Origin of the sequence: Ehrlichia muris subsp. eauclairensis, assembly GCF_051097115.1 — a bacterium.
GTDB lineage: Bacteria > Pseudomonadota > Alphaproteobacteria > Rickettsiales > Anaplasmataceae > Ehrlichia > Ehrlichia muris.
The window spans coordinates 1,038,088-1,095,758 of record NZ_CP118226.1 but is presented as its reverse complement, the minus strand read 5'-3'; the positions used below and the strand labels follow the sequence as shown (position 1 = coordinate 1,095,758).

Sequence of the window (57,671 nt, the reverse complement as noted above, 5' to 3'; positions counted from 1 at the left end):
GCGATATTATCTCGTAAATTGGTAATTTTGCATGATAAGATAGATATATGTGGAGATATAGAAAAATATGTTTTTCAGGTTTCTAAGATACAGGAATTAGGAGAATTTTTTAAGAAATATGAATTGCATTCTTTAGAAATCAAAGTTAATAAGATTTTAAAAACAAGCACCTTATCTACTAAGCAAAATTCTAATGATAGTAGTGATACTATGGTTAATAACAAGGTTATACACTACTCTGCTGAGTCACTTAAGGTATTTATTGAAAACTGTAAAAGTGAAGGAATAATGGCCTTACATATAGAAGTAAACGATAATACTATTGATAGCATTTCTTTATCCTATAGGAAAGACGTTGTGCTCCATATTGATAAAGATCATATAGATAATGCATTAGGGCTTATTAAATCAGTACTTAGTTTAAATTATGTGTTAAAAGTAATATACGATGTAAAGACATTGTTGAAAATTATTCCTGATGTGAATATTATAGCTTTTGATGATATTATGATAATGTCATATGTTTTAAATCCAAGTATCCATAATCATTCATTACGAAATCTAATTAGTTATAATGTTAAGCAAGATGTTACTAACGTAGAAGCTACAACTTTATTATTGTTGCATAAGCTACTTAAGAAGGAGCTATTTACAAATCAATTGTATACTATCTATGAAAGGATTGAGAAACCGTTGATTCATGTGTTAGATAGCATGGAAAAGACGGGTATATTGATTAATATTGATATTTTAAAAACATTGTCATCTACTTTTTCAAAAAACATCAATATGCTAGAAAATGAAATATATGGACTTTCAGGAACAGAGTTTAATATTGCATCTTCAAAACAGTTAGGAAGTGTCTTATTTGATAAGATGGGTATAAAGAAGGGGAAGAAATTAAGTTCAGGTAATTATAGTACAGATGCTGAAGTTTTAAATGATCTTGTATTCAATGAAATTGAAATAGCGGATAAAGTATTAAAATGGCGTCATTTTACCAAGTTAAAAGGTACTTATACTGATGCTTTGGGGAAACAGATAGATAGTAATAGTGGAAGAATACATACTTTTTACTCTATGATATCAACTGCTACTGGTAGGTTGAGTTCAAGCAATCCAAATTTACAGAATATTCCAATTAGTAGTGAGGAAGGTAGTGCTATAAGAAGAGCATTTGTTGCAAAAAGAGGATACAAGCTAATTTCTGCTGATTATTCACAAATAGAACTACGAATAATGGCACATATAGCCAATGTACAGGCATTTAAAGATGCATTTTTTTTAGATCAAGATATACATTCAATAACAGCAAAACAGATATTTGGCACCCAAAATTTAGATAAAAACTTAAGAAGAAAGGCAAAATCAATAAATTTTGGTATCATTTATGGTATGAGTGCGTTTGGTCTAGCTAAACAGCTTGGTATTTCTAAGTCCGAAGCAAGTGCATATATTGATAACTATTTTAAGTCATATCCGGAAATTCAATCTTATATGGAGAATATTAAGATTTATGCAAGAACTCATGGTTATACTAGAACTATTTTTGGTAGAAAATGTTTTATAAAAGATATTAATAGCAGTAATGTTATGGCGAGAAATTTCTCTGAAAGGGCAGCTATTAATGCTCCTTTGCAAGGGACATCAGCTGATATAATAAAAATGTCAATGATTCACTTGTTTGATAGAGTTACAAATGGTTCACTTATACTGCAAGTGCATGATGAATTGCTATTTGAAGTTTTAGAAGAATATATAGATTACACAATAGAAATCATAACAGAAGTAATGGAAGGTGTGATTAGGTTGTCAGTACCATTAAAAGTTGATGTCTCTGTAGGAGATAATTGGGCTGATCTAATCCCATATAGTAAAAAGTAGTAGACTTTAGTTATGTGTTTGATGTTGACGCTAATTATTTAGGATCAGTTCCATTGGAGTTGATAGTACTGATTTAGGGTCATATAGTAAAAATAGGTTTAATATAATTGTGATAATACTATATTTTGTTAACTTAAAAAAATGTAATGTTATTGTTAAGATAGTGGTGATGTGGACTTAATATTCTAGTGTCATGAATTAAAGTTATATTGCTGTAATTTTCGTAAATTATAGATTAAGAGTATTTATTTGCATGTATTGTATTAAGGAGTGAGTTAAAAATATTTAGTCACTAATTTTATAAGAAGCTTGCTTTAAACATTTTTAGCTTAGATTATTAGGATAGTAATTGCAGTTGAATTGTAGTGTAATTTTTACTGGATTTGATGTGATTTCTTTATAGTATGTGTAATCTCAAATTCTATCAAGAAAGATCAAAAGTATTTATTGTTTTTCTCCATGCTTGAAAATTATATGGAATTCAATAGACTGTAAAGTATATGTTTCATTATCAAAATTCACGTGTTAACAAAAAAGAATAATTTTAGAAAAACAAAAGTTATAGAAGTATCTAGTTCTATACTATCAGCAGATTTTGCTAATTTAGGTAAATCAGTAGAAATGCTGGCAGATGCAAGTGTAGATTATATCCACATAGATGTTATGGATGGTAATTTTGTACCTAATATTACTATAGGACCTGTTGTTATTTCTGCAATAAGAAAGTATACAACTATTCCGTTTGATGTGCATCTCATGATTAATTCTCCTAGTAATTATATAGAAGCTTTTGTTGATGCGGGAGCAGATATGATTACTGTTCATGCGGAATCTGATATACACTTAGATCGTGTAATAAGGGAGGTTAAATCTTATAAAAGAAGTGCTGGGTTATCTCTTGTTCCAACATCTCACTATAATATTTTAGAGTATATTATTTTTGAACTTGATCTTGTGTTGATTATGACGGTCAATCCTGGTTTTGGGGGACAGCAATTTATTGCATCTCAGTTAGATAAAATTTCATGTGTTCGTAACATGATAGAGAAGTATTCATTAAAAACTAAAATAGCTGTAGATGGTGGTATTAATATTGGGAATGCTAAAAGTGTAGTCGAAGCTGGTGCAGATATTTTAGTTGTTGGGTCTGCAATTTTTAAGGCAGCTAATATGTTAGATTACGTACAGCAACTTAAGTCTTGTTTATAGGTTTTCTATATTTGAAACGTTAATATTTTCTGATGTTTGTTTTTTTAATTAGATTATAGATTTTCCCATTATTATTTTTTATTGTAATTGGTAAGATATGTGTTTAAGTCTGATACTGTATAGTTTTTTATGTTGATATTCTATTATTATTTTGACAGATCAGAATGTACAGGTAATATCTAGTATAATATTGCACGAAATAAGCTAACACAGGTATATAACTATAGTATATGTGAGTAACTTTATAGAATCTTAAATTTTTTATACTAATGTATTATATGATCTTAGTGAGCATCATATACATCACGAGCATGATTTGAATTATGAGTATAGATAATTTAGTATTGTAATATTTATTCAAATGTTTGTGGTTTATGAAATTATAGTTTTGTAAAGACAGGTTTTTTGTTACACTGATTTACTTAAGGAGTTTATCTAATATATTAATTAATTAGATATGTCTCATTTCAATAAGGTTTAATGTAATTTTATGCTGGTTTAATTAAAGTAAGTTGTGTGGTATGAAGTTTATTTATGTTGCTACTTGAAAAGATGTGGTGTATTGTTATGCGCTTTTTACGTTTACATTTAATGCCATTTTGGTTGTTGCAAACTATTGGTAGGTACGTAATTAGTGTAGTTTTTAATATAGGACATTCTTTTATTTTTTTTGTAAAGTTTATATATCATTGTTTTGTGCCTCCTTATTACTATGGTGTGGTATTAAAACAATTTATAGAAATATTCTTTTTCTCACTACCTATAGTTGGTATTACTGCAATATTTACTGGTGCAGTGTTAATTTTGCAGAATTCTCTAATAATACATAATGATGTTTCAAGTGATTTTGTTTCTGGAGTAGTAGTTGTTGCTATTGTAAGGGAATTAGGGCCAGTATTGATTGGTCTTATTATTGCAGGACGTGTAGGAGCAGCTATCGCTGCTGAACTAGGTACTATGCGTATTACTGAGCAAATAGATGCTTTGTTTACATTAGATACTCATCCATTTAAATATTTGATTGTTCCTCGTATTGTTTCTACAATGATTGCTATGCCTATGTTGATTGTATGTGCTGATTTAATTGGTGCTTACGGTGGGTATATTATTGGCTCATATCAGTTGGGATATACTTCTGAAATGTATATAAGGGGAGTGATGAAGTTTTTGCATGTTCGAGATATTACTTTAGGTTTAGTTAAAGCAACAGTGTTTGGTTTTATAGTATCCTTTATGGGGTGTTATAGCGGTTATTATTGTAGTGGTGGAGCTAGAGGTGTTGGATTGGCTACTACTTATGTTGTTGTTGTATCATCCATGTTTATCATCTTATTCAATTATATTATTACTGTATTTTATTCATAGTAGTTGATTTTATGAATTATATTTCTTTATCTGATTTATGTATAGATTTTCATGGACATCAAGTATTGAAAGGAATAAGTCTTGATATTGCATATGGGGAATCATTAGTTATTGTTGGGGAATCAGGTAGTGGGAAGTCTGTATTAGCAAAAACAATATTAGGTTTGATAGCTCCTACTTCTGGTAGGGTAATTGTTAGTGGTGTGGATATTAGACATAATAAAAGCTTGATTAAAAATTTTGGGGTTTTATTTCAAAATTGTGCGTTATTTGATAGTTTAACGGTATGTGAAAATATTTCTTTTAACTTACATTATAGATTTAATCGTGATAAACGATTGTCAAGGAAAATTGCTGCTTCTGGATTGAATTTGGTAGGATTGAGTACTGATGTATTGGATAGATATCCTATTGAGTTATCTGGTGGCATGAAAAAGAGAATAGCATTGGCTAGGGCTATTGTTAGTGAACCTAAAATTATGATTCTTGATGAACCTACTTCAGGGTTGGATCCAATAATGTCTGATGTTGTGAATGAAATTATAATAAGATGTCATAAAGAATTTAATTTAACAGTTGTGACTATTACTCATGATATTAGTAGTGCTTTTAAAATTGCGAGTAAAATAGCTGTGTTATATAACGGAAAAATTATTGCATGTGAATCTGTTCAGAATATAAAGCACGTAGATAATCAGTATGTAAAAGATTTTATATGTCGAAGTTGATACTTTTGATTTTAAATACAATGAGTGAGTTCTATATTAGGAGGGTGTTAACGTGTTAATTGTGCGTAAGATGGCTATAACACAATATATTCTGCCTGTCTTATTGAGTGAAATATTAGCACATGATGTATCGTTTTTAAAGACACTAGAATCTTTAAAAGCTGAGGATGTACTGTTGTTGAAAGATGAGCTTGGTTCAGTATTCTATTATTTAATCATGTCATTATATGATATATCTGGAATTCAAGGTAACTCTAGTAGTGTTATAAAAGAGACACTTAAAACAACGTTGCTGAGGGCAATTAGGCAATCTAGTATAGATGAAAGTCAGGTTGTAGGTTATCAAGCTACTGAAGTGAGAGAAATGTCCGGTAAGTTGAAACTTGCATATAAATCTATTTCTAAGAAAGTATGCACAACTTTATTAAATATGGTTGGTAATGAAACTTCTCAAGAAGAAACAGATCCGGAGGTTATACAGCAAAATAAAGTAAAGCACAGAACAGAGATGTTCAAGGTTGTAATACAGGCTATAGAGATATTGGCTAATAAAATAAATATAGCTGTTGCTGAGAAGAAGATTTCTGTTCAGCAGGTTTCTGAATTTTTATCTTTCTCAAATGGGTTTGGTGATGCTAACTTTCCTCAGGATATGATGAGTGCTTTAGTTAGATTGTATTTTCTAACCGATGAGTCTGAGTGTGCGGACGTATCATATTTGCTAGTAAAAACACTTTTAATGAGTTTCTCTCAATATAAGCTTGATGCTCAAGGTAGGAATGCTATGCATTATGCTGTGAATATGTGTAATATACTAAAGAAAGAAAATTTTTTGTGTGAAATAATACAATTATTAGTATATGAAAGAATTGAAATAGTTAGCGAACAAGACAATTGTGGTAATACTCCAATGCATTATGTAGTATGTGCCCCATATGTAAATTATATGGTTATACGATACTTTGCGAAAAATGCACCATTGATATTGACACAACAAAATTCTCATGGAGATACTCCATTACATCTTATGTCATATATATATTTTATAGGTTTTGCAAAGGTGCTTTCATATTATAACGTACGATATAGGGAGAGTGTAGATCAGCATCTAAAATCGGTTGTAACCGAAAAAATGGATATTCCTGAAATGCGAGATAAGGTTAGAATATCCAAAAAAAATAGGAAAGCATTGATGACAGAAATGGAAGCTTACGTGACTGAATATATACAGTCTTATCAATTATTGCTAACTATGGTGTCTTTTGAGCAGTTGTGTGAAGTCAAAAATAGTTTAGGGCATACTGTGTATGATATAATAAACGCTAATATGACAAACATATGTAGTAGAAACCTTGAAGCTTTAGTGCAAAATTTTTCTCAAGTGAGCAGTAGATTACCCATATATGATTCTAGAATTGATTCACAACATACTCTGTGTGTAAATTTATGTTTTTCAGATGAGTATAAAATTGTTGGGTGCAATAGGTATGGTCATGTATTATATAATCTTACAAAACGTATATATGACTTAATGTCTTGTAAATTTGCTGCAGTGTCTCATGCTAAAGCGACCTATGAGGCGATTAAGAATGAGTATGGTGCTTGTAAATTTTTGTTTTTACTTGTCTTTGTGCTATTTTTATCCTTATGTGTGCTAAATGTTGTTTTAGGATTCGAAGTCAAGTCTATTTTCGGTCTTGAGCAAAGTGTATATAGGTCTGTATTATTTTCAGTGATATCTAGTGTATTTTTTGCAGGTGTTAGTTTGTGTTGTTTTCTGTATGTTCAATATGCGAATCGTATCGATGATGAGATAATGAATCAAGAGGAACAAACTATACAAAGTATATTGTTATCACATTTAGAGATTGAAGAAATAGATGTTGCTAAGAAAATGATGTAAATTTAAATATGTTATCAGTCTTACTTGTCTTTAAATCCTCAATTTATTTGAATATAGCTGCAAAATATTTAACTGGTTTAATATCCTCTATGTAGAATACAATCTAGTAGTTTGTTTAGATGCATTTTATAGTTTGACTCTGCAAAAATATTTAAACATGATTTTGCTTGATTTACATAGATTGTTGCAATATCTATTGATTTTTCAATCGCATTATGAGATTTAATGTAGGATATAGCTTGTTCTAAGTTTGAATTTACAGATATTTGGTCCCAGAATTTTTTTTCTTTTGATGTTGCATTTTGATATGCAATAATAACAGGTAAGGTAGTTTTGCCTGTAAAAAGATCATTTCCTAGTTTTTTACCAAATTGTTCTTCTGAGGCTGTATAATCTAAAATATCGTCCATGATTTGAAAGGAAATACCAAAATTATTTCCAAAATTTTTTAATGCTTCTTTTTCCTTATTGGTTACTTGTGCTAGATTTGCAGCAGATTCACATGTTGCTCCAAATAAAGAGGCTGTTTTTGCAGAAATGATTTCTATGTATTTTTCCTTGGAAAGGTTTATATTGTGACTAGATATCATTTGTTGTACTTCTCCAACTATAATAGTATTAGATGTTTGAGATAGTGTAGATAATATATTCAGATCCTTACACTCTATAAGCCATTGAAAAGATACAGCGAGTAAGAAATCTCCTACTAGGATACTTGCTTTGTTTCCCCATATAAAATTGGATGTTTTTGTTCCTCTTCTTATCTCACTTTCATCGATAACATCATCATGTAGCAATGTGGCATTGTGTATGAATTCAATAGCTGCTGCAATTAGTATTTTATTTGCATTATTACAATTTAGCATCTTGCATATGATAAAAAAAATTATAGGACGTATCCTCTTTCCTCCAGATTTAATTAAGTGATGTATAATTTCTGTAATTAAAGCAATGTGTTTATCATTTTGGTGTGAAATTAGAAATTCCATTTCTTCTAAGTCTTGTTGTACTAGTGACTTTAGTTGTAGAAATGTATTATTAAAGTTATTTGTCATGTTTAATAGGTATCCAAATTTTTATAATTGCATGTATTGAGTTAGTATGTTGCATTAGGGCTTGAATATATATTATGAAGTTATGAATGCAAATAAAGACCATCTTAATAATAATCCAATGATTTATTCATTGCACACTCCCACATTCTGAAATTTTGTATATAAACATGGCTCACTAACCATATAACAAATACAACGTTGATTTGTTTAAGAGTTATAATAATTTATAAATTCAATGGGATGTGGATGTAACTGTAGATCTTTTACTTCTAGCATTTTAAGATTTATATATGAATCAATTTGATCATTAGTAAATACGTTCCCTACTAACAGAAATTCTCTATTATTATCTAAACATTCTAATGCTTCTTCGAGAGAGCTTGCTACAGAGGTTAATTGTTGTAGTTCTGTTTTATCTAGTGAGTATAAATTCTTATCTATTGCTGGTCCAGGATGAACTTTATTTTGTATACCATACAATCCAGCCATTAACTGTGCAGAAAAACACAGGTATGGATTTGCAAGTGGATCGGGAAAGCGTACTTCTATCCTTTTAGCATTAGTATCATTCTTTGATGCGTATGGTATACGGATAGCGGAGGATCTATTTTCATATGAATAAGTCAACCAAGTTGGTGCTTCAAAATGTGGTACTAACCTTTTGTAGCTGTTTGTTGAAGGATTTGCAAATGCGTTGATAGCTTTGCCATATTTAATAATCCCACCTATATAATATAAGCAGGTTTCTGATATGCTGCCATCAGGATTGACAAAAAGGTTAACATTATCTTTCCATAAGGACTGGTGGCAATGCATACCGCTACCATTATCTTGTATTACTGGTTTTGGCATAAAGGTTGTAGTTTTACCATAAGACGATGCAACTCCATGCACTATATACTTACACTTTTGCACATTGTCTGCGCTAGATAGTAATTCATCGTGCTGGAATCCGACTTCACACTGTGATGCAGCGACTTCATGGTGATGTATTAAGGGTATGATACCTACTTCTTTGAACATTGTTAACATTTCTGAGCGAATGTCATGTAATGAATCAGTAGGAGGAGTAGGCATGTAACCACCTTTAGCCTTTGGGCGGTGACTGTTAGAAAATTCTCTTTTTTGGTACGGAGTGTCGTGTTCTGCAGAATCTATCTTAAAGTAAGAATTATACATTCCTGTGTGAAATTGTACATTGTCAAATATAAAAAACTCTACTTCTGGTCCAAAATAACACTTATCAGCAATGCCTGTAGATAGCATGTATTTAGATGCTTTTTGTGCTGTGTATCGTGGGTCTTTAGAATATTGGGATTGATTATATGGATCTACTATATTGCACATTATGACTAATGTTGATTGGGTAGAAAATGGATCAATAAAGGCTGTACTTATATCCGGTAATAATATCATATCTGATTTTTCTATTGACTGCCATCCAGGAATCGATGAACTATCAAAATTAATCCCTGCTGACAAAACCTGTGCGTCTGTAGTCTCTGCACTGCGTGTTATGTGGTGCCATTTGCCATTAGAACCTGTAAACCTTAAATCAATAAAATTTATTGCATTTTTTTTTATGTAGTCTAAAGTATCCTCTATAGAAAGGAACATAATGAAATTACCCAGCTTAAAAACAGACAGGATATCAAGTTTTTTGTTGTTTTGCAATATGCATAATTTATAATTTGTGGTTTATTATAGAATTAACTTGTCCTGCTATGTATATTTACTTGAATTGTATTGCTATTCTATTAAGAAAAACCTTTACTTAATTTTAGGAAAATGGTTCAATATACATTGTAGATACTATAATATATCTTTGGTTGAGATCCCGTAGCTCAGTTCGGTAGAGCGTCTGACTTTTAATCAGTAGGTCGCGCGTTCGATTCGCGCCGGGATCACTGGTTTTTTAATAATCTGTTTCTAAAATGAAGTTCAAGTCTCAGTTCTTAAGCTTTTTGTATTCTCGAGGGTATTTTAATCAATGTACTAACGTTAGTGCCTTAGATCAATTAATGGCCCAACAATGTATATGTGTTTACATAGGATTTGATTGTACTGCTAAAAGTTTACATGTTGGTAGTTTGGTGCAGATTATGGTTTTAAGGTACCTGCAAAAATTTGGTCATAAACCGATAATATTGTTAGGAGATGGGACAACTAAAATAGGTGATCCTTCTGGTAAGGATAAGTCACGAGTAATGCTGTCTGCTAATGAGATTGAGGAGAATACATTAGGTATTTGTGAAGTATTAAAGAAGTTTATTGTATTTGGCAATGGAACACACGATGCGTTGTTAGTACGTAACGCTGAATGGTTAGATGATTTAAATTATATAGAGTTTTTAAGAGATATAGGTAAACATTTTTCCGTGAACAACATGTTGACTTTTGATAATGTAAGATTGCGTTTAGAAAGAGAACAGAATCTTAGCTTTTTAGAGTTTAATTACATGTTGTTACAGTCATATGATTTTGTGGAGTTAAATCGGCGTCATAATTGTTTGTTACAAATAGGTGGCTCTGATCAATGGGGTAATATTGTTAATGGTGTGGAATTGGGTAGGAAGTTGAGATTACCGGAACTTTTTGGTCTTACTACTAATTTAGTACTTACAAGCTCAGGTGAAAAAATGGGTAAAACTGCACAAGGGGCAGTGTGGTTGGATGGTAGTATGTATAATCCTGTTGATTATTGGCAATATTTTCGTAATGTTAAGGATGAGGATGTAGGTCGTTTTTTAAAGTTATTTACGGAGTTATCTCTTGATGAGATAAAAGAGTTGGAGCTTTTGCAGGGACATGAGATTAATGAAGCAAAGAAAATATTAGCTACTGAAGCTACTAAAATATGTCACGGAGAGCAAATTGCTCAAAGTATTGCTAATGATGCGCTTAAAGTTTTTGAACATAATGATGATTCAGGTTTATCACCTTTTTATGTGAGTAAATGTGATGTGGAGTTAGGATTACCTATAATAAAATTACTTCAAATGTCTGGAATGGAAAAAAGTAGTAGTAGTGCCAGAAGATTGATTAATGGTAGAGGATGCAAAATTAATGATGTGGTTTTGCTAGATATGAATTACAAGTTATCTTTAAAGGACTTTTGCAATACATATTATGTTAAGTTGAGTTGTGGTAAAAAGCGCCATTTAAAGATAATGTTAGGGGAGTGATTTTTGATTAGGTTTTATATTAAAGCACAGGGTGAAAAGAATTATGGTAAATTATGAAGAAATCTTTTTTAACCGAATTAAGCATATAAAAGATGAAGGTCGATATAGGGAATTTACTGGGTTTTCACGTATTCCTGGCCAATTTCCTTATGCTATTGAATGTAGTGTAAATAATATAGTTACTCTGTGGTGTAGCAATGATTATTTAGGTATGGGGCAAAATGAACATATGATTCTTGCTATCAAGAATTATGGTAGTAGTGTAGGTGCTGGGGGTACAAGGAATATTTCTGGGACTACAAAAGAAATTATTGAACTTGAAGAGTCATTAGCAGATTTACATAAGAAACCAGCTGCTCTAACTTTTGTATGTGGTTATGTTGCAAATCAGACTACTATCAGTACATTGCTTTCTGTAATTCCAGATATTGTAGTTTTTTCAGATGAAAAAAATCATTCTTCTATGATAGAAGGAATCAGAGGCAGTAATAGAGCAAAATATATATTCAAGCACAATGATGTTAGCCATCTTGAAGATTTATTGAAGTCTGTTGATATATCTGTGCCTAAAATTATAATATTTGAATCTTTATATTCTATGGATGGAGATGTAGCTCCAATTTCTAAGATTTGTGATTTAGCTGATAAATATAATGCAATAACTTATTTAGATGAAGTTCATGCAGTTGGTCTGTATGGAAATCGTGGTGGGGGTATATCAGAGCAGGAGAACATATCTGATAGAATTACAATCATTCAAGGAACGCTTTCCAAAGCTTTTGGGGTTATGGGAGGATATATTGCTGGATCAAAAAATTTAGTGGATGTTATTAGAAGTTTTGCTCCTGGCTTTATTTTTACTACAGCATTATCACCGCTTATTGCATCATCTGCTAGAATAAGTGTTGAACATTTGAAAAATAGTTCTATTGAGAGGGAAAAGCAACGTGAAGTTGTGAGTAAAGTAAAGGAGTCTTTCTCCAAGGCTGGGATTAATTTTGTTAAAACAGACACACATATCATTCCTATTATTATAGGTAATTCAATGGCTTGTAAGAATATTTCACAGGTGTTGCTTAAGGAATACAAGATATATATACAGTCTATTAATTATCCTACTGTACCTGTAGGTACGGAAAGATTAAGAATTACTCCAACACCTTGTCATACGGATGAAATGATCAGTGAATTAACTCAAGCTTTAGTTAGTGTTTTGCGAAGATTTAAAATAATGGGTTAATTAAAGCAAGTTAAAGTTCTTGCCAAGCATGAGAGATATGTATCAATCCTTTTGAAAGTGAAAGAAAATATAAATCAAATCTTATGTTGTATTCTTCAAATTTTGTATGATACGTAATAAAGTATTTTGCTACTCTGACAATAGATTTTTGTTGCTTGTTAGTGATAGGAATTTCTGATCCAAGTATACTGGTTTTGACTTCTATGAAAACTAAGTATTTGTTCTTAACAGCAATTATATCTGTTTCTCCTAGAACACATTTGTACCTATGTTTTATAATGTGATATCTTTTGCACTTTAAAACCCAGATTATTACTATTTCTCCCAAATAGCCTACAATGTTGTAAATGAAATGCTTATAATTCTTAATGTAAAACACTGTATAATGATAGAAATTATAAATAAGTTAATATACATAGTTTCTATGTAGAAGGAAACGTGTTTGTGATGCTTATGTAAGCTTACCCTAAAATAGATTTAGATATATGTTTTATAATGTGATATCTTTTGCACTTTAAAACCCAGATTATTACTATTTCTCCCAAGTATCTTGCAATATTAAAAATGAACAGTCTGTAGTTTTTATTGAGGATCGTGTATAATGAAAATTATCAGTAAAGCTACTATACAAAATTTTTTAATATAGGAAAAAATAATAATTATATATTTTTAGTGTTTATTGCATTATGGGAAAGTGTTTTTTCTTGAATAAGTATTAGAAATCACATAGGCTTAATGAGTTAATTTATAGTTTTGAGTAGTGGTTTTCCTTAGTGGTACAAATATAAATTTTTCTAAGTATAGGATATATGCTGTATCTTGTAGTGGTATTCTCATGCTTGTTTCAATATTGCTTGTTTTATTTAAAGGTATATACTTTGGTACAGATTTTGCAGGTGGTATCATAATCGAACTTCGTGCAGATCAAATAGATACTAGAGATGTTAATCTAAAACTGCAGGAGAATGGTTTTATAGGTTTCTCTGTTCAAGGTTTTAAAAATAATGATAAAGAGTTAATGATTCGTTTTAAGAATGAAAAAAATTCGAGACAATCTTATGTTGTTGAAAAGATAAAACGGGTATTAGAAGAAATACTAGGTGAAGTAACTTATTTAAAAATAGATTATGTTGGGCCGCAAGTTGGATATAAACAGATTTTTGAAGGGTTATGTGCAATAATATTTTCATTGTTAGGAATGTTTTTATATTTGTGGTTAAGGTTTCAGTGGAGTTTTGCATTAGGTGGTGTTTTAGCTCTAATACATGATGTTGTTTTAACATTGGGATTAATTAGCTTGTGTAATATTGAGTTTAATCTTTCTTCTACTGCAGCAATCTTAACAGTTATTGGTTATTCAGTTAATGATTCAGTAGTAATATATGATAGGATTAGGGAATTACTTAAGAAGAAAATACAAAGAAAGCTGCCTGATATCATTAATATGAGTATTAACGCTACTTTATCAAGAACAATATTGACGTCTGGTACGACTATGCTAGCATCTATTCCTTTAATGTTATTGTGTCAGGGTACAGTTAGAGAGTTGAGTATAATTGTATTTTTTGGTATAGCTGTTGGAACATATTCATCAGTATTTATAGCAACGACTTCTTTATCTAATAGTATCAGCAAAGCTTAGGGTATTGTAAGTGCTTATGATAACAACAACTTCTTTATGTAACATTGTTAACAAAGCTTTTGAATATTTTATTAGAACTTCTCCGATTAGTAATCGTAGTATTTTTCTGGTATAGTGATTGAGAGGCTTTGTCTAGGTGGTATAGTATTGCATATGAGATGTTTAGTTTTTTTGTGTTGTGATAAAACTTTCAATGCATAATTCCAGCAACAAGTTGTATTTTATCAAGCAATAGCTAAAATGTTATTTCATGTTCTGAGGGTAATATTTTAAAGGTCATCAGAGAATTTATTGCGGATTTCAACAACAGAACTTGTTACAATCAAATCTTACAAAAAGTGATCTTGTTGGTTGAATGGAGGCCAGGACCGGAATCGAACCGATATAAAAGGATTTGCAGTCCTCTGCATAAGCCATTCTGCCACCTAGCCTAATTGTTATAAATTTTTGCTATCTTTTCTATCATTGATATAGCATTACTTTTTGATCTCTGGAAGGAATTACGTCCTATAATAGATCCATCTCCTCCACCTAATTTTATTGACTGTATCTCTTGAAATAATTCTTCATCAGTTTTTGTTTCTCCACCTGAAAAGACAACTAATCTCCTTCCTGCAAAGCAAGATAATTTTATATATTCTATCCTTTTTTCTAAAGATGAAATGTCATAAGGTATAGAATCTCTTTCTATGTGACTTGTTGGTAACTTGACTTTTATGATATTTGCTCCAAGTGATGCTGCGATATGTGCAGCGTATGCTACTATATCTATTGCTGTTTCTCCTTGTTTTGAAATATCATTCCCTCGTGGGTATGACCATATTACAACTGCTAATCCTGCTGCTTTTGCTTCTGCAATAAGGTCTCTTGTTTCTCGAATCATAGAAAAGAAATTATGAGAACCTGGATAAATAGTTACTCCTATAGCTGAACATCCTAACTTTAACGCGTCTTTTATAGAAGAAGTTACCACTTGATCTAGACTATTTTTTGGAGAAAGCAACGTAGAGCTATTTAGTTTAAGTATAAGAGGGATAAGACCAGCATAAGTAGATGCTCCTGCTTCAAGCATACCAAGTGGAGCTGCATATGCACTAAACCCACCTTCAATAGCTAATTTAAAATGGTAATGTGGATCATAAGATTGAGGATTTTTTGAAAAGCTCTTAGTTGGTCCATGCTCCATGCCTTGGTCCACAGGTAATATCAATAACTTCCCACTACCAGCCACTTTACCATGTAACAGCATTCTTATCAGATTTGCTTTTACCCCTGGATTCTCGCTTTCGTAAAACCCCAAAATATCTTGAATACGATTACTGACTAGCACAAAGTCTCTATACGTTAAACAAATGTAATAATATTAGCAAGTTTTTTGTCTACTACAAGAAATAAAATGTGTTTAACAATATATTAATGACTGAAGGTATTCATAAGTGGCTTGCATACATGATAATTGATAGATAGATTATTAATATACCATAAGGGAGGTATTGTATAAGTTATGTGTCAGATTTGATATATTAGTAGTTCAACTTAGGTTTATTCGGAACAATTAGAAATAACATGTTTTGAGTATAAGTTATTTATCCTATTGTTTAGAATAGATGGTGCCTATAATTGGATTGACAATACATGTCTAATACTGTAATGGTGTATAAAAGATTTTTTTGATGTTAAGAATGCCAATAGAAGTATTGATGCCTGCTCTTTCTCCAACCATGAAAAGTGGGACTATAAGAAAGTGGTATAAGTCAGAAGGGGATGTAGTCAAGTCAGGTGATATAATAGCTGATATAGAAACTGATAAAGCTGTTATGGAATTTGAGTATACAGATGAAGATGGTATCATGGGCAAAGTTTTCTTTGAAGAAGGAAGCAAGAATGTACAAGTGAACCAATTGATAGCATTAATTGCTGTAGATGAACAAGATCTAGTTGGAATTCATTCATATAAGAAGAGTGATAATGTTCCTAAAGATGGGTCGGTTAAATCGCAGATTAATCAACAGGCTGTAAATACTGCGATGTTAAATAGTCCTTCTGATTCATGTGAAAGAATTAAAATTAGTCCTTTAGCCAAGAAGATTGCTTCCGACCTGTGTGTTGATATCAATTCAGTAAAAGGAACGGGTCCTTATGGAAGAATTATAAAAGCTGATATATTAGATATTGTAAATCAAAAGGGTAATGTGTCTAATTCTTTGGGAGAAAGTTCTTTTACTGAAATTAGTAGCATGCGTAGAGTAATAGCAGAACGTTTAGTACATTCTAAGCAAACGATTCCTCATTTTTATATTTCGGTAGATTGTTTGATGGATGATCTACTTAAACTAAGATTAGAAATTAATGCTGAAAATCTTGATAGTAAAGTTACAGTAAATGATTTCATTATTAAAGCTGTTGCTATGAGTATTAAGAAATTTCCTGAAATTAATGTATCTTGGTCTGATGATAAAATAGTTGTATTTCATAGTATTGATATTTCAGTTGCTGTATCTATTGATAATGGACTTATTACCCCAATTGTTTTCAATGCAGATAAAAAGTCTTTGTTAGAAATATCAAGTGAAGTTAAAGTATTAGCTACTAAAGCTAAGTCTGGCAAGTTGAAACCAGAGGAGTTCCAAGGTGGAGGTTTTACTGTTTCTAATCTTGGTATGTTTGGTATTAAGGAATTTTATGCAATTGTTAATCCTCCACAATCCTGTATAATGTCTGTTGGATGTTGCGAGAAAAAAGCAATAGTTGTTGGCGAACAAGTGTGTATTTCAAATGTTATGACAATAACATTGTCTGTAGATCATAGAGTGATTGATGGTGTGTTAGCAGCAAGATTTTTGAATTGCTTTAAGTCTTATTTAGAGAAACCGTTTTTAATGTTAATATAGACAATTTTGAGCCTATGCTACTTTTATTTGTTTCGTGTATTTATAACAGTTGTGAGCTGTTCTAGCTTTTTCTATGCTTAATCTACATTTTCTTTAGCTGTTAAATCTGTTTGAACAGTAATATTTATCTGCCCGTGTTTTTTTGTTATGTACCAATTCAGTGGTTAATATATGTTATCTACGTAATTTTCAGAGAAAATGGGTTAAATATAAAGCTTAGTTGGGTTTCTTTTAAGATTTGTGAAGTTTATTCATGGAATTCCTGAAGAATTAGCTATCTTAAATAAGGTGATATTATTACTGTGTCTAGAGTGTATTGTTTGAGTTATATTTATTAAACAGTAATTTTTGCTTTTTCATATAGTTAGAAGGTTAAGATAGTGTGTTGTTTTATTGGATAGTTACTCTGAGTATATAGTCAGTAGCGAAACTGCTATTATTACTTGAAAAAATCAGTAAGTTATGATATTATAAAGTAGGTAGTCTAATCTATCTTTTGGTTACGTGAAAAGTGTATTTCTGTAATGTTTCCTGTAGTTGGTGTTGTTATTGAGTGATGTTAGTGAATAATGATGAAATTACAAAAGCTATATCAAGGTCATCTGATAAATTTAGTAAAAAGAAAAAATCGAAGAGTAAAAAAATCAATGCTGAGTTGGAGCAACAAGAAGGAAAAGTAACTAGTGATGTATATGAAGCAAATATTGCTAGTCGACAGTTGACACAGCAGTCCTCTAATTTAGATCTTCAATCACAAAATTTGGAAAACAAGTATTTAAGAGAAGGTGCAAAGCCAAAAGTTTGTGGTAGTCAAGCTTCTTTTAGCATTGTAAGTTGTGCTAGAGAACTTGATGTTATAAGTTTGAAGGAGGAAGGTTCTAGTCAGGAAAGAGTATGTGGTAATATAGAAGAAGAGAAGGTTAAACCTAGTGCTGTACCAGAAGGTACAATGAGATTATCAGATAAACCTTTATGTAGGAGTATTAGGAAGAAATTAGTATTGAGAGACTTAAGTAGTACTAGTTCCTCTGTGACATCAGCAAGTTATGCTGACATGGTTAAAGTAAAGATGTTGGGTTTAAAGGAAGAAAGCTCTAGTACTGGTGTTGGCGCTGGACTATCAAGTACTAAGCTTACAACAAATCCCTGTGGAAGGATGGGGGGGGGGGGGACTTAACATTAGTGGAGATTTTGCCTGTAAAATATCTTGCAACTCCTGCTCCTGAGTTGTTCTTGGCTCCGCAATATTCTGCTAAAAAATGTATAATGAAGTTCCAGTCTACTGTAAAATGTTTTCTAAAGATGCATACGGAATATGCTCTTAGTTTTATGAATATGTTTAACGTGTGTGAGGATGAACAGGTTGTGCTTAAGAGTGACATGGAAAAGGCTTTGTTTACAGTAACTGAAAATCTACCCTTATGTGTGTTCATAATTAAACTGGGAATTCTTGAGCATCTACTAACTAGATTTTGTATGTTTAATATGTGTAATAGTCTAAGATATTGTGCAAGTCATTTTGATAATCAAAAATTTGTAGATAGTGTGATGGGTAAATTTCTTGCTGCAGATCATCATAAGTTAACGTTTCCATTGGTACAACTAGGTGCAACTTTTTGGGGTAATAATCAGCCTTTCCAACGCCAAGCTGTTTATAAACTGCATTCTAGTAAGTTTTATGTGAACTTACTAGACATATGTTATAAGTTTGCATGCATATCAAATGCACGTGAGAGATTTGCAAATGAGGTAGTAGATTTTGTGGTGTTATCTTGTATTACATGTTTTGGACAGATGTATAAGGTAAAACGGCTAGCTGCAAAGGAGTATGCAGAAAAACGACTTTATGCTGTAGCCTTTAATAGATTCTCTTCCAGGTTAAGGAATACATTTAGGCACTTATATTATCCACAGGAGAATCCTGTAGAAGAAATTTCTGGACTCAAAATTCCACGGAATATCATACAAATGTGTGATGAAAAGTTTTATGGTACAATTAAAAATCATGTGGAGGCAAATTCTATGGATTTTGGGGTTATTGTAAGTCATCTAGCAAGTTTTGCAAGAGAATTGCTGTTAGATGAAGAGGTGCTATCCCTTATACGACAAGATATAGATATGTATTATGAAGTAGTAGAAAAAAGATATTTAACAATGGGATGTGATTCATCTTATTCCTGCCAAAATCTAAGGTAATATTGGATATTTACAAATGTATGAAATGTGAATGTTTTAATAGCAATTATCAGAAGGTCTTCCATTGTTGATTTTTTGGCTACAGTTTATACAATCATGTACTGTAAAAAAGAATGAATGTTTATCTAAAGTTTTTTATAAAAGGTATAGCAAATATAGTGGCTATAAGCATTATAAACATCAAAAATTTACAATGCTTATAGAAGTTTACGTCAATAATATATAGTTCTTAATGGGGAAAGTAGGTAATATACTGTGTATAAGATGAGCTTTGATATATAAGGATTCTGTTTATTGGTCAGATGCTACCATGATTTTTTGCATATGTGGCATCATAATTTCTATAAAATGCTTCACTAATTCTTCTTGCTGATTTTGTGATAATGTTTTTTGCTCTGCATTAAGTGCAGAAGTAATTAAAGGTGTTAATACCTTATTTAATTCTGGAATTGCTGATTTAACTTCGTTTTTTATACATGCTTTCATCTTTGCATCTATCTTTGTTTTGCATCCTTTTTCAACATAACGCATAGCGCTATCTAAACTCTCATCTAAAGATAATTCTTCATTCATGTAATTGTCCCTAAATTTATGATTATTTTAGATTTTATTCTATATTTATTAATAAAATCATAATTCTTGTTGAGGGGGTGACTTTTTTGGTATAGTAATTACATTAATACGAGTCTTGAAAGATCTGCATTGTGTTTAGGTGTGTGTAAGTGCTTATTATTGTTTTATGTAGCAATATTGGATAGAAGGTCTTCCTTATGTTATGGATTGGTAAGTTTTTGTTTTACAAATTTATAAGAATAGATTTTTATTTTTCTGCAATTATGAGGTAACATAAATGTCAAGAGTAGCAATTATTGATTTTGGGTCGCAATTTACGCAATTGCTTGCTAGAAGAGTGAGAGAACTAAATATCTATTCTGAAATTTTTGCACATGATGTAGCATTCGACCGTATAAAAGACAGTAAAGCATTTATTTTGTCTGGAGGACCTAAGTCAGTCTTTAATTTAACAGAGATACCTAGAATTGTTCATGATATTATTGAATTAAATGAAAGAACTTCTGTTCCAGTGTTGGCAATATGTTATGGATTACAACTTGTGAGTAATTATTTCAAGTCAACAATTGCGCAGAGCTATGGTAAGGAATTTGGAAAAGCTACTTTAAATATTATAAAAGGGTCAGAAATAATAAAAGATGTGTGGCAAGTAGGAGAACAGGCTTGTGTGTGGATGAGCCATGCGGATAGTGTGTGTGATGTTCCATATGGATTTGAGGTCATAGCGTATAGTGTATTGAATAATATAATTGCGATGATAAGCAATGAAAAAAGAAAAATTTATGGGATGCAATTTCATCCTGAAGTGTATCATACTCGAGATGGTATGAAGTTACTTGCTAATTTTGTAAAGATAGCAGATTGTAAGAATAGTTGGACAATGGACTCTTTTCTAGATGATCAGCAAAATCTTATAAAGAAACAAGTAGGAAATAAAAAAGTAATAGCTGCGCTTAGTGGTGGCGTTGATTCTAGTGTTGCTGCAGCTTTGACTTATCGAGCAATAGGGGATCAATTGTGTTGTATCTTTATTGATAATGGGTTGCTGCGTTATAATGAAGCAGAAAAAGTAAGGCAGTTATTTATTAATCAATTTAAAATTCCTGTAACTGTTGTTGATAAATCATCGATATTTTTGAATAGACTTCAGTCTATTACTGATCCAGAACAAAAACGGAAGATAATAGGAAAAACATTTATCGAAGTGTTTGAAGAAGAAGCAAATAAAATAGGAGAGGTAGAATTTTTAATGCAAGGTACCATATATCCTGATGTTATAGAGTCTGGTGGTCCTGCTGAGAAAGAAAGTGTAACTATCAAATCACATCATAACGTTGGGGGGTTGCCTGATACAATGAAATTACAACTTGTTGAACCACTAAGATTTCTATTTAAAGATGAGGTTAGATTATTAGGAAAAAAGCTTGGTATATCGAATGAGATATTAACTCGTCATCCATTTCCAGGTCCTGGTTTAGCAATTAGGATCATAGGTGAAATTACTCAAGAAAAAGTAAGAATGTTACAAGTTGCTGATGAGATATATATCGATCTTATAAAAAAATATAACTTGTACGATATTATATGGCAGGCGTTTGTAGTGCTATTACCAGTAAGAACAGTAGGTGTAATGGGTGATAGTAGAACCTATGGTTATACTTGTGCTTTAAGAGCGGTTACTTCTAGTGATGGTATGACTGCAGAATGTTTCCCATTTGAGGTAGATTTGGAAACTAAATTAATCTTCTATGACTTTCTTAAGGATGTTAGTAATGCTATTGTAAATAATGTTCAAGGAATTAATAGAGTGGTATATGATACTACATCTAAACCCCCAGCTACAATTGAATGGGAATAGATAATTGAAGCACTTAAGAGTGTATTATGTGTTTTTATTTTATAACTCCTAGAGTTGTTTATTATATGTACGGTTTGCTGATGAGTATGTAAAATTTTATAAGAAAAACTAAAGTGATTTACTGAAGTGAGTGAACTAATAGAAAGATCTTAAATTTATTAAGACTAATCATATTTAGAAGTTTATATTAATTTGAAGAAATTATCTGTGCCATGTCTTATAGATTAAGAAAAGGTTAAATCTTATCAGTTTTTAATAATCAACATACTTAGTGGTTTATAATAGGACTGTTTTGTTGATATTGGGATTTTCATAGGAAAATGTCAATGAAGAATATATTAATTAATAGATTTGAGGAGATATAATAAAGTGTTAGTAGAAAGTTATGGTTGTTAGTCATAGTTTTAGGAGTGAGGTTAGAACTAAGTTATATTTTAGATTATGAGTATCTATATGTGAAAAAGTGGGTTTATTTTACGAAAAGTTAGTATTAATAACCTTATAAAATTTTATATGTGAATCTTTTAGGAAAGATGAGATTGTGAGTGTAATATATACAAATTTGCATTACTTCTGATAAGATTTAAAGTGTTTGGATTTTTAATTTTTATCTGTTTGTGTTATATAAGCAAAGTATACATCATTATTATTAAATTTAGGTGGAATTATGATCAAAGAAGCAGTATTAGAATTGGATGATCAAAGGATAAAATTGCCAGTGTTGTATGATACTAATGGGAATAAAGCTGTAGATATTACTTCTTTGTATAAAAACACAGGAGTGTTAACTTATGATCCAGGCTTTATGTCTACTGCTGCTTGTGAATCAAAGATTACGTTTATTGATGGAAATAAAGGTATATTATGTTATAGAGGACATAACATAGTAGATTTAGTAAATGGAAATAAGAGTTTTGTAGAAATAATATATTTGCTATTTTATGGTGTTTTTCCTGGTTCTGAGGATTTACAAAATTTTACATTACAGATTTCTCAAGAATATACACCTCCTCAGGTAGTGTATGATGTTATAAAGTCATTTTCACAAGATTCACATCCTATGGCTATATTAATGGCATGTTTTTCTGCCTTAGCATCATATTATCATGATCAAGAAGCTGATAAAGATGAATTAAAGTATGCTAAATTAGCTGTGGCTAAAATTGCAAGCATAGTAGCGCTGATTTATAGATATATAACGAATCAGGATTTTATTACAGCTGATACAAAATTGTCTTACAGTGAAAATTTCGTGCATATGATGTTTGATATTTCTTCCTATAAATTCACTCAGGTTGTTGCTAAAGCTTTGGATATTATCTTTGTATTGCATGCTGATCATGAGCAAAATGCTTCTACTGCTACTGTTAGGTTAGCTGGTTCTTCAGGAGCAGATTTATTTGCTTGTTTAGTAGCAGGAACAGCAACTTTATGGGGTCCAGCTCATGGTGGAGCAAATGAAGCTGTAATTAATATGTTAATGACAATTGAAAAACCAAGTAATGTAAAACAGTTTATTCAAAAAGTGAAGGATGGTAGTAAGACTACAAGATTAATGGGTTTTGGTCATAGAGTATATAAAAATTATGATCCACGTGCTAAAATTATGTGTGAAATTTGTAGAGAAGTGTTAAATGATTTAGGTATAGATGATCCATTATTAGAAGTAGCGGTAGAATTAGAAAACATTGCATTACAAGACAGCTATTTCATTGAGCGTAATTTATACCCTAATGTAGATTTTTATTCTGGAATTATTTTAAAATCTATCGGAATTCCAGTAAGGATGTTTACTACATTATTTGCACTGGCTAGAACGTCTGGTTGGTCTGCTCAATGGTATGAAATGGTGGCAAATAAAAATTATAAAATATGTCGTCCACGTCAGTTATATACTGGCCATATTACAAAAATCTAGTTTTTGTACTATTGTTATCAAATTTCTGTACTGGTATATAAGTATTAATTACGGACCTGATATAATGAATATATATTTAAAGATTATTATGTATCTGTTCAGTACATAATCCTAAATTTAGGAATGTGTGTGGTGGAAATATGTGTTAATTATATAAGCGTTATCTTAGGATATGAAATATAGATATGATGTTAAAAAAATTATGTACTATAATTGTAATGTTCATAAGTAGGATATTTAGATGTTTCACTATGGATAATTATCCTAAGATATTGATATGATATGAATTCGCTAGCAATGGTTTTATTGGTACTAATGACGATAATTGTTGATACATTAAATGATATATTCAGAAGGTATAAATTAGATATAGAGAATTGGTTTTCTAGTAAATTTGCTAGGTATAATCCGGTTTTAAATGTTTCGGTTGATTTGAGGATATCTGATTATAAAATTGCTCCTGTAGATACTAACATTTTTCCTGCAGGGTATAATAACTTTACGAAGCAATCACAAAGTTATACTTCTCAGTTGTTAAGAGAGTATATAGTTAATCACATAAATTGTAGGAAGGTTTTAATTGTAGCAGAGAATCATACGAGGAATTTAAAATATGTTGATAGTTTGATTGCTTTAAGAAATATAGTTAATAATGCAGACTTTATTGTTGAGGTAGGTATATGTAATATAAATCAAAATGTAGAACTTATTTCATCGACTGGACATGTGATAAATTGTTTATACCTTACTAATGATAATGGTGTACTTCAAGCTGGAGACGGATTCATAGCTGATCTTATTTTGCTTAACAATGATATGACTAGTGGAATTCCTAAAGTGCTACAAAATTTGAAATATCAAAGCATTATGCCATCTTTATTCTTGGGTTGGTTTAATAGAAGTAAATCTAATCATTTTTCTACTTATGAAGAGTTATCTAGGGAATTTTGTGAAAATCTTAATATTGACCCTTGGTTGATTTCAACATTGTTCTCTAGTTGTAATAATATTTGTTTTTTAAATGGTCAAGGTATTGATAGTATTGCTAATGAGGTAGATGTAATTATTAATAGAGTACGTAGTAAATTTCAATTATATAACATTAAAGAACAGCCATACGTATTTATAAAGGCAGATAATGGTACTTATGGTATGGGAATTGTGGTAGCTTATTGTGGAGATGACGTTTTAACACTTAATAAGAAGAACCGTAATAAAATGAAAAAAATCAAAGATAGTAAAGTTGTCAATAGTGTAATAATACAAGAAGGTATTACAACTAGAGAGCTCTTTAATGGTTATGTGGCTGAACCGTTAGTGTATTTTATAGGTCATACTCCTTCATGCTATTTGTATAGATATCATGCTGTGAAAGATAGATTTTCTAACTTGAATTCTGTAGGCTGTGATTTCATAGATGTAAGTTATAGACAACAAGACGTATTATGTTGGACTATAGTTAGTAAAATGGCTGCTTTGGCTGCAGCAATTGAAATGCATGATATATTAAATTACTAATATCAATAGCATTTAACCTTAAGAATATGGTTTGTTGATTAAATAGATCTATTGATTAACTTGGAAACTATAGTGCGTGGTGTAATGGCATGATATATGTGTTGCATAACTAATATGTATAACAAAATTTCTTAATGTTTTAAACATCAATTTTATCGAATGCTATATAGGTAAGGATATCTGCCTCCGAGGATTAGTCATATTTTTTGATTGTATCTTGCTTATATACAAAAATAGATAAAAGCCTAAACGCTTTAAATCTTATCAGTAGTAATGCAAGTTTGTATATATGTAGTTACATTAGGATTTCGTCTTGGAGGTGTAATGTTAATAGTATTAGTCTGTGCTATCTTATTTACTAATAATCATTGCTGTAAGATAATATTTAAATATCACTTCTTGATTTAGATCTGATTTCTTGCACTGTATTTCTATTTCTACTAATTTTCTTATTATATTGTTAACTTCGGAATGTGAGATTGCAGATATGTGTTTCTTTATTGTAGGGATTGATTTAAAAAATATAGGGGGATGTATAGATTTTAATGCCTGGTTTATTGGTTCACCGTTTTTTACGGTTCTTATTAAGTATTCTAACCTTGAAAAATATTTAATAAGAATTCTTATTAGGGCTATTGGTGTGAATTTGTTTTTAAGTAATATATCAGAGAATTTTGTGAAATTTTCTAGATTTTTTTCTGCAATGGATACACATAGATCTTCTGATACTGGGTCTAGTTCTGTCAATAAACTTTCTTGGATGTTTTGAGTTGTTAAGTTTTTATCATTACCTATATATAACATAAGTTTTTCAAGTTCCGGCTGTAGTGCATTGCAGTTTTGTGATAGAACATTGTGTAAGTACTGTAGTGTTATACTGTTGTAGTGTATTTTATTTTTCGTTAGAAAATCTGATATTATAAATGTAAGATTATCATTATCATCTTTATAACATCCTATAGAAGCAGCATTTCGTGAATTATCGTAATATTGTCTTAAGGTGGAATCAGTAGATAACTCTCCAGAAGTTATAATGACATAGTTGTTACCTATATTGTTGTTTAAAATGTGTTTTAGCTCCTGAGAGATAGATTTTTCGCCATTAACTAGTATAATCAATTTGTTTTCACAGAACATAGATATTGTGGTTAACTCTATAAATAATGTGCTAGGATTTTTGTTTACTGTAGGGAAATCAAGATTACTTATAGTAAAATCAGAATTTATATTAACATGGTTGATAATTTTTTCTTTATACATGTTAATTTTACCATAATCATTGCCATAAATAAGTATATTGTTCACAGATTGTGGTTTGTTAAAAAAGGAATATAATTTTGATGATGTAATTTTCACAACATTTATTTTACTAGAGTAAACTTAAAGATATCTCAGTAAGATATGTTTTGACAATCTATTTTAGCAGCATTTTCAAATATAACTTAATGTTCATACTTGTAGGAGTTCAGGTATTACAATGAGTATAAATCCAATATTTGTGTGAGATCTTAAATATGTTATTTTATGCTTAAATTAATAAATTTTTACATAATGTATATAGCATAGACAATATTGCTTACAAAATGTTTATAAATTATTAATTATCAGTAATGTAATTTTGTATTATCATCTTAATGATTGTAAATTAATAATATTATTTTGTTGGTGTAAGATGTGGTTTAAATTTGAATTGATGTTAGCACTACGTTATTTACAGTCTAGTAGTAGTAGATTTTTGTGTTCTATGATTACTATGTTGTCTGTAATAGGAATTACACTAGGAGTTGCTACATTAATTATAGTTATGTCTGTCATGAATGGGTTTGGAGAAAAATTGTTGAATTGTGTAGTAGGATTGAATGGTCATATAGCAATTTATTTTAATGATAATATTGATTGTGATTATCATGATATCACAAGGTTAATCAAGGAGATTCCTGGAGTGAAAGATGCTGTTTCTATTACTGAGAATCAAGCTATGATTAAGTCTAATAGTAATGTATCCGGAGTGATAGTTCGAGGTATAGAAAAGCAAGATATAGAACGTAATGATATAATAGCAAACAATATAGTTAGTGGTAGTATTTCTGAATTTAATGATGGTATTGCTATAGGTATAAAATTAGCTGAGATTTTACATGTGAATTATGGAGACAAACTTACTATTATATCATCAGAAAGTATATCTACAGTTATAGGAAACATACCGCGGATGAAAACCTATAAAGTTATTGCAATATTTGATGTTGGAATGTATGAATATGATAGTACATTAGTATATATGCCTTTACATGCGTCACAGTTGTTTTTCCGTTATGATAATAGAGTTAAAAGTATAGAAGTATCAGTTCTTGATATTAATAAGTCATCAGGAATACTGGACATAATAGAAAGTAAAACAAATATGAAGGGTGAAGATTGGAAAATGCAACAGGGCAGTTATTTTCATGCATTGAAAATTGAAAGTAATGTAATGTTTTTTATATTGACTTTAATTATAATAGTTGCAACATTTAACATTATTTCAAGCTTGTCTATATTAGTACAAGATAAAAAAGGGGCAATTGCTATAATGCGTACATTAGGTGTGACACGTTGTGGTATACTCAGGATATTTTGTATGTGTGGGTTTTTTATAGGTTTTATAGGGACAATATTAGGTTGCATAGTAGGGGTAGTAGTTTCTTTGAATATTGATAAAATTAAAAGTATATTAGAAAAAATTAGTAATAGTAATATTTTTGATCCTATAATTTACTTTTTTGATACCTTGCCTTCTGTTTTATTAGTAGAAGATGTGGTAAAAATATCATTGTTATCGTTGTTTCTATCTTTAACTGCAGCTATGCTTCCTGCTAGAAAAGCTGCTTGTCAAGATCCAGCAGATATTTTACGGCATGAGTAGGGGTTAATATGATAATGAGGGCAGTATGGGGGTGGTTTTTTATGATTTTGATAGCCACTTCTTGTTCTATATGTGCTGTTTTTTCTTATTTAGATGTAAAAAAAGACCTGGCTGAATTTAGTCAGCAGTATAGAAAAGTGATGGAAAATGATGTACGGTCTGTTTTAGTACAGGTAAATCAGAGTTTGCTTAATTCATATTTAAGCAAACAAAAGGAAAATTGTCCCGTGCAACGTATAATTACGTCAGAAGATAATGATATTATAAGCTGTTCTAGTGAAGAATGGCTTGCAAAGCTCTTGTTGTCTGTCATTAATTTAAAAGAGGCATTTTTAGGGGATATATCAGTAAAAAGTATAATTTACTCAATAAAGCCTATGTTACTTAAACTTGATGATAATAAAATTAGTGAGGCTGTGGCTGAGATTGAAAGGTTGGATAGCAAAAAATTGACTACATTCAGTAGATTGAAATTCTCATTCAAAAAAATAGCTCATGAGTTACATTATTTGCGTTCTAATATGGTCCAAAAAGTTTTTTTTAAATGGATTGTAGTAAAAAATCAGCAAGATGTACTGCTTCATAATTTAAAAGAAGTAGAGAGCTATCTTGATGCTAGTCTTTGGAGTGATGCATTAAACTTCTCTAAAAAGGAATTGTCATCTGTTGCAGAATTAGAACTATGGATACAACAGCTAGAAGATATAGTATCTATGGAAAAGAACATATTAGTAATATATGATCAGTTATCAAAATATATAATTAAGTTACCTGGTGTTTCATGATTACAAGCGTTTTAATCTTTGTTGTTGTTGCACTTATTGTAGGATTATGGGGAGTAGATTGCGATGGTATTATCAGAATAGATTGGTTGGGCTATGATATTGAAATAAATATCCTTTTTGCATTGTTTATCGTTGCTGTTATTTTCTTTCTTTTAATTCTGCTAGTACGAGTTATTTTTTGTCTTTCTCGATGTGTATATAGGTATGGAAGGAATTTGCAGAGTAAAAAAATGACCTTATTAGAACAAGGTTATATGTATTTAAATTGTGGAGATATTGAAAGAGCGGAAAAAAATATAATAAAGCTAGGGAATTTTAATCATCCATCTTTATTTTTATTAAAAGGAAGGATTTGTTTTGATAATAAAAGGTATACATTAGCTGAGAAATATTTTGCTCAATTTACAAAGGTTGTACCGGTGATAGATACATCATTGGGTGTATACTTGTTGAGTGTTATTATGCAAATACAAGATCAAATCCAACAGCTGAGTTTACTTAGGAAAATGCTAGAAATTTTTTACAAACAATCGTGGTCAACTATTTTTAAGTTAGAAATATATCGCATTTCTAGGGATTGGAGTAATGCGATTGAGGAAATGAAGAAGGTAATGAAATTAAGGATAAGTTTACCCTATAATATGCAAGAAATGCTTAGTATATTTTATTATGCTTTAGCAAAACAATATTATGATCTTCAAAAATATGATGGTGGTTTAAAGGTACTTGATAACATTAAGAATTGTTCACAGCATCATAGTACTGCTGTTACATTACTTAAAGCTCAGTTTTATATGGATACTCATAGAAAACGTAAAGCAGTGAGTATTCTTGAACACGAATACCGTATTAATCCGCATCCTGATATTGCAAATTTCTATTTAGACATCATGCAACATAATAGTCATGCTGTACATAAGTTATACGGCTTTAATACTGGATATTACTTTAGTATATATCTTATAGCACAGGATGCTATAAATTTAGGTGAGTATGATGCAGCGATGAAATATTTAAATCATAGTTTCAAGACTCAAACTTATATTTCTTTATACTTTTTAATGCTGAAGCTAAAAGTATTATCGCAAGATCATAGTGAGCTCTTGTATTGGGTGGATAAAATTACTAAAGATGCTATAGCAGATAAACGTTGGAACTGTGCAAAGTGTAAGTATACTTCTAAACGTTGGCATTATGAATGTGATCATTGTAAAGGTTTTAATACCATAATTTGGACTTAAGTTGTATGGTTATTGAAAATATTGTATTTTTTATAGTATCTTGGTGGGTTATTTTATTTTTAATATTACCTATAAAGGTTAAAGTTTCTGATAATCCAGTAGTTGGTGTTGCGAGCAGTGCTCCTATTGAATCTTATTTGTTCATTAAGTCAATAATTGCAACTGTCACATCGGCATTACTGACTGGATTGTATGTTTATTTAAAAATTAAAGGATACATAGATTTTGAATATATATATGATCTAATCACTTTTATATAAGGACATGGAACTGTAATCAAAGCTTCAGTTTGTATAACATGTACGTACTGAATTGGTTTAGTTAGGATGTTGCTTGAATGTATAAATACTAATTTTTTAGATTGAAATTGATGTCTTAGTACATTATAGTGTATTTTTTATTAAATGATATATCCATTGTTTGCAAATCAGTAAGGTATTTTGTAAATGAGAAAGTGTTATTATTAGGTGAGGAATTTTGAGTATTTATAAGTATAAGTGTTTAGGGGAATAACCTGTTATCTTATTTATTAAGATATAAAATACTTGACTGGTGCTGCTATAATGTATAACATTTTGCTGTTTTTTATGTTTCCTTTAAAAGCTTATGATTCAATATAGAGGTGGACATTTGGCATCTTGTTATGCTCAAGCATTGTTTAGTGTATCAGATAATGTAGACTCTATTTGTAAAAGTGTAAAGTTTGTTATGAATCTTTTTGAGATTTCTGATGATGTCTTTCTATTTTTATCTAGTCCTAGAGTATTAAGAGAGCACAAGATAGAGCTTATTAAAGTAATAGAAAATTATATTGACTCTATATTAGTCAGGTTTATGTTGGTTGTTATTGAAAATAATAGAGGGAATATATTACTGCAAGTTTTTGATACATTTCTTGATTTAGTAAAAAAACATAATAGAGAAGTGGATATCTCCGTTACTTCATGTGCTTTACTAACAAAGCAAGAAAAAGATGGTATATGTAATGTATTATTTGAGAAGTATGGGAAAGTTGTTAGTGTAACAAACAATATAGATCCTAATATTTTAGGTGGTTTTATTATTAGGGTGAATTTTGACGTGATAGATGTGTCATTAAATAGTTATTTACAAAGTTTACGAGAACTTAGTAAAATGGCTATACGTAGTATAAGTGAATAGTAAGGTATAATAATGAATAATACTATATCTCCAGGTGAAGTGTTAAAAGTTATTAAGGAGCGTATTGAGAATTTTGATAATCAAGTAAAGTCTGATAGTGTAGGTGAGGTTATATCTATTAAAGATGGTATAGCTTTAGTATATGGATTAGAAAAAGCGAAATTTGGAGAAGTGATAGTTTTTGCTAATGGTATTACAGGTATGGTATTAGGATTAGATTGTGATACTGCTAGTATAGTTGTATTTGGTGACGAAAGAAGTGTTGGGGAAGGTGATACTGCAAAATGTACAGGGAAATTGATGGATGTTCCTGTTGGATTAGAATTATTAGGAAGAGTAGTTGATGCATTAGGTAATCCTATTGATGGTCTTGGTAATATTGATAGTAATGTTAGATTGCCAGTAGAAATTAAGGCTCCAGGTATTATTGCAAGACAATCTGTTACTGAACCTTTGCAGACTGGTATTAAAATTATAGATATGTTAATACCAATAGGACGTGGACAACGTGAGTTAATTATAGGCGATAGAAAGACAGGAAAAACTGCAATAGCAATTGATACTATTATTAATCAGAAAGCACATAATGATACAGCTTCAGAAAAGAAGAAAGTCTACTGTGTTTATGTTGCAATAGGACAGAAAAATTCTTCTGTTGCAAGAATAGTTGACAAGTTACGTGTCAGTGGAGCTTTAGAATATACAATTGTTGTTGCTGCTGGAGCTTCGGATACTGTATCGTTGCAATATCTTGCACCATATGCTGCTTGTGCAATGGGAGAATTTTTCAGAGATAATGGCATGCACTGTTTGATTGTGTATGATGATCTATCAAAACATGCTGTTGCTTATAGACAAATGTCTTTATTATTAAGACGTCCTCCAGGTCGTGAAGCATATCCTGGTGATGTGTTTTTCTTACATTCTAGGTTATTAGAAAGAGCAGCTAAAATGTCTGATAAAGAGGGAGGTGGTTCATTGACTGCTTTACCAATAATTGAAACGCAGGCTGGGGATGTATCTGCTTATGTTCCAACTAATGTAATTTCGATTACTGATGGTCAAATTTTTCTTGAGTCTGAAATTTTTTATAAAGGATTCCGCCCAGCTGTAAATGTTGGGTTATCTGTTTCAAGGGTAGGTTCTGCTGCACAAACTAAATCTGTAAAAAAAGTTTCAGGTTCTGTGAAATTAAGTTTGGCACAGTATAGAGAGTTAGAAGATTTTGCAAAATTTGGATCTGATATTGATGTACATTCTAAAAAAGTATTAGATAGAGGTAGGAGAATGATGGAATTGTTGAAACAAAAACAATATTCTCCGTTATCTGTAGCGGAACAAGTTGCTGTGATATTTGCTGGTACAAGTGGTTGTTTAGATGGTATTAGCGTAAATAATGTAAGTAAATTTGAAGAAATACTTTTGAAAGAACTTAATGAAAATTATCCAGATGTTTTGGATGGTATATTAAATAATTTTACTGATGATGTAAAAGACTTGTTGTTAGATATTATAGGTAAGATTACTTCTAAGTTTTGAGTAGTTCTGTATTATTAGGTATGGCTTATGAATGACTATATAAATGCGAGATTTCCTATTACAAAAAGTGGATTTGAAAAACTTGAGTTAGAGTTAGAGTCATTAAAACATGAGAGACCTAAGATTATTAAGTCTATTTCCGAAGCACGAGAATTGGGGGATTTATCTGAAAATGCGGAATATCATGCTGCTCGTGAAAGGCAAGGATTAGTAGAAAGTAAAATAATGGAGTTAGAATCAAAAAAATCTAGGGCTGAAGTTATAGATGTTTCAAGTTTGTCTGGAGATACTGTTATGTTTGGGGCAACTGTGACTATGTCTATATATGATGAACAAACTGGTAATACTGATGAAGTAGTTTATCAGATTGTTGGTGAATATGAAGCTGATATTTCAAAACAAATGATTTCAATAAAATCTCCTTTAGTTGTATCTTTATTAGGGAAAAAAGAAGGTGATATTGTAGAAGTTAAAACTCCAAAAGGTGATTATAGAATATATAAGATTATAAAGATTGAATTTATATAAAGAAGGTGAGAGGATTAATGGGTATTATTGTATCAGAAAGTTCAAGTTTTATCTCTCCTATAGAGCATATTATTGAAGATGCCAAACAAGGTAAAGTGTTTATTCTAATTGATGATGAGCAGAGGGAAAATGAAGGTGATTTGGTAGTTTTGGCGGAGAAAATAACGAGTGATGTAATTAATTTTATGATAACTCATGGTAGTGGTATTGTATGTTTATCTATTACGGAAGATTTCATGTATAAATTGGGATTAGAATTTATGCCGAAGCGGCATGTTAATGATAATAGTGCATCTTTTGCAACTTCTATAGATGCTCGTTATGGTATTACAACTGGTGTTTCTGCTCATGATAGAGCCCATACTATACTTACAGTTGTCAATGAAAATGTTACAAAAGATGATTTTGTAACACCTGGACATATCTTTCCTATTGTTTCTAAAAAAGGTGGGGTATTGGAAAGGTCTGGTCATACAGAAGCAAGTGTTGAAATCGCAAAAATTGCAGGATCAGCTCCAATAGCTGTAGTGTGTGAATTAATGAATTCTGATGGAACAATGTCAAGAATGCCTGATATTATAGAATTTTCTCAGCGTCATAATATTAAAGTTACTAGTATAGATAAACTTATTCAATATGTAAAAGCAAATTGGTAATTGGGAGTACAATTTTTCTGTGGATATTATAGTTGAAAATCGTAAAGTAAGATTTAATTATTTTATTATTCAGGAATTTGATGCTGGTATTGTATTGATTGGCAGTGAGGTAAAGTCTTTGCGACAGAGAAAAGTAAGTATAGCTGAAGCATATGTTACTGAGAGAAATATGGAGTTATGGTTATGTAATCTGCATATTTCAGAGTATAATCACGCAAGTACTAGAAATCATAGTCCTACTAGGCCTAGGAAGCTGTTATTGAAGAAAAAGCAAATATATAAAATATCTGGAAATATGAAGAATGATGGTTTTACTGTTGTGCCATTGTTTTTATATTTTAATAATAAAGGATTAGCGAAAGTTAAGATTGTGATTGTAAAAGGCAAGAAGCTTCATGATAAAAGAGAAACTATCAAAACTAGGGATTGGAATAGACAAAAAAGTCGAGTATTACGTGGTGATTGATGTGGTATTAAGAATGTGAACGATTCATATATATGTATATGTAAAGCTTATCACTCTAAATTTTTAAAATGGGAAAGGAAAACAACATATAGTGGTTAGCGATGTAGAAGCTTCATGTCTAAAAAAGGGGTATAATATTTATGCTTTGTTTGTTTCTGTAGAATCTTATAAATTGAGTTGTGTTAGATTGTTTTATTTATTGTTTATAGTGAGTATGTTACAGATGTTTTGAAGTATCGTGTATTTTTTTATACAGTAATGCTTATTTAGAATCAATTTGTAGCATAAACGAAGTAGTTTGTGTTCTGCATAATTTGGAATTTATATATCAATATGTTTTATTATAAAGTACTCTCTATATAATGTCTTTGTTTGTTGTGTTGGATTAAGGAAAGAAAATGTCCTGCCAAAATGTAGTACAGTGAATCATTAAAGTTATTTGTAACTTTATCCTTTTAACAATAGGAAGTGATGTTGGTGGAGAGGATTGCAATGTATACTTTTAGTTTTTACAGTGTTCATATTTATTACAACATGTAATTTACTAGGTGTTTTACTTACATAGGGTTTATTGTTGCCATATTGCAGTAACATTTACAATATCTATGGTAGGTATTGAATTTAATATAGCAAGAGAGTTTTAAAAGGGGGTTCCTAGTATTATAGATTCGGTCCAAGATGGTTTTATTGAGGTTATTTATATACTGTGTAATTTTATAATCCCTCAAGGTTGTCTTCTTGCTAATTGTAACATAACACATGCTGTATTGTATTAATCTTTGTGTAAAGCAACTTAGATCTTACTCGTTAGCAAATTCTGCAGATACTAGAAATTTTTCTTCATTAGCATCAATTATTGGTTTATTAATATAGACTATGTGGTCAGCATTACAGACGGCTTTTAAATCATTTTCTAATGAACTAGGGAAATTACAATTCTGATTGCTACTGATGGTTAGTTTATTGATTTTATATTTAACAGATAATTGAGCATTTGCTTTTATTTTTCGTACTTGATTAAGAATTTCTATAAAGTCTTCTCCTAATAATGCATCTGACTCATTATACAAACCTGCATCTGCAATAGGCCAATTATTGTGGTTATGAATTGAATTGTTATTGCTATAAAGTGTGTTGTATATTTCTTCTGTAATATATGGCATAAAAGGTGCTAACATTTTGAGTAATTCTCTTAACACGAAGGATAGAGTATGTATTGCGCTTAGGGTTTCTTGGCGGTTAACCTTTCCATATGCTCTTTTCTTAGATAACTCGAGATAATTATCACAGAAATCTTGCCAAAAAAAAGATTCTATGTATTCAAGCGCTATACAATATTTAAAAGAGTTAAAACTTTCTGTTGCTTTAATGATGACTTTGTATAATTTTGACAGTATCCACTTATCCATTGTTTCTGTTATGTATCGTAAATCTACTTCCGAATACTGACTGACAAACATTGAAACAAATTTACTTGCATTCCAAAGCTTAGTAGTAAACCTCTTGCCTAATTTTAGAATTTCACTAGAAAATGTAGTGTCTGCTCCTAGTTTAGAGTTGGCAGCCCAGTAACGTACTACATCTGCTCCGTATTCTTCCAGAAGTTTATTTGGAATTAAAACATTTCCCTTTGATTTACTCATTTTTGTTTTATCTTCTGCAAGGCACCATCCACTAATCATAATGTTTTTCCACGGTATATCATTGTTGTGGTAATAGGCTTGTAGAATGGTATAAAATGCCCAAGACCTTATAATTTCATGACTTTGAGCTCGTAAATTGGCAGGTATTGTAGATGTATTATGGAATTGAATAGATAACGAGCTAGTAGCCCAAGTGTCCATTACATCAGTGTCTGCTTCTACTTCTGTATCTTGATATCCTTCAGGTAAATCGTTTATCGGATCTACTGGCAGTGTATTAATATCAGGCAAGATAACCTTTCCAGCTTCTTTTTTAGAATACCAAACTGGAAATGGTACTCCAAAGTATCTTTGACGTGATATACACCAATCCCAATTTAATCTTTCTATCCAAATTTCTATGTGTTTACGCATCGACTTTGGATGCCAGTTAATTTTTTGTACTTGTTGTAATAGTTCTTGCTTTATTTCTACTACTTTAATAAACCATTGATGGCTTAATAGTATTTCAATAGGTGCTCCTGATCTTTCTGCACATTTAACGTTATGAATAATTTCTTGTTTATGTCTTAGTAAATTATTCTGATCTAGTATTTCAAGGATTAATTCTCTAGCCTTTATTATCGATAACCCATGTAATTGGTTACATACGCTTTGTCCTTGGGTTGTATTGCTACTGAGATTATATATAATACCTGATTTACTAATGATAATTTTAGTATCTAGATTGTGCTTATTCCACCAGTATACATCCATTTCATCTCCGAATGTGCAACACATTACAAGACCAGTTCCTTTGTCTATTTTTACTTGGTCATCTGGCAATATTTTTACTTTATTGCCAAATATTGGTACTATTGCACTTTGCCCGAAAAGATGTTTGTATCTTGTGTCTGAAGGATGGAAAAATACAGCAACACAAGCTGGCATAAGTTCTGGACGAGTTGTTGCAATATTTATTGGAATACCTGTCTCTGTAGCAAATGTGATTGTATTCATAAAAGATGATATCTCATTTTCTTCAACTTCAGCACGTGCTATGGCTGTTTTGTCAATGCAATCCCAGAATATAGGTTGTAATTTTCTGTATAATTTTCCTTTGTTATATAAGTTTATGAATGATGCTTGAGATATTTTTTGTATGTTTTCACTTATTGTATGGTACTCTAAATCCCAATCATAGCTAATTCCGATGGATTGAAAAAGTTGTTTAAATTGTATTCTAAATTCGTGTGATACTTGTCTACATATTGTATTAAATTCTTTACGGCTAATATCTGTAGCACGTATTTTCTTTGTTTTTTCTACTAACCGTTCTGTTGGTAAACCATTATCATCGAATCCTATAGGATAAAATACATCTTTTCCAAGCATGCGCTGATATCTTGCAATAAAATCTGTATGACAATAACTAAAAACATGCCCTATATGTAATTGTCCAGATATTGTTGGAGGAGGAGTATCAATTACAAATTGATTGTTCCCTGAATTTTTCCATTTGTATAGTTTTGTCGTGTTCCAAATTGTGTTATATTTTGTCTCTATATTTTTGAATTCGTATTTATTATTGAAAATAGGCTGCATTATAAAATATTTTACTTACTTTTCTCTTCCAAGTATAGAGAATTGCTAGTCTTGAAACAATGATAATTTTATTAATATACTGATGTAATTTTTATACTAACTATATTAGTGTAATTGTACTATAGCAATGTATTGTTATTAGTTAAATTGACAAAAGAACATTATAACTACTTAATATTATTTTAATTGTAATAGTGATTTGCTCTGGAATTTGGTGAATACTATAATAGTTTTATCATTGAAGGTGAATTACATAGAAGCATTTATATTATCCAACACCATTGTTTGTATTGCATAAGTTTTGTTGATTGTTTTTTACTGAAGGAATTTTTGTATTTTATTGTGTAAGGTTAATGTATAGTTTAGTGATTTTCTGATCTTTATGAAATGCATAATTAATGCTGATGTTGTAAAATGATGTTCTTAATATTGGTTGATCAAATGTTCTGAGCTTACATTGTGGTATACCTCTAATACTTAACTTACTACAGTTGTTTTTTGACTTTAAGACCAATAAAGCTACGCTTTGCAAGTTTTTATGAAGGTCTTATAATGAATAGTTTTTATTTTTTAAGTATTGTTAAAAATTTATAATGATTAATTTAATAGAGCTTCCGCTTTTGATAGTGTGTATATTTTCAATAGTTTATCCACTTATTGTTAATATATCTTTTTGCTGGTCAAAAGTGCTTACAGTATTGATATTTGTGCTGACAAGTGCTTCTGTAGGATTATTGTTGTATATACACATTATTGATGATTTTTCATTCTGTAATGTGTACTACAATTCACATACAACTAAGCCTTTATTATATAAGATATTTGGTATTTGGGGTAATTATGAAGGCTCTATCTTATTATGGGTGTGGGTAATAAGTCTATATAGTTTTTTATTAGAAATTTTTCTTGATGAAGATGATTTCAAAAGAATATCTGTATCAATACAACATATGATTAACTTTGGTTTTTTGTTGGTTACTTTATTGGTAGCTAATCCTTTTATGAAGATGTCTACTATTGAATACGAAGGATTGGGTTTTAATCCTATATTACAAGATATTGGGTTAATGGTGCATCCTCCTATTTTATATTTAGGGTATGTAGGATTTAGCGTAGTATTCTCTTTTGCTATGGCTGGTGTTATTACTCAAAAAGATAGTGTAAGATGGGCAGTAGTTATAAACAGGTGGGCTCTGATTGCATGGTCTTTTTTAACTTTAGGAATAGGGTTAGGTAGTTGGTGGGCATATAGAGAGTTAGGTTGGGGTGGATTTTGGTTTTGGGATCCGGTTGAAAATGCCTCACTTATGCCATGGTTGTTAGGAACAGCTTTAATTCATTTGCTGCCTTTAGTTAAAAAATTTAATATGTTTTATAATTCCGCGGTTTTGTTATCAATTTGTTCGTTTGTGATGAGTCTAATTGGAACGTTTTTAGTAAGGTCTGGTGTTTTAATTTCTGTTCATGCTTTTACTAATGATCCAGAAAGTGGATTCTATATATTAGTGTTAATTGGTATGATAATTAGTAGTGGAATGATGAGTTTTATTTGTTTTTCAAAGAAACCTCAGGGAAAAAAATATAATTTTTTGTTTTTGTCAAAGGTTACAATGTTGCTGTTTAACAATGTTCTACTGTTAACAGCGTTTACTATAGTATTTATTGGAACTATATATCCTATAGTCTTAGAGTTTATTACTGGAGATGTTATTGCTATAGGTGCACCATATTATAATTCTTTGTTTAATTATTTAATATTTTGTACTTTGTTACTAATGATAGTCAGCTTAGGATTAGATAAGGAAAGAAATAAAATTTTGATAGAAAATTTTAAGTTTTCTGGACTTATTACTTTGTTAATTTTTCCTTTTATTATGGATAATAATTTTTTCATTATTTTAATACTTCTATTATCAGTTTTGTTATTTTTGTCGATATTAGAGGCATATTGTAGGAAGGTGAAAATATTTGTAGTACCGTTTTGTGATACTGTAAAATTAGCTAAATCTTGTTCTAAAAAGTATTATGCTATGCTAGTAGCGCATATAGGTGTTGCTGTTTTTATGTTTGGAGTAATTGCTTCTACTGTGTGGGGTGAAACCTATGAGCTTTATATGAAGGAAAATAGTTCCATTAATGTGAAAAATTTTCAAGTTATTTTATCTAGATTATCTTTTATAAGAAATGAGAATTACAATGCTATCCGTGGAAAATTTTTAATAGTAAAGTCTGGTGAAGTATTGGGTAAGATATTTCCTGAAAATAGGTTCTATATAGTTGAAGGAATAAGGAATACTGAAAGTGCTATATATAGGCAGTGGTTGTCTGATATTTATATCGTTATTGGTGATATAGATAAAGCAAGAGGCATAGCGGTGAAAGTATATTATAAACCTTGTATAAATTTAATATGGATGGGGTTCTTGCTAATAGCATTTGGTGGTATTGTAGGACTGTTTTCTGGTGGTATTGTTACAGGGAAATCTTTAATGCTTGAAGCGTCAAAAGCCAATAATCCTTCTTGTGTATAAAAAATATGCAGTTATATGGTTATGGATGTGAAAATTCAAGTATGTTGTTAGATTCTATTCTTTTAGGATAGCATGGAATTATAAGAATGATTAAGTTGTTTCTTCCTCAATAAAATTGTTTTATAAGTAATATAGCATAATTTTTATCGATGATAGATGATTTCTAGCACATGATGTATCACTGTAAGTAGAATATTCTTAAAAGTTTATGTGTAAAAGATATGGTAATAAAGCAGATAACAAGCTGTTTTATATGTAGTAATAGTATATAGCATAATAAGAACAGTTTTATTTGAATCAAGAATAATATTATGTGAACAGGTATGTATTAAGTTTTAATGATAACACAAATTAATAATTGCATGGTTACTTTTTATAGACAGAATAAGATTAAAAGTTTAAGTAATAAAGGTATGGAGGAATATGACCAAATTTATAATTTTGCCTAATAGAAGTGTTATAGTCTTCCATGGTATGGCTGCTAAGCAACTACTAAATCAAACTACAACGAATAACATTTTAAATCTGAGTCATAATAAAGCTATCTATTCTCTGCTTTTAAACTCTAGTGGTAGATATATGTATGATTTCTTTGTTGTTCAATACGGAAAATATGTATTGTTAGATTGCTGTAGTACACAGAAGGAAGAAATTATACAAAGGTTTTTGTTATATAAATTACAGTTAAAAATAACAATTAAGGAAAAAAAACACTATAAAGTTGGGGTGTTTATTGGGGAGCATCATGATAAAAGTGAATGTGGATATACTTATTGTGAAAGTGATGCTGTATTCTTTCAGGATCCTAGATTATCTAAACTAGGCTTGCGTGTAATATTCGATGAGTCTAATGAAATGTTTAGTGACGTAAAATATAGCGTTGGGAAATATGAAGATTATGAACTATTAAGGATTAGTAATACTGTGCCAGATTGTAGTAAGGATATGATAAAAGGTACTTCATTTCCTTTGCAGTTTAGGATGGGACAGTTGAATGCAATTGATTTCAATAAGGGTTGTTATATAGGACAAGAAACGGTAGCACGTATGTATCGTGCTGGAATAAAGAAAAATATATATACTGTAATTTCTGAGCATGAATCTTTTTGTGATACAAAAGTTATGTGTGATCAACAGGAAATAGGGAAATTATTATCTAATGTTGGTAATGTAGGGTTATGTTTATTGGATGTTAATTCAAGAAATGACCTGTGTAATTTAGAGATTGGTGGGGTTAAAGTGAAGGTGCTGCTTGGTTAACATGGTTTTTTATTATATTCTGCTTTTTGTAAATTACTTTTGTAGAGTGTATAACTATAGTGTTTTTATCAGTTAGCGAAAGTGCTGTTAGTTACTTTTACTATAAAGGTTAGCTAATTTTAAGATAAAATTGTTTTATTGCAAAAATTGTGTATGTTTACAAATATTCTTGAATATTTGGGCTAAATTGTTTTCATATTCTACTCTGAACTAACGTAACTTCTTATCAAATTTCTTTGTTGTAGGACACTTTGATAGAGTGTGTAACTTTAGTATCTTTATGAATTGATGAAATAAATGAGTTGCTCTTAATTATAGGCAGGCTCGCTGGTTTTGAAATAAGATTTGTAATTGTTCTGCTATAAGGGTTATGTGTATGTATAGAAATATCCTTTATTTCTTGGGTATTCCTATGGGCCTAGGTTATTTTCATTTCATAAGGAAGTAACTTACTAAATAGAGAATTATTATAATAAGTTTTATGACAATATACTTTTACTATTGAAATGTACTTTTACTGTAGTAAGAGCCCGCTATTCCATTTTTCCTATAGGGTAATCTCCAGTAAAACAAGCATCACAATATTGAGGTATGGTATTATTACGTTTTGTATTGCATATTGCCTTATACAGACCGTCTATACTTAGAAAGTATAGGCTATCGCAGCCAAGTGTGTCTTTAATTTCTGATTGCGACAACCTATTAGCTATTAATTTTGATTCTTCTGGAGTATCTATTCCGTAAAAACAAGAGTTTACGGTTGGTGGACTAGAGATCCTTAAATGTATTTGTTTAACCCCTGCTTTATGTAGTAATGTTATTATGCTTTTTAATGTTGTGCCTCTAACAAGGCTATCATCTATTAGGATTATTATTTTGTCTTTTAAAATAGAAGAATTAGCATTATGTTTTAGCTTTACTCCCATGCTACGAATGTAGTCATTAGGTTGGATAAAAGTTCTGCCTATGTAATGATTTCTAATTATTCCAAATTCAAAAGGTATTTTTGTGTATTCTGCAAATCCTAATGCAGCTGGTACTCCAGAGTCTGGTACTGGTACTATCATATGTGTATCTTTCGGAACAGGATATTCTGTTGCTAGTTCTTTGCCTATGTTTTTGCGTATTTCATATATAGACTTGTTACCTATTATACTATCTGGTCGTGCGAAATATACATATTCGAAAATACAAAAACTTGATTTTTGTTTTTTAAATGGGAAAGAACTTGTTAAGGAGTTGTTTTGGTCAATTGTAATGAATTCCCCTGGTAATATATCTCTTACAAATTGTGCTCCAGCTATATCTAAAGAGCAAGTTTCTGAAGCTACAATGTATGAATTGTCTAGTATACCTAGTACTAGCGGTCTAATGCCAGCTGGATCACGACAACATATTATGGTGCCATTTATTAATATTATTAGAGAATATGCTCCTTTGATAGTCTTTAACGCATCGATGATGTTGTTTAATAAAGTATCTTGTGTATTAATAGCAATTAGGTGTGCAATTACTTCTGTATCAATATCTGATGAAAATATACAACCTCTTTCAGTAAGGAGTTTTCTTATCTGTACTGCATTGGTAAGGTTACCATTATGAGCTATTGCTAATTTTCCAAATTTACAATCTAAAGTTATTGGTTGAACACCGATTTTACTCCCACTTGTGGAATAACGTATATGTCCAATTGCAGTTTTTCCTAATAGAGAATCTATTTTTGACTGTTGATTAAATATGCTGTTAACTTGTTTATTCGAATAGTGACAATAAAGCTTGTTGTTTTCTGATGTGACTATGCCAAATGATTCTTGTCCTCTATGTTGGAGTGCATGTAATCCTAAAATGCAATTGATAGCGGCGTGATTGTTATTTTGTATGGCAAATACTCCGCATTCTTCGTATATTTCGTTAAATTGCATGGTTAGTAAAAAATAGAACTTATTAGCTTATATTCTAGCACAGAAATACAGAAATTTTAATAAATTATTGTTGTAGTTATAGTATGGTAGTGTAAGTAATAGAATTTGTGTGATATAAGAGTATTTTATAGTATTAAATATGTTTTTAGCTATACAATTGAAAGCAAGGTAAAAAGATGTTTATTATGTTATGTGAATACTAATAGAAAATCATAATATTAAAATGTATTATGTTGAAATGTCTTCGTATTTTGGAAGATTTTTGAATTTATCCATAAATGTTAGGTGATTGTTTTCTAAAAGTAGTGTAATGTGTTCTGCTATATAGGATATAGTATTGCTTACGGCATTAAGATTATGAAAGCGAGATAAAACATAGCATGATAAGCCCATCTTTTGTCTAGGATGTCCAATGCCAAATCTTACTCTCCAATAATCTTTACCGAGTAAGCTGTCGATTGATTTCAGGCCATTGTGTCCAGCATTACCACCATTTTTTTTTACTCTTATAGTACAAAAGTCTATTTCTACTTCATCGTGAAGAATTATTATATTATTTAGTGGAATCTTATATAAACTAACTATGCTTAGAATAGGAGCTCCTGAGTTATTCATAAATGCCCAAGGTTTTACAAGAATAACTTTATGTGATCCAATATTACCAATTGATATTAGCACCTCATTTTTTTCTCTAAAATCTGGGAAATGAAATTGTTTTGCCACTGCGTCTACAATCATAAACCCAACGTTGTGGCGAGTTAGCTCATACTTTTTGCCGGGATTACCTAACCCAGCTAACAAGTGAAACATCAGGACCTTAACACAGATTAATGTTCTGATGATGGAGCAGTAGGTGTAGATTCCTGATTGCTTTCACCTTCTTTTTCCATACTTGTGCTAGAAATTGTTACTATTGCTGGATTGTGTTCCTTCATTACAACGTTTACTTCTGGAGGAAGATTTAAATCACTTACATGTATAGAGTGTCCTGCAGTTAAATCAGATAAGTCTATTTCTATATTTTGTAGTATAGCGTTGGGAGAACACTTTATAGATAAAGTGCGATGTAATATATTTAATACCCCACCTCTCTTGATACCTACACATTTTTGTTCATTTGTAAATATTAAAGGTACTTCTATTTTTATTTCTGTACTATAATCAATAAATTGAAAATCTACATGTTGTATTCTATCAGTTACTGGATGTTTTTGTACATCACGCATTAGTACATATTCTTTTTTATTATCTATTTCAAGTTCAATCAGATGTGTTGACAGTGCAGCAGACCTGTACTTACTTAAAAATTCTCTGCCGGATAAAGATATACTTAGAGATTCACGACCTTTACCATATATCACTGCTGGTATTTCTCCGCTGAGTCTTAGTGCGCGCGAAGGACCTGTACCTACATTTTCCCTTAAGCTTGCATCAATTTTAACTATACCTTGATCTGTCATTAAAAAATCCTTTTGAAAATTTTTTTGATTTAATACCTCTGAGTCTTATATTCTTACCATATTAGGATGATATTGCAATATAAAAATTACTATATTGTCTTATTAGATATTTGAATTTCTAATAAATGTCTTTTTATTTTATACCGATTAGTCGGGAGGTATAAGGTTTTTTGGATTAAATGTATTTGCGATTTTAGTAAGTGCTGCGGAAATAGCATTATGTAGTTTGTATATGATGCAAGGTCAATCATTTGAGTATTTGAATAATGAGGTATAGAGCGAGTAAGATTATAATATGAAGTAGCATCATGTAGTTTATATATAGTATAGGATGAATAAGATGAATTTTGTGTATAATTAAGTACTGAAGTAACATATTTTTGTATATGTAAACTGAGATTTTATTAGTGATGTGTATAGGTTTGTGCTTATGAGTACTAAAAGCTTATACTTAATGTATCAGTTCAAGGTTTTTTACAGCTTGTTGATGTGTATGATAATTTCTATGTGCAATATGTGAACGAATATAATATGGAAAATATATTCAATTGTGTGTCTGGATTTTGATTATGAAAATAGAAATTTATACTTGGATTGTAACCCGAAGTTTTCTGTGTATTATTAATTTAAATAACGACTTACGTGATTAGTACTAAATAATGCGATTCCTATAATGCGCAAGATAAAGTAATGTAAGCCAAATTTAATATGGTAAGATAAAGTGTTTTAATTCTTTTCTATGGGGATATAGAGTCATATCTTAGAAATTGTTATAGTGTCCTAGCTAATGTAATAGCTCTAACTTCTTTTGCGCCTGATTCTAGAAGTTTATGTGTACAAACTCTAGCTGTTATTCCAGTTGTAATTACATCATCAATAAGTAGTATAATCTTGTTATTAATTAGATGTTGATTTTGTACTATAAAGGATTTTGTAATGTTTTTTTCTCTCATTTTACTAGATAGACTATATTGTGGTATTGTATCTACAATTCTTTTTAATGCGAAAATTTCTAAAGGTATATTACAATGGTTACTTAAGGCTTTTGCAAGAAGTGTAGCTTGATTATATTTTCTTTGTCGTAGCCTTTTTTTATGTATGGGGACAGGTATTATAGTGGTGACGTTGTTAAATAAGTCTGGATTTTTATTGTACATCCACTTTCCATAGGTTTTTACATGTAATGTGTTGTCAGAGAATTTCAGGTTTAAAATCATGTTTTTACTATACTTATTATATGCGAATACGGATTCTAATTTTGTAAATCTTGGTGGATTAGTTATACACTTTCCACATATTGATACCTCATCTGGTAAACTGCATCCACATGCGATGCAATAGTTACCAGATAAAAAGTCTATGTTATCTTTGCATGTGTTGCATAAGTCATAATCATCAGGAATTACATATTCACAATTTGCACATGTATTAGGAAAAATTGTATTTAAGATCTTACTTAGCATCTAGTTATTGAGATAGATTAAAAAACTGTTTTATGAATTCTTCATATATGTTAGTAAGCTTATTTATGTCATCTACAGATGTATTTTCATTTATTTTATGTGCAGTGTCATTTTTTAATCCTAATTCAATTACAGGACAGAAATCTTTTATAAATCTTGCATCCGAGGTTCCCCCAGATGTACTTATTACTGTGTTTTCTCCAGTTACTTTCTTTATAGCTGTAGATAACATATCAGAATATTTATCTGGATAATTGATGAATGGTTCTCCAGATACTGATGTAAACAGTTGGTATTTTTGTGTTGTTTCGGCACAAATATTATTAATTATATTAAATATTGAATCGGAAGTGTGAATGTTATTGTATCTAATGTTGAGGTGAGCAGTAATTGTCTCTGGAATAACGTTACCTGCTGGATTACCGACGTCAACTGATGTAATTTCACAATTTGAAGGTTGAAAATATTCATTCCCATTGTCAAGGACTGTATTGTTTATTTTATATAAAATATCGATCATGCTATTTACTGGATTTTCTGCAAAATGTGGATAAGCAACATGTCCTTGTATTCCATTGCACACTATCTTGAAATTGATTGATCCTCTACGACCTATTTTTATAGTGTCTCCGACAAATGATTGACTAGTAGGTTCTCCAACCAAACAATAATCAATTTTTTTGTGATTATCAGTTAACCATTTTAATATTGCAGGTGTTCCATAATCACAATATTTCCCTTCTTCATCACCAGAAATCATGAGACTAATAGACCCATGTACTTGATTAAAATCCAATCTTGATATTGCTGCTATAAAGGCACATATGGCAGATTTCATATCAACAGCTCCACGTCCATAGATGATATTATCTTCTATATGTCCAGAAAAAGGATCAAATTTCCATTTTTCTAGGTCTCCTGTTGGTACTACATCTGTATGTCCTGCAAAACATAGATTTGGTGACTCAGTTCCTAGTTGTGCATATAAATTACGTACTTGTATTTCGTCATTTCCAAAAGTTAAAACATGACATATAAACCCGTACTGCGATAACGTGTTTGATAAAAAATCTATAGCACCATTATCTGTGGGAGTAATACTAGGAAAAGATATTAATGTTTGAGATAATGTTACTGGGTCAATGATCATGAATAAACCTATGCGATGAAGTGGTGCTCATTATACCTTGTTATAGTCAATTTTCAATACTTACATTGTAATGTGTTTGTGGTCCATAATACTTGATATGTTGCTATAGTTTTGTATGTAATTTATTCTTGAGTCAGAAATAATTGTTAAGTGATTCCATGTGGATTGGGTGGTCTATGTGATGAGATTATAGTGAATTCATTAATATGGTATAGTTTTAGTATGCTATTTTGTCTGTAATAGTCTATGATTTACTTTTTGTGTTAAATACTAATTGTTGTGATATTGTTTGTATAGTTAAAGATTGATATTTGTTGATATTAAAAATGCCTAATATTCTGTGAAATAAATGCTTTATTTTGACATAATAGTATTTATATAAAGGTTCTATAATATCTTATGATTATGATATTGTCTATGTAAAATATTTATAAAAAAGATACCAGAAAAATTATGACTTTGGATTTCAAAATTAAATAGTTATTTCTGATTGCAAATTATTCTTTATACTAAACTTATCAGGTAGAATAAGGCTATCATTATTTCAATAATTAAGCTGGAAATAGGTTATTCATCTTCTTTATTTTTCACGGCATCATAGTTTACCATTCTAAACCTATCTTTTAACAAGGAAATGGCATGACTGCTAAATCCATTATTGCTTAATGCTACAGCCCCTAACTGTAATCCTACTTCATAAGTTTCGGGAATTAAATAGTGGGCTCCAAGCTCTTTGTATATTTCAACATTGCTTAAATCAGGTAATCTTACAATGATTATTATGTGTGGGAAATTCTTTGCAACTAGGGAAATAATCTTTTTTATAGTAACTTCATTGTTAATGGCTATGATTATCATCCGAGCCCGTGATATTGCCATAGACTGTAAAGTATTTAATTTTGTTAAATCTCCAAGATATACAGGGAATCCTTCATCTATTCCATCTTTAACAATTTTGGGTTGAATATCAGATGCAATGTAACTTACATGTTCAGCAACTAGTACTTTTGCAACCATACGTCCCACTCTTCCGAAACCTACTACTATGACATGTTGATCAAGATCTTTTGTATCTAAAGTAAGCTCTTGAAAATTTAAAGATATTTTCTTTTTAGTGATTAATTTTGATATCCAGTCTCCTAATGTTGCTAACAATGGGGTGAAAGCCATGGTTACTGTTGTAATCATCATAAGGGTTTGTGCTAGATCATTGGACAGTACGTTTTTCTCTGCTGCAAGACCAAATAAAATGAAAGCAAATTCTCCGCCTTGAGATAACAACAACCCAGCTTGTAGGGCTGCTGCTAGTTGAAATCTGAAGAATCTGCATAACATAAAGATTATAAAAGACTTGAGTGCTATTAGAGATATAGAGGCTAATGTTATTATAGGTAGTTTATTCAGTACAAACTTGATATCAATTGACATTCCTACTGTCATAAAAAATAATCCTAATAATAGCCTTTTGAATGGCAGAACAACTTGTTCTACATCATGTCTATACTCAGTTTCTGCAACGAGGAGCCCTGAGACAAATGCTCCTAATGCCATTGATAAATTAAAATTCTCTGTGATAAAAGCTGCACCTAAAACGATCAATAATGTTGTTGCAATGAAAATCTCATTGCTTTTCATTGCTGCAATAGTATTAAATAAAGGCCTGAGTAATAATCTTCCTGTGATAAAGATTAGAGTGAGAGCAATTGCTGCTTTTATGAAAGAATATAATAATGATACAGGTATACTATGATGTGATTCTCCTGTTAATAATGGTAATAACACAATTAATGGGACAACTGCAAAGTCTTGTAGTAATAACACGGCTATTGACAATCTACCAACTTGGGTTGATTGATATCCCTTTTCTTGTAGTACTTGTAACACTATTGCTGTTGAGGAAAGGGCTAAAGCACCTCCTATTATAATAGACCCTTTGGAATCTACTCCGAACTTGTTTGAAATGTACCATATTGCTAGTGCTGTGACTATAACTTGTAGAGTCCCAAAACCAAATACATGCAATCGCATGGCAATTAATCTTTCAAATGTGAGCTCAATCCCTATTAAAAATAACAAAAAAACTACTCCAAACTCTCCAAGATTCTGTATGATTACAGATGATTCTACTAGATTTAGGCCGTGTGATCCTATGAGAGTACCTGCAACAAAGTATCCTAATACAGGACTAATATTCAATTTCCAGAACAGAACAACTATTACTATAGCTGCTGAAAGGAGAGTAATTATGTCTAGTAAGTACTTAGAATCATGCATAGAAATCTCTTAAAAATTAGGTGACAAACTTATAATCTTGAGACTTCCATTTTATGGAACAACCAATACTTGGTTTTTGATTTTCAGGTGATTTACCTGTCTGTGCAATGAATTTCATAGCATTGAATAGGTCTCTATCTTCTTGCTTACTATTCACTTGGTTTCTTCCTGAAGCATCAAATCTTCCTCTATAACACAACTCTAATTTGTTGTTGAATCCGAAAAAATCAGGCGTGCATACAGCACCATAACTTCTTGCAATTACTTGGTTTTCATCTATTAAATATGGGAAATCAATACCATGTTCTTGAGCAAAGTTGATCATGTTTTCGTATGAATCCTCTGGATAAGTGGTAGTATCATTTGGCATAATTGCTACACTATAGATATTATAATTATTTTTTAACACATTAACGTCATACACTAAATTGCTTATTATTGCCTTAACGTAAGGACAGTGATTACATATAAACATTATCAGTAGCCCACTACCTTTATGACAGCTACCCAAGTTATATAGATTGCCATCTATAGATTTTAATAAGAAGTCCCTTGCGATGAATTTTTTATTCACTGGAGGGGTATTGAGCGCTACCATAAACTACATCCCAAACTATAAATAACAGAGACTTGCATCCTGCTTTAATTGTAGAATACAATCTTTTAAAGTCAAATTTAATTATATTGATTTTGATTAAAATTACATAAAGGGTTTTACTACAACCATAATTACGATAACCATTATTAACAAAGTAATTAATTCATTAAGACACTTGAAGTATAGTGAAGATTTAGTGTTATTTTTTGCGACAAAGTCTCTTCTATGCTTAAATAACATAATGTGTATTATACACATTAGTATGACACATGTTACTTTTATCTTGAACCATAAGAAATAATATGCTTCTGTAATTAAGGATAAAATTGTACCAAGAACTATACTAGAGATCATAGCTGGGTTAATTATGTAGAATAGTAACCTTTTCTCCATGGTGTTAAGTAAATCATAGCTATCAGAATGTAGGGTAACTTGAGCATGATATACATATAATCTAGGTAGATATAACATACCAGCCATCCAGGTAATAATTGATATTATATGAAATGCTTCAATCCAGTGTTCGTAATCTATCATTATGAGAACCAGTATATGAAAACTCTTTTAAGTATGCATTATATGTTATCTTTTCCAGAATACAATTAGAATATTTATAATAGATATGTAAGTTTTTATCTTATTTTATAAGACCGTGACTTTTTAAGTAAATATATATGTAGGGACTATGCTTTGTAAAAGTGACTTTTAAATACTTAATTACTCCAATTTATAGTTGAGATTTGTAGGTAAGGATATATTGTTTGATTCTAGTATCTATGGCATGCAGTTTTTTATGTTATTGAAACATGAATAATATTTAATGTAAAAATATTTTAAAAATTTATTACATAAAAATGGGAAGAGATTTGAGTTGTCTAGAGTTTAGTAAGTCTTCAAAATATGATTTATTGTGGATTAATAAAATTCTTAACTCTTAACTTGTTATATAAAAATACCATAAATTATAGTAGTATAGACTTGTAAAATAAGGTACATTCTTTAAATAGGATAACTCTTAGATTTAATTGTAAAAACAAAAGAACCTAAAATAATTAGAAATAGGGAAGAAGTGATACTTTGGTAGCTATAATATTTATCGATAATTACGAATACATAAAGTACGTGCTGCTTCTAGTATGTCTTCAATTTGTGGTAATGCTAATTTTTCAAGGTTTGTAGCATAAGGCAATGGAACATCTTTTCCAGTTATTCTTATCATTGGAGCATCTAAATCGTCAAAGGCGTGTTCCATGATTAATGCAGCTATTTCAGACCCTATCCCTGAATATGGCCAACCTTCTTCTATGCTAATAACTCTATTTGTTTTTTTTATAGAGCGTAATATTGTTTTTGTGTCAAGAGGACGTAAAGTTCTTAGGTCTATGACCTCCGCATTTATACCTTCTTTTTCTAAAAGTTCTGCTGCTTCTAGTGCAAGTTTAACTTGTAGAGAAAATGCTGTTATTGTAATATCAGTGCCTTTCTTAACTATAGCAGCTTTACCAATTTCAATTATATAATCGGGTGTTAATACCTCATCTGATACTTCATGCTCATGCCCATATGCGATCTCATTTTCAAGGAATATGACAGGATTTAAATCTCTTATAGCAGCCTTTAATAAACCTTTGCAATCTGCTGCGAAATATGGAGATATTACTTTCAATCCTGGAATATGTGCATACCATGAAGCATAACATTGAGAGTGTTGTGCTCCTACTCTTGCAGCTGCGCCATTAGGACCTCTAAATACAATAGGGCAATTCAATTGTCCTCCAGACATGTAACTGGTTTTAGCTGCTGAGTTGATAATTTGATCTATTGCTTGCATAGCAAAGTTAAAAGTCATGAATTCCACGATAGGTTTTAATCCGGCAAATGCAGCGCCTACTCCTATTCCAGTAAACCCGTGTTCAGTGATTGGAGTATCTATGACGCGGTCAGATCCAAATTGGTTAAGTAATCCTTGAGTTACTTTGTATGCACCTTGATATTCCCCTACTTCTTCTCCCATGATGAATACTGTATGGTCACGTTCCATTTCTTCACGTATTGCTTCACATAATGCTTCTCGTACAGTTAAAATTTTCATAATTTAGCAATCTTGATAACAGTCTTGGATAATTATATGTAAAAAAGCACATATGCAAACACAATATTGTTAGCCTGTATGTATTTATTTAAGAAAAATAGACAAACAAGACGAATAGTGGCATGTATATGAATGCATGTCCTTACATTAGATAAATAATTTGCTATTACTTATAAATTCAATTTTTGTAGTGTGAATATTAATTGTGTAACTTTAATTTATTTAATGTTGTGGCAGTATATTTGTATAATATAAAATATGAAGTTTGCTATGTTATTTGTACTACAATCAGGGCTGAATGCATAAAAAAATTATATTAAAGTAGGAGAAATAACGTTGACGTTCATTTAAGTAATGCATATGAAGGTTAACGTATATTAGTTATATACATTTAAGATGTACTTAATAAAGTTGTAATAGTAAAAAAATTAAAAATTACATAATTTAAGAACGTCGTTTATGTATACAGATAAATTAACATATTATAAGGTTACTATACCTTATTTATTGCGGTGTTTTGTTGAATATTAGTAGTGCTTTCTGTAAGGTTATTGGGGACTTTGATATAATAGTATGATATAATTCCTATAAGTACTATCATACCAAGACACAAAATACCTGATATCACTACCTGATTAATTTTTGTTATGTCTGTATAATTTGCAAAAAACTTATTACTAAGTGCATAGTATACTAGAATGCTAGATATTGTGAATATACTAATGCCTATAAAAGCAAAAATCATATTTTTCTTATAGTGATTATGTATTGATTTGTTTGTTTGTGAAGGTTCTGTAGCTTTTCTCAATGTAGGTGTGCCTTGTTGTTCTGTTCTTGTATAATGACTTGTTTGGGTGGTGAAAGGTCCACGTTTCTTTTGTGGACTTGATTCTATAGTTGAGGAAGAGGCTCTTGTTATTGGTGTTATAGAGCGTGAAGTAGAAGGTTCTGTCTGATTAGGTGTTTCAGTTGTGGAATCTGGTAATATATGTATTGCTTTTTCTTTTGATCTGATTGCTTGGTTTATTTCTGATGGTTGTTTGTCAATATCATCACGACGTATTGTTGGTTTTGTATCCTGTGTGGATTCATCTTGTGTATCAATAATCTGAGAAGTTTGTATGCTTGGTAGAGTGCTTTTTAATATACTCTGGCTAGGAGTTATGTGTAAGTATATGTTGTATTTACTAAGTACTTGCTCAGTTTGTTTGTCAGTACGTTTTTTGAACAGCATTTGCGATAAAAAATTCTGCTGAGGTAGACTACATATATCAAATAACATCTTCTGGAGATTAGTATCAGGATGAAGATCTGAAAAGTGGCACTTTTTGAGGGGAGATGCTGTCGTTGGATTACTCGCAAATTCAGCGTCTGTCTCTTCTTTTAATAAAAGTTCTATTGATAGCATCAAGTCTTGTGCTTCACATAAATTACTGAAAAGTTTGATATAGCTGCGTACTTGTTTACAAAACTCTTCTTGTGTGTACTGATTAAATATTACTTCATAAATTGCTGTGTTGCTGTTTGTTGGGGATTGCTTATGATATTTTAAGGGACATTCTTGCAGGTTAGGTAGTGCATTTAATTTTTGATGATTTATCTGATATATTGAACCGAAATTAGGCTCATCGTATTGAATATTGCATAAATATTTAATGAATGGTGTAGATGATGTGATCGGTTTTATGTTGGATGTTATTAGGCATGCTGATATTGAAGCATTCGATGTTCTACTTTGTGGATTCTTAATATGAATTACAGCTAATTTAAGGTCTGTTGGTTGATTTCCAGGAAATATATTAGTTATTGGGGATGTGTAGTACAAGTTTAGAATAGAATGAAGTTGTGATGTATCCTTTATGATAGGCAAGTTAGTAGTTAGATGATAGTTTAATTTTTCTAGGTTAAATGCTATATTGAATGTAGCACTGAAAGATAATCTAAATGGGTTCGTCAAGTTTATTATGGAATGGTGCCTTAATTGATCCGCTATAATATTGTGGATAACAGATTTTAATGGCGTTACAGTCGTTATTGCATCAAAGGAAATTTGTGATAAAATCTTGTCTGGGTTTATTGTAATACTTCTTGTTGTATTGTTGGTGTGTATTTTAAAACTTAATAATTTTTTTGTTACTGGTGTTTCCTCCGCAGGTGAATTTGAGTGGTATGGGAAAATAAAGTTTGCTACAATATAAAATTGTAAAAAATTGCATAAAACTTGACAGATGGGATCTACTATGATGGGTTTGTGTTCTCCTATATGTTCTAATGTGTAGGATATTTCTAGAGATTCTTCTGATACTTCGTGTAAGATGCTGTGTGAAAATCCTGGAAGAATTGATCTTCCTAAACTTGTGATGACATTACTAACTTCTTGGTTGATAAAACTAGATTTTTGTTGTGTTTCTGTGGGTGTAAACATATGACCTAATAATAGATTATAGAAAAAATAAGTGCCCGAAAGAAGAGTCGAACTTCCACAATATAAAAATTACTAGCACCTGAAGCTAGCGCGTCTACCGTTCCGCCATTCGGGCATATAGTAGTTGATTTATTAACAATTGTACTATAGTATGTTGATTTTATCAAATTAAATCGTATGGTTGTAGATATATCTAAAATAGAACAGATACTTCTTGCTCATAATCAAGTTAATGAGAGTACTATAAATCACATTGTTAGTGATTGTTTATGTGTAGCAGATGGTGGGGAATTGTTTCTGGAAATGTGTGTGTCAGAAGCTCTTGGCTTTGAAAATGGAATTCTAAAATATGCAGATTTTAATTCACATCAGGGATTTGGTTTAAGATCGTTTTGTAAAGAATTGACCGCTTTTGTTTGTTCTTCTGAAATTACTGAGCAAGAAATAGTAAATGCTGCAGCTTTAGTAAAATCTATTAACAATAGTAATAATGGTGGAGTTATACATTTAAACAAAACAAAACCTCTACTATATCCTGACACCAACCCTTTACAAGATATGGCTTTTGATCTTAAAGTAAAACTTCTACGGCAAGTTGATGATTACTTGCATAGTAAAAGTCCATATGTAAAGCAGGTGAAAAGTTCTCTTAGTGGACAATGGCAAGTAGTTTATGTTATTTTGCCTAATGGTAACAAAGTTTATGATGTTAGGCCACTTGTAAGATTTAATGTGTCTGTTATCTTGGAAAAAAATGGCAGGAAAGAAAGTGGTTCTTCAGGTCATGGTGGTAGAGCTTCCTATGAGGAATTTATTGGTGACGGTAAATGGCAAATAGTTGCTGATGAAGCATTACGTCAAGCGTTAGTTAATTTAGAATCAGTTCCTACTCCTGCTGGTGAAATGACAGTGGTTTTGGGTCCCGGATGGCCAGGGGTGTTATTACATGAAGCTGTGGGTCATGGATTAGAAGGGGATTTTAATAGGAAACAAGTTTCTGCTTTCTCACATTCTATAGGTAAAAAAGTAGCCGCAAAGGGCGTGACTGTTGTTGATGATGGTACAATACCAGGGCGCAGAGGTTCTATTAATATAGATGATGAAGGTGTTCCATCAAGATACAATGTATTAATCCAGGATGGAATATTAGTGAGTTATATGCAAGATAAAATGAATGCTAACCTTATGGGTACTACTTCTACTGGAAATGGGCGTAGGCAAAGTTATCAAGATGTTGTGATGCCACGAATGACAAATACATATATGTTGCCTGGGAATTATTGTCCAGAAGAAATAATTGCAAGTGTTAAAAAAGGTATATATGCAGTTCACTTTTCTGGAGGACAGGTAGATATCACATCTGGAAAATTTGTCTTTTCAGCTTCTGAGGGTTATTTGATAGAAGATGGTAAAGTTACATATCCTGTCAAAGGTGCTACAATTATAGGTAATGGTCCTGATGTGTTAACAAAAGTGTCGATGATTGGAAATGACTTGAAACTTGATTCTGGGATTGGCACTTGTTCTAAAGATGGACAAGATATACCTGTTGGGGTAGGACAGCCAACTCTTAAAATAGATAGTATTGTTGTTGGTGGGACAGAAATCTAATTTTGGAAATTTATGAATCTGTTAAAAAATTACAGCTATGTGAGTTTGTATAATATTGAAGGTTGTATTATTAGTATGTTATATTGTGAAAGGCAAGTTTTTGTATTTTTCAGTATTTAAAATAACCTGATGTAGTTGATTTTTATTATTAAATAGTTGGTGATGGAAATTTTTAATATGAAGATATATATGAAATTATAGTTGTTGTGTTTAAATATATAACTCTGTTTAATCAGTTATGATTTTATCACAAGTAGTAGTTCTTACGGATATGTATAGTATATAGAAATGCTTTCATTGTATCCAAGTGCCAGCAAATAGATCATAGCTAGATATGACTAATTTATGTGATTAAAATTGTAGGGTATTTTTGTTGTTTGTAATGTAGGATTGTGTGCATGTTAATAATTCAGCAATAGAGTAGAAATTGTGTATATGAATGTGATAATGTTATGAATAAGTAATATAAGATTACATAAAACACCTAATCAAATAATGAGAATATAGTAAAAACCGTGTACATTACTAGCAATAATATTAAGGAGATAGAATAATGTTTATTTATTGTGTCTAAAGTGTATTATATCCCCATCTTGTACTACATAGTCTCTTCCTTCAAACCTGACCTTACCAGCCTCTTTACATTTTGCCTCTCCATTATATTTTATGTAGTCATTAAAACTAATGAGTTCTGCTTTTATAAATCCTTTTTCAAAATCAGTATGTATTACACCTGCAGCAGTACTAGCGGTAGAAAATCTTTTTATTGGCCAAGCGCGTGCTTCCTGTGGTCCCAAGGTAAAAAATGTGATCATGTCTAAGAGATCATACATTGTTTTGACTACAGATGTTGTACCGGATTCTTGTAAGTTAAATTCGGCTAGAAAAATTTGTTTTTCCTCCTCTGTTTCTAAGCTTGATACATCTGCCTCTAATTTTGCTGATATACAACAAAATTTATTGTGTTTTTTTTCTGCCATAAGCCTTACTTTTTCTGACAAAGCATTACCACTGGTAACGTTGGATTCTTCTACATTGCATACGTACATCATAGGTTTTGTTGTAATAAGTTGTAACTGTTTTAAATTATCGCCTAGATGTGTTGCACTTTTTGCTAAATTTCCAGCTTCTAAGATACTTAGTACTTCTAATATACTGTCTAACTTTTTTCTTGGTTCTTTATTACCTTTCACGGCCTTTTCCATTGCAGGT

At 30.7% G+C, this 57,671-nt stretch carries 43 protein-coding genes, 3 tRNA genes and 1 pseudogene (2 of these 47 only partly in view); 27 read left to right on the top strand and 20 right to left on the bottom strand.

Translation table 11 applies throughout. The features are described 5' to 3' along the window. The 5 genes from polA to PVA18_RS04350 form a co-directional block, all read left to right on the top strand. Nucleotides 1-1,884 carry the 3' portion of a DNA polymerase I gene (gene polA / locus PVA18_RS04370; RefSeq protein WP_045804981.1) on the top strand. 696 nt of this gene lie to the left of the window's left edge, so the window shows 1,884 of its 2,580 coding nt (coding positions 697-2,580); its start codon lies off the left edge, out of view; its stop codon occupies nt 1,882-1,884. 522 nt (nt 1,885-2,406) lie between these two features. Next, entirely contained in the window at nt 2,407-3,093 is a 687-nt protein-coding gene (gene rpe, locus PVA18_RS04365) for a ribulose-phosphate 3-epimerase (RefSeq protein WP_082058916.1), read from the top strand. A 567-nt stretch (nt 3,094-3,660) separates the two neighbouring features. Then, the gene (locus PVA18_RS04360) at nt 3,661-4,458 is read left to right on the top strand and encodes an MlaE family ABC transporter permease (protein WP_082058919.1); all 798 of its coding nucleotides are present in this window, start codon (nt 3,661-3,663) and stop codon (nt 4,456-4,458) included. Between the two features lie 11 nt (nt 4,459-4,469). Continuing rightward, nucleotides 4,470-5,186: an ATP-binding cassette domain-containing protein gene (locus PVA18_RS04355; RefSeq protein ID WP_045804980.1), complete on the top strand. Its 717-nt coding sequence runs from the start codon at nt 4,470-4,472 to the stop codon at nt 5,184-5,186. A gap of 52 nt (nt 5,187-5,238) precedes the next feature. Then, entirely contained in the window at nt 5,239-7,089 is a 1,851-nt protein-coding gene (locus PVA18_RS04350; RefSeq protein WP_045804979.1) for an ankyrin repeat domain-containing protein, read from the top strand. A gap of 77 nt (nt 7,090-7,166) precedes the next feature. Here the strand turns inward: PVA18_RS04350 and PVA18_RS04345 are convergent, their stop codons facing one another. Then, nucleotides 7,167-8,144, bottom strand: a complete 978-nt coding sequence (locus tag PVA18_RS04345) for a polyprenyl synthetase family protein (protein WP_045804978.1) — start codon at nt 8,142-8,144, stop codon at nt 7,167-7,169. A gap of 207 nt (nt 8,145-8,351) precedes the next feature. Beyond that, nucleotides 8,352-9,761 carry a type I glutamate--ammonia ligase gene (glnA, locus tag PVA18_RS04340; RefSeq protein ID WP_045804977.1) on the bottom strand — a complete coding sequence of 470 codons (1,410 nt, stop codon included), beginning with the start codon at nt 9,759-9,761 and terminating at the stop codon, nt 8,352-8,354. A gap of 216 nt (nt 9,762-9,977) precedes the next feature. Here glnA and PVA18_RS04335 point away from each other — a divergent pair. The 3 genes from PVA18_RS04335 to hemA all read left to right on the top strand — a co-directional run bounded on the left by PVA18_RS04335 (nt 9,978) and on the right by hemA (nt 12,569). After that, nucleotides 9,978-10,051, top strand: a tRNA-Lys gene (locus PVA18_RS04335). A gap of 27 nt (nt 10,052-10,078) precedes the next feature. Next, nucleotides 10,079-11,329: a tyrosine--tRNA ligase gene (tyrS, locus tag PVA18_RS04330; protein ID WP_045804976.1), complete on the top strand. Its 1,251-nt coding sequence runs from the start codon at nt 10,079-10,081 to the stop codon at nt 11,327-11,329. A gap of 43 nt (nt 11,330-11,372) precedes the next feature. Continuing rightward, the gene (gene hemA / locus PVA18_RS04325) at nt 11,373-12,569 is read left to right on the top strand and encodes a 5-aminolevulinate synthase (protein WP_045804975.1); all 1,197 of its coding nucleotides are present in this window, start codon (nt 11,373-11,375) and stop codon (nt 12,567-12,569) included. Between the two features lie 10 nt (nt 12,570-12,579). Here the strand turns inward: hemA and PVA18_RS04320 are convergent, their stop codons facing one another. Beyond that, nucleotides 12,580-12,948 (bottom strand): YraN family protein, encoded by a 369-nt coding sequence (locus tag PVA18_RS04320; RefSeq protein WP_045804974.1) that lies wholly within the window; start codon nt 12,946-12,948, stop codon nt 12,580-12,582. Between the two features lie 381 nt (nt 12,949-13,329). Between PVA18_RS04320 and secF the strand changes: the two genes are divergently transcribed. Continuing rightward, nucleotides 13,330-14,211, top strand: coding sequence for a protein translocase subunit SecF (gene secF, locus PVA18_RS04315; RefSeq protein WP_045804973.1), 882 nt, complete (start codon nt 13,330-13,332; stop codon nt 14,209-14,211). Between the two features lie 356 nt (nt 14,212-14,567). On the opposite strand, the gene PVA18_RS04310 is transcribed toward secF, so the two are convergent. Together PVA18_RS04310 and PVA18_RS04305 are read right to left on the bottom strand one after the other, a co-directional pair. Further along, nucleotides 14,568-14,642 (bottom strand) — tRNA-Cys (locus PVA18_RS04310). Beyond that, nucleotides 14,642-15,541 (bottom strand): class I fructose-bisphosphate aldolase, encoded by a 900-nt coding sequence (locus tag PVA18_RS04305; protein WP_045804972.1) that lies wholly within the window; start codon nt 15,539-15,541, stop codon nt 14,642-14,644. Before PVA18_RS04305 ends, PVA18_RS04310 begins: the two co-directional genes overlap by 1 nt. A 352-nt stretch (nt 15,542-15,893) precedes the next feature. On the opposite strand from PVA18_RS04305, the gene PVA18_RS04300 reads away from it, so the two are divergent. The 3 genes from PVA18_RS04300 (at nt 15,894) to PVA18_RS04290 (ending at nt 19,298) form a co-directional block, all read left to right on the top strand. Further along, on the top strand, nt 15,894-17,102 hold the full coding sequence (locus PVA18_RS04300; RefSeq protein WP_045804971.1) for a pyruvate dehydrogenase complex dihydrolipoamide acetyltransferase: 1,209 nt from the start codon (nt 15,894-15,896) through the stop codon (nt 17,100-17,102). A gap of 556 nt (nt 17,103-17,658) precedes the next feature. Continuing rightward, nucleotides 17,659-18,279, top strand: a complete 621-nt coding sequence (locus PVA18_RS04295; RefSeq protein ID WP_434431848.1) for a hypothetical protein — start codon at nt 17,659-17,661, stop codon at nt 18,277-18,279. 5 nt (nt 18,280-18,284) lie between these two features. Beyond that, nucleotides 18,285-19,298, top strand: coding sequence for a DUF3514 domain-containing protein (locus tag PVA18_RS04290; protein ID WP_156135908.1), 1,014 nt, complete (start codon nt 18,285-18,287; stop codon nt 19,296-19,298). Nucleotides 19,299-19,589: 291 nt separating this feature from the next. On the opposite strand, the gene PVA18_RS04285 is transcribed toward PVA18_RS04290, so the two are convergent. Then, the gene (locus tag PVA18_RS04285) at nt 19,590-19,871 is read right to left on the bottom strand and encodes a hypothetical protein (RefSeq protein WP_045804968.1); all 282 of its coding nucleotides are present in this window, start codon (nt 19,869-19,871) and stop codon (nt 19,590-19,592) included. Nucleotides 19,872-20,148: 277 nt separating this feature from the next. On the opposite strand from PVA18_RS04285, the gene guaA reads away from it, so the two are divergent. The 3 genes from guaA to gshA all read left to right on the top strand — a co-directional run bounded on the left by guaA (nt 20,149) and on the right by gshA (nt 25,165). Further along, complete coding sequence (guaA, locus tag PVA18_RS04280) at nt 20,149-21,729, top strand: glutamine-hydrolyzing GMP synthase (RefSeq protein ID WP_045804967.1); 1,581 nt, start codon at nt 20,149-20,151, stop codon at nt 21,727-21,729. 667 nt (nt 21,730-22,396) lie between these two features. Then, nucleotides 22,397-23,647, top strand: coding sequence for a citrate synthase (locus PVA18_RS04275; RefSeq protein WP_045804966.1), 1,251 nt, complete (start codon nt 22,397-22,399; stop codon nt 23,645-23,647). Nucleotides 23,648-23,929: 282 nt separating this feature from the next. Continuing rightward, entirely contained in the window at nt 23,930-25,165 is a 1,236-nt protein-coding gene (gene gshA / locus PVA18_RS04270) for a glutamate--cysteine ligase (RefSeq protein ID WP_231568514.1), read from the top strand. A gap of 351 nt (nt 25,166-25,516) precedes the next feature. Here the strand turns inward: gshA and holA are convergent, their stop codons facing one another. Beyond that, nucleotides 25,517-26,425, bottom strand: a complete 909-nt coding sequence (gene holA / locus PVA18_RS04265; protein WP_231568513.1) for a DNA polymerase III subunit delta — start codon at nt 26,423-26,425, stop codon at nt 25,517-25,519. Nucleotides 26,426-26,837: 412 nt separating this feature from the next. Between holA and PVA18_RS04260 the strand changes: the two genes are divergently transcribed. The 9 genes and pseudogenes from PVA18_RS04260 (at nt 26,838) to smpB (ending at nt 34,446) form a co-directional block, all read left to right on the top strand. After that, entirely contained in the window at nt 26,838-28,070 is a 1,233-nt protein-coding gene (locus tag PVA18_RS04260) for a lipoprotein-releasing ABC transporter permease subunit (protein WP_045804963.1), read from the top strand. 41 nt (nt 28,071-28,111) lie between these two features. Continuing rightward, on the top strand, nt 28,112-28,855 hold the full coding sequence (locus PVA18_RS04255) for a hypothetical protein (protein ID WP_231568512.1): 744 nt from the start codon (nt 28,112-28,114) through the stop codon (nt 28,853-28,855). Then, entirely contained in the window at nt 28,852-30,096 is a 1,245-nt protein-coding gene (locus PVA18_RS04250) for a heme biosynthesis HemY N-terminal domain-containing protein (protein WP_045804961.1), read from the top strand. The genes PVA18_RS04255 and PVA18_RS04250 overlap by 4 nt, the downstream gene beginning before the upstream one ends. 5 nt (nt 30,097-30,101) lie before the next feature. Further along, nucleotides 30,102-30,356, top strand: a complete 255-nt coding sequence (locus tag PVA18_RS04245) for a DUF1467 family protein (RefSeq protein WP_045804960.1) — start codon at nt 30,102-30,104, stop codon at nt 30,354-30,356. 346 nt (nt 30,357-30,702) lie between these two features. After that, nucleotides 30,703-31,267: pseudogene (gene atpH, locus PVA18_RS04240) on the top strand (ATP synthase F1 subunit delta). A gap of 2 nt (nt 31,268-31,269) precedes the next feature. Further along, nucleotides 31,270-32,796: a F0F1 ATP synthase subunit alpha gene (gene atpA, locus PVA18_RS04235; RefSeq protein ID WP_045804958.1), complete on the top strand. Its 1,527-nt coding sequence runs from the start codon at nt 31,270-31,272 to the stop codon at nt 32,794-32,796. Between the two features lie 27 nt (nt 32,797-32,823). Continuing rightward, a complete protein-coding gene (gene greA, locus PVA18_RS04230; RefSeq protein WP_045804957.1) occupies nt 32,824-33,324 on the top strand; it encodes a transcription elongation factor GreA in 501 nt (166 codons plus the stop codon). 17 nt (nt 33,325-33,341) lie between these two features. Beyond that, nucleotides 33,342-33,980 carry a 3,4-dihydroxy-2-butanone-4-phosphate synthase gene (gene ribB, locus PVA18_RS04225; protein ID WP_045804956.1) on the top strand — a complete coding sequence of 213 codons (639 nt, stop codon included), beginning with the start codon at nt 33,342-33,344 and terminating at the stop codon, nt 33,978-33,980. 19 nt (nt 33,981-33,999) lie between these two features. Beyond that, entirely contained in the window at nt 34,000-34,446 is a 447-nt protein-coding gene (gene smpB / locus PVA18_RS04220; protein ID WP_045804955.1) for an SsrA-binding protein SmpB, read from the top strand. Between the two features lie 800 nt (nt 34,447-35,246). On the opposite strand, the gene PVA18_RS04215 is transcribed toward smpB, so the two are convergent. After that, nucleotides 35,247-37,673, bottom strand: a complete 2,427-nt coding sequence (locus PVA18_RS04215) for a valine--tRNA ligase (protein WP_045804954.1) — start codon at nt 37,671-37,673, stop codon at nt 35,247-35,249. 593 nt (nt 37,674-38,266) lie between these two features. Between PVA18_RS04215 and PVA18_RS04210 the strand changes: the two genes are divergently transcribed. Both PVA18_RS04210 and PVA18_RS04205 read left to right on the top strand, forming a co-directional pair. Continuing rightward, nucleotides 38,267-40,204 (top strand): heme lyase CcmF/NrfE family subunit, encoded by a 1,938-nt coding sequence (locus PVA18_RS04210; RefSeq protein WP_045804953.1) that lies wholly within the window; start codon nt 38,267-38,269, stop codon nt 40,202-40,204. Between the two features lie 423 nt (nt 40,205-40,627). Beyond that, nucleotides 40,628-41,464, top strand: a complete 837-nt coding sequence (locus tag PVA18_RS04205; protein WP_045804952.1) for a YgfZ/GcvT domain-containing protein — start codon at nt 40,628-40,630, stop codon at nt 41,462-41,464. Between the two features lie 533 nt (nt 41,465-41,997). Here PVA18_RS04205 and purF read toward each other — a convergent pair. The 11 genes from purF to PVA18_RS04150 form a co-directional block, all read right to left on the bottom strand. Next, nucleotides 41,998-43,386 (bottom strand): amidophosphoribosyltransferase, encoded by a 1,389-nt coding sequence (gene purF, locus PVA18_RS04200; protein ID WP_045804951.1) that lies wholly within the window; start codon nt 43,384-43,386, stop codon nt 41,998-42,000. 228 nt (nt 43,387-43,614) lie between these two features. Beyond that, nucleotides 43,615-44,196: an aminoacyl-tRNA hydrolase gene (gene pth / locus PVA18_RS04195; protein WP_045804950.1), complete on the bottom strand. Its 582-nt coding sequence runs from the start codon at nt 44,194-44,196 to the stop codon at nt 43,615-43,617. Between the two features lie 17 nt (nt 44,197-44,213). Further along, nucleotides 44,214-44,846 carry a 50S ribosomal protein L25/general stress protein Ctc gene (locus PVA18_RS04190; protein WP_045804949.1) on the bottom strand — a complete coding sequence of 211 codons (633 nt, stop codon included), beginning with the start codon at nt 44,844-44,846 and terminating at the stop codon, nt 44,214-44,216. A gap of 770 nt (nt 44,847-45,616) precedes the next feature. Next, nucleotides 45,617-46,309 (bottom strand): ComF family protein, encoded by a 693-nt coding sequence (locus PVA18_RS04185; protein ID WP_045804948.1) that lies wholly within the window; start codon nt 46,307-46,309, stop codon nt 45,617-45,619. A 4-nt stretch (nt 46,310-46,313) separates the two neighbouring features. After that, nucleotides 46,314-47,459, bottom strand: a complete 1,146-nt coding sequence (dapE, locus tag PVA18_RS04180) for a succinyl-diaminopimelate desuccinylase (protein WP_045804947.1) — start codon at nt 47,457-47,459, stop codon at nt 46,314-46,316. Nucleotides 47,460-48,026: 567 nt separating this feature from the next. Beyond that, complete coding sequence (locus tag PVA18_RS04175; protein ID WP_045804946.1) at nt 48,027-49,733, bottom strand: cation:proton antiporter domain-containing protein; 1,707 nt, start codon at nt 49,731-49,733, stop codon at nt 48,027-48,029. 16 nt (nt 49,734-49,749) lie between these two features. After that, a complete protein-coding gene (locus PVA18_RS04170) occupies nt 49,750-50,331 on the bottom strand; it encodes a thioredoxin family protein (protein ID WP_045804945.1) in 582 nt (193 codons plus the stop codon). A 102-nt stretch (nt 50,332-50,433) separates the two neighbouring features. Beyond that, complete coding sequence (locus PVA18_RS04165; RefSeq protein ID WP_045804944.1) at nt 50,434-50,868, bottom strand: CopD family protein; 435 nt, start codon at nt 50,866-50,868, stop codon at nt 50,434-50,436. A 556-nt stretch (nt 50,869-51,424) separates the two neighbouring features. Then, entirely contained in the window at nt 51,425-52,423 is a 999-nt protein-coding gene (locus PVA18_RS04160; protein WP_045804943.1) for a pyruvate dehydrogenase complex E1 component subunit beta, read from the bottom strand. Between the two features lie 493 nt (nt 52,424-52,916). After that, the gene (locus tag PVA18_RS04155) at nt 52,917-54,848 is read right to left on the bottom strand and encodes a hypothetical protein (RefSeq protein WP_045805039.1); all 1,932 of its coding nucleotides are present in this window, start codon (nt 54,846-54,848) and stop codon (nt 52,917-52,919) included. Between the two features lie 32 nt (nt 54,849-54,880). After that, a tRNA-Leu gene (locus PVA18_RS04150) sits at nt 54,881-54,963 on the bottom strand. A gap of 62 nt (nt 54,964-55,025) precedes the next feature. Between PVA18_RS04150 and tldD the strand changes: the two genes are divergently transcribed. After that, nucleotides 55,026-56,459, top strand: a complete 1,434-nt coding sequence (gene tldD / locus PVA18_RS04145; protein WP_045804942.1) for a metalloprotease TldD — start codon at nt 55,026-55,028, stop codon at nt 56,457-56,459. A gap of 557 nt (nt 56,460-57,016) precedes the next feature. Here the strand turns inward: tldD and ychF are convergent. Next, a protein-coding gene (gene ychF / locus PVA18_RS04140; RefSeq protein ID WP_045804941.1) for a redox-regulated ATPase YchF crosses the window boundary here: on the bottom strand, nt 57,017-57,671 show its 3' portion. 434 nt of this gene lie beyond the right edge of the window; 655 of the gene's 1,089 nt are visible here — the last part of the coding sequence; its start codon lies beyond the right edge, outside the window — the gene reads right to left on this strand; its stop codon occupies nt 57,017-57,019.

What these genes read in the sequence shown, in the direction of transcription:
- PVA18_RS04360 (WP_082058919.1), top strand. Translation starts at nt 3,661, where the DNA reads ATGCGCTTTTTACGTTTACATTTAATGCCATTTTGGTTGTTGCAAACT.
- PVA18_RS04355 (WP_045804980.1), top strand. Translation starts at nt 4,470, where the DNA reads ATGAATTATATTTCTTTATCTGATTTATGTATAGATTTTCATGGACAT.
- PVA18_RS04345 (WP_045804978.1), bottom strand. Translation starts at nt 8,144, where the DNA reads ATGACAAATAACTTTAATAATACATTTCTACAACTAAAGTCACTAGTA.
- glnA (WP_045804977.1), bottom strand. Translation starts at nt 9,761, where the DNA reads ATGTTCCTTTCTATAGAGGATACTTTAGACTACATAAAAAAAAATGCA.
- tyrS (WP_045804976.1), top strand. Translation starts at nt 10,079, where the DNA reads ATGAAGTTCAAGTCTCAGTTCTTAAGCTTTTTGTATTCTCGAGGGTAT.
- hemA (WP_045804975.1), top strand. Translation starts at nt 11,373, where the DNA reads ATGGTAAATTATGAAGAAATCTTTTTTAACCGAATTAAGCATATAAAA.
- PVA18_RS04300 (WP_045804971.1), top strand. Translation starts at nt 15,894, where the DNA reads ATGCCAATAGAAGTATTGATGCCTGCTCTTTCTCCAACCATGAAAAGT.
- PVA18_RS04295 (WP_434431848.1), top strand. Translation starts at nt 17,659, where the DNA reads ATGTTAGTGAATAATGATGAAATTACAAAAGCTATATCAAGGTCATCT.
- PVA18_RS04285 (WP_045804968.1), bottom strand. Translation starts at nt 19,871, where the DNA reads ATGAATGAAGAATTATCTTTAGATGAGAGTTTAGATAGCGCTATGCGT.
- guaA (WP_045804967.1), top strand. Translation starts at nt 20,149, where the DNA reads ATGTCAAGAGTAGCAATTATTGATTTTGGGTCGCAATTTACGCAATTG.
- PVA18_RS04275 (WP_045804966.1), top strand. Translation starts at nt 22,397, where the DNA reads ATGATCAAAGAAGCAGTATTAGAATTGGATGATCAAAGGATAAAATTG.
- gshA (WP_231568514.1), top strand. Translation starts at nt 23,930, where the DNA reads ATGAATTCGCTAGCAATGGTTTTATTGGTACTAATGACGATAATTGTT.
- holA (WP_231568513.1), bottom strand. Translation starts at nt 26,425, where the DNA reads ATGTATAAAGAAAAAATTATCAACCATGTTAATATAAATTCTGATTTT.
- PVA18_RS04260 (WP_045804963.1), top strand. Translation starts at nt 26,838, where the DNA reads ATGTGGTTTAAATTTGAATTGATGTTAGCACTACGTTATTTACAGTCT.
- PVA18_RS04255 (WP_231568512.1), top strand. Translation starts at nt 28,112, where the DNA reads ATGATTTTGATAGCCACTTCTTGTTCTATATGTGCTGTTTTTTCTTAT.
- PVA18_RS04250 (WP_045804961.1), top strand. Translation starts at nt 28,852, where the DNA reads ATGATTACAAGCGTTTTAATCTTTGTTGTTGTTGCACTTATTGTAGGA.
- PVA18_RS04245 (WP_045804960.1), top strand. Translation starts at nt 30,102, where the DNA reads ATGGTTATTGAAAATATTGTATTTTTTATAGTATCTTGGTGGGTTATT.
- atpA (WP_045804958.1), top strand. Translation starts at nt 31,270, where the DNA reads ATGAATAATACTATATCTCCAGGTGAAGTGTTAAAAGTTATTAAGGAG.
- greA (WP_045804957.1), top strand. Translation starts at nt 32,824, where the DNA reads ATGAATGACTATATAAATGCGAGATTTCCTATTACAAAAAGTGGATTT.
- ribB (WP_045804956.1), top strand. Translation starts at nt 33,342, where the DNA reads ATGGGTATTATTGTATCAGAAAGTTCAAGTTTTATCTCTCCTATAGAG.
- PVA18_RS04215 (WP_045804954.1), bottom strand. Translation starts at nt 37,673, where the DNA reads ATGCAGCCTATTTTCAATAATAAATACGAATTCAAAAATATAGAGACA.
- PVA18_RS04210 (WP_045804953.1), top strand. Translation starts at nt 38,267, where the DNA reads ATGATTAATTTAATAGAGCTTCCGCTTTTGATAGTGTGTATATTTTCA.
- PVA18_RS04205 (WP_045804952.1), top strand. Translation starts at nt 40,628, where the DNA reads ATGACCAAATTTATAATTTTGCCTAATAGAAGTGTTATAGTCTTCCAT.
- purF (WP_045804951.1), bottom strand. Translation starts at nt 43,386, where the DNA reads ATGCAATTTAACGAAATATACGAAGAATGCGGAGTATTTGCCATACAA.
- pth (WP_045804950.1), bottom strand. Translation starts at nt 44,196, where the DNA reads ATGTTTCACTTGTTAGCTGGGTTAGGTAATCCCGGCAAAAAGTATGAG.
- PVA18_RS04190 (WP_045804949.1), bottom strand. Translation starts at nt 44,846, where the DNA reads ATGACAGATCAAGGTATAGTTAAAATTGATGCAAGCTTAAGGGAAAAT.
- PVA18_RS04185 (WP_045804948.1), bottom strand. Translation starts at nt 46,309, where the DNA reads ATGCTAAGTAAGATCTTAAATACAATTTTTCCTAATACATGTGCAAAT.
- dapE (WP_045804947.1), bottom strand. Translation starts at nt 47,459, where the DNA reads ATGATCATTGACCCAGTAACATTATCTCAAACATTAATATCTTTTCCT.
- PVA18_RS04175 (WP_045804946.1), bottom strand. Translation starts at nt 49,733, where the DNA reads ATGCATGATTCTAAGTACTTACTAGACATAATTACTCTCCTTTCAGCA.
- PVA18_RS04170 (WP_045804945.1), bottom strand. Translation starts at nt 50,331, where the DNA reads ATGGTAGCGCTCAATACCCCTCCAGTGAATAAAAAATTCATCGCAAGG.
- PVA18_RS04165 (WP_045804944.1), bottom strand. Translation starts at nt 50,868, where the DNA reads ATGATAGATTACGAACACTGGATTGAAGCATTTCATATAATATCAATT.
- PVA18_RS04160 (WP_045804943.1), bottom strand. Translation starts at nt 52,423, where the DNA reads ATGAAAATTTTAACTGTACGAGAAGCATTATGTGAAGCAATACGTGAA.
- PVA18_RS04155 (WP_045805039.1), bottom strand. Translation starts at nt 54,848, where the DNA reads ATGTTTACACCCACAGAAACACAACAAAAATCTAGTTTTATCAACCAA.
- tldD (WP_045804942.1), top strand. Translation starts at nt 55,026, where the DNA reads ATGGTTGTAGATATATCTAAAATAGAACAGATACTTCTTGCTCATAAT.